Raw genomic sequence first — 57671 nt, forward strand, 5'->3', positions numbered from 1 at the left:
CGCGACAACCTACACACAGTTTGCCACCTGGGCGGCACATACCATTCGCTGCCACTAACACGTGTACGGGTGTGTGAAGTGGGTGAGGCGTTCATTCACAGCGTTGGCAACCAACATGAGTCACGTGATTGCCGTGTGAAGCGTAAGAACCTGTGGGGGCCCTCAGGCAAACACAAGAACTGGCGGTGTTAGCCGCTTTCTTTTGCCTACTTTTCTTTGCGGCGGCAAAGAAAAGTAGGTGCCGCCCCGCACAGGGGCGACGCGTGAAGCGCGCTAACAAATCGCGGATGCCAGCGCATAAGCAAATCGCGGATGCCAGCGAACGCAGTAGCAAACCACCTTGCCGCCGCAAAGGCAAAAACACGGCAATCACCTCCGCCCCCGCTGCAAAAACGCGACAACAATAATCACGATCCCCTGCACAGCAGCATTCAGATACACGCTAATGATGCTAGTCAGATTAAGAATATTGGCAATGACTGAAAGCAGAACCGCACCGATCACGGTACCCACAACCCGCCCTTCACCGCCCTTTAGCGCGGTCCCGCCAACCACAACAGCGGCAATCGCCTCCAACTCCCATAAAAGCCCAGTAGTCGGCGTAGCAGACCCGAGTCTAGGCACATACAAAACCGTGGCCACACCAACACAAACCCCAAGCAACACATAAGTAACAATCTTCACGGTATCAACGCGAATCGCGGCATACCGCGCAACCTGTTCATTCGAACCGATCGCCTGCACATGCCGCCCAAACGCCGTGCGATTAAGAATCAGCGCGCCGCCCGCCGCGACGACGAGAAACACCCAGATAGGCACAGGCACCCCAAACAGACTTGCGTAATAAACAGGCCCATAAAGATCAGAAAGATTGTTATCGAGCGTCAAGGCACCGCCGTCGGCAAGCCACGTCAACACCGCGCGAAAAATACCCAGCGACCCCAGCGTGACAATAAACGGCTCGATCCGCCCTTTCGTGATCAACAACCCATGCGCGCATCCAAACGCGCCCCCAAGCACAAACGCACTCCCAATCCCGATCAGAACAATAGTCAGCGGCGCAAACGCATGCCCGCCCGGCGCAGCGGCAAGCGCATTCATCAACCAGATCATGCTGCCCGCGATCAACGCCGCCATCGACCCAACCGAAAGATCAATCCCACCCGAAATAATCACAAACGTCATGCCGACAGCAATGATCCCGATGAACGACGTGCGCGTCAGCACATTCATCATGTTGTCGACAGTCGCGAAATCGCGATTGAGCAGCGTCCCCGCAATGCACAGCAAGATCAGACCCGCCAGCGGCCCAAGCCCATGCAATCGATGCGCAATCCGCATCGCGCGCCCTGCCGGCGCGGTGTCAGTGTGTGCCGGTCGCATGTGCGATCAACTCCTCTTCGGTCAGATGGTCGAGACCAAGCGTCGCCTGCAGCCGCCCCGCGCGCATCACGGCCACGCGATGGCACAGCCCGATCAGCTCGATCAGTTCGGATGAAATGACGACCACGGCGCGCCCTTCGGACGCAAGCCGGTGGATCAGAAAGTAGATGTCGCGCTTCGCGCCAATATCGACGCCACGCGTCGGCTCGTCGAGCACGATCACATCCGGATTCGGCTGCAGAAACTTGGCAAGCGCGAGCTTCTGCTGGTTGCCGCCCGACAGCATCCGCGCGCGGCTGCCCAGATCGCCCGTCCGGATGCCGAACTCGCGTACGGCTTTCGTCAGCGCATCGCGTCCCGCCTTCAGATCGAGCAGCGGCTTCGCATAGCGTTCGAGCGTCATCAGCGTCAGGTTGTCCTGCAGGCTCAGGTTCACGTGCAGCCCCTTGCCCTTGCGGTCTTCGCTCAGATACGTGAGACCGCGCCGCATCGCGTCGCGCGGGCTGTGCAGATCCGCCTTGCGTCCGGCGATTTCGATCGTGCCCGCGGTGCGCTCGCGCAATCCGATGATCGCCTCGAACGCTTCCGTGCGTCCCGCGCCGACGAGCCCCGCAAAGCCGAACACTTCGCCCGCGCGCACGTCGAAGCTCAAATCGTCAACCCACTCGTGTACGCTGAGATGCTGCACGTGTAGCGCGATCGGCGCGTTCTCCGCCGGCTGCGTCTTGTCGGGGAACATGTCGGACAGTTCGCGCCCGACCATCAGGTTCGCCATCTGCTGACGCGCGAGCAACGCCGTCTCGCTGCGCGCGACGAAGCGGCCGTCACGCATCACAATCACTTCGTCGGTGATGTGCTCGACTTCGTCGAGCTTGTGCGAGATGTAGACGATGGTCACGCCATCGGCCTTGAGCTTCGTCATCAGCGCGAACAGGCGCTCGGTCTCGGACGGCGTGAGCGTCGCCGTCGGTTCGTCCATGATGAGCAGCCGCGCGCGCCGCGACAGCGCCTTCGCAATCTCCACCATCTGCTTTTCCGCGACGATCAGCTCGCGCACCTTCGTGTCCGGATGCTTGTGCAGGCCGACCTGCTCCAGATAGCGCTTCGCTTCGCTACGCATCGCCGTGTCGTCGACGAACAGGCCTTTGCGCTTCTCGTGGCCGAGATACATGTTCTGCGCAATCGTCAGATGCTCGGCGAGATTGAACTCCTGGTGAATCAACACGATCCCCGCGGCTTCCGCGTCGCGCGAGCCGTCAAAGCGCTGCGCGTGGCCGTCGATCAGCACCGTGCCTTCCGTGGCCGTCTCGTAGCCCGCGAGGATTTTCATCAGCGTCGACTTGCCCGCGCCGTTTTCGCCGAGCAGTCCGTAGATGCGCCCCGGAGCCAGGTCGAAGCTCACGCCGTGCAGCACACGCACGGGACCGAAGTCTTTGCGGATATCGTCGAATCGGACGGCGAGGCTCATCGCGGCTTCCCTCTCAAGCGCTCTTTCTGACCACGAGCCGATGCGGCAGCAGCACGCCCGGCACGTTCTCTCGCGGATTCGCCAGCCGTTGCAGCAACAGGCGCGCAGCCGTCTCGCCGAGTTCGCGCATCGGCTGCGCGATCGTCGTCAAGGGCGGATCGATCTGCGCGGCAAGCGAAATGTCGTCGAAGCCCGCGACGGCGACGTCGTCGGGCACGCGCTTGCCGACGCTGCGCAAGCCCGCGATCACGCCAATCGCCAACGTGTCCGACACGGCAAAGATGGCCGTCGGCGCGTCGGCGTGCGTCATCAACAGCGCGGCCGCCGAGGCGCCCGCTTCGTAGTCGAGGCTGTTCACGTTCTGGCGCCAGCGTTCGTCGGGCGCGATGCCAGCGTCGCGCAATGCGTCCAGATAGCCTTGCTGGCGCTGTTGCGCGTACAGGTAGTGATCGTCGGAATTGATCAGCGCGATGCGCCGGTGGCCGCGCGCCAGCAGATGGCGCACGGCGTCGCCCGCCGCGCGGTAGTTGTCGATGCCGACGTACGGCACGCCCACAGACGAATCGAACTCGCAGCACGCCACCCACGGCAGTGCGTTCGATTCCTCGGCAAGCGCCTGTTGCACGGTGGCCGGATCGAGGCAGATCGCGCCGTCCGCGCGGCGGCGGCGCAGCAGGTCGAAATAGCTGCGCTCGCGGCCCGCATCGGCGCCCGTGTCGCACAACAGCATGAAATAGCCGTGCTGGCGCGCCACGGAATCGATGCCGCGAATGACTTCCGCGTAGAACGGGTTGCCGACGTCGGGGACCATCGTCAGCAGCAGGCGGCTTTCGGCCGTGCGCAGATTGCGCGCCAGTTCGTTCACGCGGTAGCCGCTCGTCGCGACGGCGGCGAGCACCTTGTCGCGCGTCGCGGGGCGCACGTTCGAATGCCCGTTCAGCACGCGCGACACCGTCGCCACGGACACACCCGCCTGCTCGGCGACGCCCGCAATCGACAGCCCTTCCGATGCGGCGCGTACCGAGCCACGCATATCGGGCTCGGCCGCGCCGGATGGCTGCGCTTGCGGGTCACGTTGCGACGGTTTGTCCACCGGTTCTCGCCCTCAGAATGTAATCGATTACATTTTTGGTCGAGACGGGCGCGAATCGCAAGTGTCATCTTGTAGGGACTTTCACCGAGGCGCGGCGCGCCCAGGAATCCGTCCGCCCGCGTTGGACCTGCCCGTGACAGGGTGGCATCGGCGCGTGGTTTGGTACAATTTCGCAGTTAACCGCTGACACCCGGCAGTAACAGCCCAGGCAACATCCAATGGAAGCAGTGGTCCCCCAATACACCCGCTGCCCGCGTCTCAACCACACCGCCGAATTGATCATGAACATCGAACAAGCGCGTTTCAACATGATTGAACAGCAAATCCGTCCGTGGGAAGTGCTCGACCAGGACGTGCTGAATCTGCTGTCGATCGTCAAGCGTGAGAACTTCGTGCCTGCCGCGTATCGCGTGCTGGCGTTCGTCGATTTCGAAATTCCGCTGCCTGCCGGCCAGCACATGCTCGCGCCGCGCATCGAGGCGCGCGTGCTGCAGGAACTGGCGGTGAAGAAGCATGAAACCGTGCTGGAGATCGGCGCAGGCTCGGGTTACATGGCCGCGTTGCTCGCGCATCGCGCGCAGCATGTGCTGACGGTCGACATCGAGGCGGAACTGGCCGAACTGGCCAAGGCGAACCTCGCGGCGAACGGCGTGCTGAACGCCGAAGTCGCGACGGGCGACGGCGCGCGCGGCTGGGGCGCAGCCGCCCCGTACGACGTGATCTGCGTGTCGGGCGGCCTGCCCGTGCTGCCGCAGGAAATTCTCGAGCATCTGAAGGTGGGCGGCCGTCTTGCCGCGTTCGTCGGCACCGCGCCCGTCATGAAGGCGCAGATCATCACGCGCGTCGACGAGAAGCAGTTCCGTATCGCCGACGTGTTCGAAACCTACGTCGAGCCGCTGCAGAACGCCATGCACGCGCCGCGCTTCAAGTTCTAAGTACCACGCGAGACAGACGATGCAAAACCTGACCGCTTCCGCCCTCGCCGAATGGCTTGCTGATCAATCCCGCCCGGCGCCCGTGCTGCTCGACGTGCGCGAGCCGTGGGAAATCGAAACGGCGAAGATCGCCGGCAGCGTGTCGATTCCGATGCGCGAGATTCCCGCGCGCAGCGAAGAACTCGACGATGACGTGCAGATCGTCTGCATCTGCCATCACGGCGCGCGTAGCGCGCAGGTCGCGATGTTCCTCGAATCGCGCGGCCACAAGGACGTGTTCAACCTGTACGGCGGCATCGACGCGTGGTCGCGTCAGGTCGATCCTTCCGTGCCGACTTATTGAGCGTCTTTCGCTTCACGTTGCTGTATCCGACGCGCCGGTGATTCACCGGCGCGTTTTTGTTTGTGCGCTCGGTTTTGCCCTGCGGGCGTACCGCGTCAGATGTTTCCTTCATAGATTCAGAAATCTCAGACGCGGATTAGGAGCATTACTACGCCATCCTGATTATCTATCGAACAGCATAGCGTGTTTCCTTTCAAGGGCATGACGCTATGAAATCAATCAGGATCGCGGCGGCGTTGGCATTGCTATCGCCCGTCGTCTGCCACGCAACACTGGGGGCAGCGCCGTCGGTGGATGCGCATACGCCGCAGCCCGCGCTGCGCGCCGCCGCTGCCGGCGCAACGTCTTCGCCGTCCTATACCGTTCACGAATCAAAAACCGCCGATGGTGTCACGGTCCGCGAATATGCTTCGCCTGCGAACGTCGTCTTCGCGGTCACGTGGCAAGGGCCCACGCGGCCTGACATGCGGGCGCTGCTCGGCAGCTACTTCCCCAACTTCGTCAATGCAGGACAAAGCCGCGCGCGTGGCACGGGTCCCCTGATCGCGCGCGACGGAGAACTGCAGATCGAATCGGTCGGACATCAAGGCGCCTTCGCGGGCCGCGCCTACGTGCCGCGGCTCGTGCCAGCCACGGTGAAGGTGGAGGATCTGCAATGAAGAAGCTCTTTTCGCATTGCGCTTCCAGTAGCCCGCTTCGCGTCGTGCTGCTCGCGGCCAGCGTCGCGCTGACCGCTTGCGGCGGCGGAGGCGGCGACGACAACGGCTCCGGCCAGCCCGTGACCAATATCGCACCTGTCAAGCCGGCAGGGACGCCCGCCAGCGCACCAGCGAATGCCAGCGCGCCTTCCGGCGCCAGCGCGGCGCAACCTGCGAGCGTGACTGAGCCAGCCAGTACGCCATCGGCGGCGAGCACGCCTGCCGCCGTCACGCCGGCCAGCGAGACGGGCACACCCGGCAACAACGACACGCCGCCGCCCACCCCCGTCGCGGACAACACGGTGCCGATCAGCGTCAACTTCGACGATACGGTCGGAAGAGTCGTGAACATGCCCTACGTCAGCGTGACGTTCTGCGTGCCGGGCAAGCAAGGCGCGTCGCAATGCGCGACCGTCGATCACATGCTGCTCGATACAGGTTCGGTCGGCGTGCGCGTCATCGCGTCCGCGCTGGGTCAGGCGTTCTCCAGCAAGCTGCCGTCACAGACGGGCGCCGGCAACGACACCACGAACAAGGCGGCAATCGCGCAGTGCGCGCTGTTCGCGTCGGGCTATACGTGGGGCTCTACGCGAAGCGCCGATGTCACGATCGGCAAAAAGACGGCGAGCGGTATTCCGATCCATTTGATCGGCGACGGCGCGTACGCGGCATGGGTACCTAACGACTGCGCGTCGCGTGGCCGAGGCATGAACACCGTCGCCGATCTGGGGGCGAACGGGATCGTCGGCATTGGGCACCTGGCGCACGACTACCCCGATGCCGCACAGGCTCCGCAGATCGCGAATTACTACTACTGCCCGACGCCCTGGTCCTGCACGGCTGCGAGCGTGCCGCTCGACAAGCAGACTGCCAACCCCGTCACCGCTTTCGCCACCGACAACAACGGCACGATAATCCGCCTGCCCGCGCTGCCGCCGATGGGCCAGGCAAGCGTCACGGGCGAACTGGTATTTGGCATCGGCACGCGTGACAACAACGCATTGCCGGCGAAGCCGGTTTTCCTGACGGTAAACGACCGCGGCATGTTCACGACGAGCTACAAGGCACGCGCGATAGAGAGTTACATCGATAGCGGCTCGAACGGCCTGTTCTTCCCGGATGCGTCGCTGCCCGTTGTGGACCAGTGGTTCGCCCCCACGACCGCACAGAGGCTGAGCGCGACGGCCTTCTCGGGTACGGGCGACGTGCAATCGACGATTCCGTTCTCGATCGCCAATGCGTCGACGCTGTTCAACCTGGGTTATGCTGCGCACGACAACCTTGGCGCTCCGATGAGCAGCATGTTCCTGTGGGGCCTGCCGTTCTTCTACGGCCGCGACGTCTACACGGCGTTGAGCGGCATGCAAGCCGGTCCGCAAAAGGGGCCTTACGTGGCTTTCTAAACGACCACTGGCTCTGCCAGAAGCAGCGCTAACAAAAACGGCGAACAGGTCACAAACCTGTCCGCCGTTTTCCATTACGCGGGCCACGCTCAATCAGCTTCCTGCGGCCGCCGAGCGGAACAGCGCATCGATCTGCGCCCCGCCGATGATGAGCGGCGGCGAGAACGCCAGCATATCGCCCGCATAGCGCGCCATCGCGCGGCTCCAACTTCACCCCGCCGACCAGCCCCACTCAACTGTCTTTTCAACATAGCCAGCCGCACGTCCGTGCACAACAGCGCAGCGGCGATGCACCGGCGTCGCGCCCACGACTCTGAGGAATTGCGGCCCACGCTCCGTTGCAGCGCGGCGCGCACCTGAACGAGGCGCACGCCCTTGTGGTGCACCGCTTTCGCGCCCAAAGCGCATAACGCCACACGATGCCGCACCGCCAGCGAGCCGCATTGCAGCAAGCGAAGCGTCTATTGACGCGGCTCCCGCGCAGTTGGCATATGCCTTGCAGTATCCGGTCGGCAAGAGCCTGCACACATAACGCAAACAAGGATTGGACGCACGCCGTTCGTCCGCCACTCACCACCCATCTATGGCAAGGGGAAGCACATGAAACGTCGCAGTCTGCTGAAGCTCGGCTCCATGTCGGGCGCGCTCGCGCTCGCGAGCAAGGTTCCTTTCGCGCATGCCCAGTCGGGCAGCGGCCCGATCAAGGTCGGCATCCTGCACTCCCTGTCGGGCACGATGGCGATCTCGGAGACGTCGCTCAAAGACACGGCGCTGATGACGATCGCCGAGATCAACGCAAGCGGCGGCGTGATGGGCCGCAAGCTCGAGCCCGTGGTCGTCGATCCCGCTTCGAACTGGCCGCTGTTCGCCGAGAAAGCCCGCCAGTTGCTGACGCAGGACAAGGTCGCCTGCGTGTTCGGGTGCTGGACGTCGGTGTCGCGCAAGTCGGTGCTGCCCGTGTTCGAGGAACTGAACGGCCTGCTCTTCTACCCGGTGCAGTACGAAGGCGAAGAGATGTCGCGCAACGTGTTCTACACGGGTGCCGCGCCCAACCAGCAGGCGATCCCCGCCACCGAATACCTGATGAGCGCGGAAGGCGGCGGTGCCAAGCGCTTCTTCCTGCTCGGAACCGACTATGTGTATCCGCGTACGACGAACAAGATCCTGCGGGCGTTCCTCAAATCCAAGGGCGTCCAGGAAACCGATATCCAGGAGGTCTACACGCCGTTCGGCCATAGCGACTATCAGACTATCGTCGCCAGCATCAAGACCTTCTCGCAGGGTGGCAAGACGTGTGTGATCTCCACCGTCAACGGCGACTCGAACGTGCCGTTCTACAAGGAACTCGGCAACCAGGGGCTGAAGGCCACCGACGTGCCCGTCGTCGCGTTCTCGGTCGGTGAAGAAGAACTGCGCGGCATCGACACGAAGCCGCTGGTCGGCAACCTCGCGGCATGGAACTACTTCATGTCGGTGAAGGGACCGGGCAACACGAAGTTCAAGGAGCAATGGGCCGAGTGGGTCAAGTCGCAGAACCTGCCGGGCGGCACGAAGCGCGTGACCAACGACCCGATGGAAGCGACCTATGTCGGCATTCACATGTGGAAGCAGGCTGTCGAAAAAGCGAAGAGCACGGACGTCGACAAGGTGCGCGTCGCGATGATCGGCCAGAAGTTCGCGGCGCCGTCGGGTTTCACGCTCGAAATGGACGGCAACCACCATCTGCACAAGCCGGTGATGATCGGCGAAGTGCGTGCGGACGGCCAGTTCAACGTCGTGTGGAAGACGAAGACGGCGATTCGCGCGCAGCCGTGGAGCCCGTATATCGCGGGCAACCAGGGCAAGCCGGATGTCGTCAGCTCGATTCCGGAGTTCCTGCGCCGCCGGTCGCGCGTCGCATAACGTGGCATGAGCAACGTGCCGGTGTGTCGCATCAGCTGGACGCACCGGCTTGCGCAGCGCGCCGATGTTTCGCTTCGCGCGACACATCCGGCGCGCCCACGCAAGCGCGCGATGCCCTTGCCGTTTCTTGTGCGAGGGCATCGCGCGCCTGCCTGCAGGCTTCTCACTCAAGACCACTATGGCGTACTCATTTTCCACGCTCGCTTCGCTCAAGGCCCGCTGCGCTGACACGCTGCGCGGGATGCGCGCACGCGTGCGTATTGCCGCTGCATCGTGCGCGCTGGGCGCGGCGCTCGCCGTGCTCGCGCCCGCGAGCGCCCACGCATTGACGGCCGAAGAAGTCGCGCCGCTCGCTGGCGACGACTTCGACGCGAAGTCGGCCGCCATCGACAAGCTGATCGCGAATCACGATGCGCCGTCGCTCGCGCTGCTGAAGGCGCTGTCCGAAGACAGCGCGCTCGCCACCGATAACGGCAACGTGCTGATCCAGGACAACGACACCGCGCGCGATGCCGTCACGGGCAAGACCGTCGCCGCCGGCGACGCGCAGCCGGTCACGCTGAACAACCTGCTGCGCTCGAAAGTCGCGGGCGCGCTGTCGGGCCTGCAACTCGATTCGACCGACCCGGCGAAGCGCGCCGCCGCGATCACCGCGCTGCTGCAAAGCCCCGATCCGTCGATGAAACCGCAGATCGACGCAGCCCGCGCAAAGGAAACCGACCCGACGCTGAAGAAGCGCCTCGACACGCTCTGGGCGATGACGGCGCTGCACGACACCGATGCCGCGAAGCGTCTCGAAGCGGTGAAGCTCGTCGCCGCGCGGCACGATCTCGACATGTACGAACTGCTGCGCCCGCTCGTCGCGAAGAAGCCCGACGGCACGTTCGCCGAAAGCAGCCCTCAGGTGCGCGAGGCGGCGCAGACGGGCATCGACGCGCTCGATTCGATCCAGCGCCGCAGCGAGATCGCGGGCACGCTGTTCGCGGGGCTGTCGCTCGGCAGCGTGCTGCTGCTCGCCGCGCTCGGCCTTGCAATCACGTACGGCCTGATCGGCGTGATCAACATGGCGCACGGCGAGTTTCTGATGATCGGCGCGTACGCAACGTATGTCGTACAGAACCTCGTGCAACGCTACATGCCGGGCGCGTTCGACTGGTATCCGCTGATCGCCGTGCCCGCTTCCTTCGCGGTGGCGGCGCTGGTCGGCATCGTGCTCGAACGGCTCGTGCTGAAGCATCTGTACGGACGTCCGCTCGAAACGCTGCTGACCACCTTCGGCGTGAGCCTGATCCTGATCCAGGCGACGCGCATGCTGTTCGGCGCGCAAAACGTGCAGGTGGTGAACCCTTCGTGGATGAGCGGCGGCGTCACGGTGCTGCCGAACCTGATCCTGCCGTACAACCGGCTCGCGATTCTTGCGTTCTCACTGATCGTCGTCGGGATTGCGTGGGCCGTGCTGACGAAGACACGGCTCGGCCTGTTCGTGCGCGCCGTCACGCAGAACCGCCGGATGGCCGCGTGCGTCGGCGTGAAGACCGCGTATGTCGATTCGTATGCGTTCGCGTTCGGCGCGGGCATTGCAGGCCTTGGCGGCTGCGCGCTGTCGCAGATCGGCAATGTCGGGCCGGACCTCGGGCAGAGCTACATCATCGATTCGTTCATGGCCGTCGTGCTGGGCGGCGTCGGCCAGCTGGCGGGCACGGTGATCGGCGGCTTCGGACTCGGGCTGGTCAGCAAGGCAGTCGAGCCTTTCTGGGGCGCCGTGCTGGCAAAGATTGCGGTGCTGGTGCTGATCGTTCTATTCATCCAGAAGCGGCCGCAGGGCATGTTCGCCCTGAAGGGCCGCAGCGCGGAGGCATGACATGACATCCGCGACTTCTTCCGCAACCACTTCCGTCGATGCACGCAGCGACGCGCAGGCGAGCGAACGCGAACGCCTCGAAGGCTTCGCGCTCGGCTTGCCGCCGCGCCCTGCCCTGCTGTCGCGGCGCGCGTGGCAATTTCTGATTGCGTTGATCATCGCGATCGGACTTGGTGTGCCATTCACGGCGCTGGTCCTGCCGGAAACGAGCGCATTCCATTTGTCCGCGTATGCGATGACGCTCACGGGCAAGCTGATGTGCTACGCGATCTCCGCGCTCGCACTCGATCTCGTCTGGGGTTACTGCGGCATCCTGAGCCTCGGGCACGGCTTGTTCTTCGCGCTCGGCGGCTACGCGATCGGCATGTACCTGATGCGCGCGATCGGCCATGACGGCAAGTACGGCAGCGACCTGCCCGACTTCATGGTGTTTCTCGACTGGCATCAGTTGCCGTGGTACTGGGAAGGCACGCAGCATCTCGCGTACGCGCTGTTGCTGGTCGTGCTGGTTCCTGCCGTGATCGCGTGGGTGTTCGGCTTCTTCACGTTCCGCTCGCGCGTCAAGGGCGTGTATCTGTCGATCATCACGCAGGCGATGACGTTTGCCGCGATGCTGCTGTTCTATCGCAACGAGACGGGCTTTGGCGGCAACAACGGCTTCACGGATTTCAAGCGGATCGCGGGCTATCCGATCACGCATGCCGGCACGCGGACCGCGCTCTTTCTACTGACGTTCGCGGTGCTCGTGCTCGCGTTCATCGGCGCGCGCGCGATCGTGACGTCGAAGCTCGGGCGCGTCGTGACGGCTGTGCGCGACGGCGAGACGCGGTTGATGTTCCTCGGTTATAGCCCGCTTGCGTACAAGCTATTCGTGTGGACGGTGTCGGCCGTGTTGTGCGGGATTGCGGGGGCGTTGTATGTGCCGCAGGTCGGCATCATCAATCCGGGCGAGATGTCGCCGGGCAACTCGATTGAAATGGCGATCTGGGTGGCGGTTGGCGGACGCGGCACGCTGATCGGGCCGATTATCGGCGCGTTCGCGGTGAATGGCGCCAAGAGCTTTTTCACGGCTTATTTTGCGGAGTATTGGCTGTTCTTTCTCGGGTTGATCTTCGTGCTGGTGCCGCTGCTATTGCCGAACGGGATCATGGGGCTATTCGAGCTCGTGACACGCAAGAGGAACCGCTGATGAACGAAAACCCGATGGTTCCTGATCTTTCTCTTCCCGAAGAACACGATGGTCGCGCGCTTTCTGGCGTGGCGTCGATGGGACGCGTGGTCACGCCTGGTGAGGTCGACGTATCACACGGTGCGATTCTTTATCTGGAAGACGTGACCGTTTCGTTCGATGGGTTTCGCGCGTTGAACGCGTTGTCGCTGTCGATCGATGTGGGTGAGTTGCGATGCATTATTGGGCCGAATGGCGCCGGCAAGACGACGATGATGGATGTCATTACCGGGAAGACTTCGCCCGATTCGGGCAAGGTGTTTCTCGGGCAGACGATCGATCTCACGCGGATGAATGAGCCTTCGATTGCGCGTGCCGGGATTGGGCGCAAGTTTCAGAAACCGACTGTGTTCGAGCAGCATCCTGTGTGGGAGAACCTCGAACTCGCCATGAAGACCGATAAGGGTTGGTTTGCGTCTTTACGCGCGAAGCTGGATCGCGCGGCTCAGGCTCGGATCGAGGAGACGTTGTCGTTGATTCGTCTCGAAGGCGAGGCGCTGCGGCCTGCGGGGGAGCTTTCTCATGGGCAGAAGCAGCGGCTCGAGATTGGAATGTTGTTGATGCAGCAGCCTGCACTGTTGTTGCTTGATGAGCCTGCGGCTGGCATGACTGATGATGAGACTATGGAGTTGGCTGCTCTTCTTAATCACTTGCGTGGGACTTGTTCCATGATGGTTGTTGAGCATGATATGGAATTTGTGGCTGCGCTGGCCGGTGAGACCGGTAAGGTTACTGTGATGGCCGAAGGCCGCGTGCTGGCGCAAGGGACGCTTGATGACGTTAAGCGTGATGCGGCTGTGGTTGAGAGTTATTTGGGACGTTAGTTTTTGTTTTGTCTGCGACGCTTTGGGTGGTTGACTGTGTGATTTCGCTGGCATCCGCGATTTGTTAGCCCGCTTCAGGCGTCGCCCCTGTGGGGGGGCACCTACTTTTCTTTGCCGCCGCAAAGAAAAGTAGGCAAAAGAAAGCGGCTAACACCGCCAGTTCTTGTGTTTGCCTGAGGGCCCCCAAAGGTTCTTACGCTTCACACGGCAATCACGTGACTCATGTTAGTTGCCAACGCTGTGAATGAACGCCTCACCCACTTCACACACCCGTACACGTGTTAGTGGCAGCGAATGGTATGTGCCGCCCAGGTGGCAAACTGTGTGTAGGTTGTCGCGGCGTATAGGGTAGCGCTCTTACGGCGTGGCATGTGTGCGCTATCGGTCTGGAGTGAGGTGCGTGCTGTACTACGGCCTACACACAGTTTGCCACCTGGGCGGCGGTGGACTATCTGGCACGGCATGCTGAAACGCGGGAGCGCGAAGCGGGTGAGGCGCAGCGCAAGAGCGTTGGCAACGAACGCGAACAGGAAGGTTGCCGTGTGAAGTGAGGGACCGGTTGGGGGCCCTCAGGCAGGGGTGAGGCGTTTATTCGAAGAGTTGGCAACACGCGCCAACAGAGACGTTGCCGTGTGAAGCGTAAGACCCTTTGGGGGCCCTCAGGCAATGCGTTGGCAACGAACATGGGTCACGTGATTGCCGTGTGAAGCGTAAGACCGGTTGGGGGCCCTCAGGCAAACAGAGCCTGGCGGTGTTAGCCGCTTTCTTTTGCCTACTTTTCTTTGCGGCGGCAAAGAAAAGTAGGTGCCGCCCCGCACAGGGGCGACGCTTGAAGCACGAAGGCAATGCGCGGATGCCAGCGCAAAGGCAAACGTACAGAGGCAACGCATGAAGCGCGAAGGCATAGCGCGAATGCCCGCGAAAAGGCCAGAGCAAAAGCCAAACCGCAAAAGCCAGCACACAGAACCTGCCGCTCGCCAAAGAGCAGAAAAGGAAACACAAAATGCTTGAAGTAGAAAACCTGAACCAGTACTACGGCGGCAGCCACATCCTGCGAAACGTGAAGCTGACGGTGCCGGACGGTAAACTGACGGTACTTTTAGGGCGAAACGGCGTAGGCAAGACCACGCTACTAAGAACGCTCATGGGCGTAGTCCCCATCAAGACCGGCGAAATCAAATGGCGCGAAACGCCAATAACAAAACTCGCCCCACACGCGCGCGTAGCGCAAGGATTGGCCTATGTGCCACAAGGCAGAGACATCTTCCCGAGACTAACGGTAGAAGAAAACTTGCTAGTCGGCGCAGCCAGCAAAAAAGCCCCCAAAAAAATCCCAGACCGGATCTACGAACTATTCCCTGTCCTGAAGGACATGAAAGCCCGCCGCGGCGGCGACCTCTCCGGCGGCCAGCAGCAACAACTCGCAATCGGCCGGGCACTCATGAGCGAACCGCAACTGCTAATCCTCGATGAACCCACAGAGGGCATCCAGCCATCCATCATCCAGGACATAGGAAGAACCCTCCGACAACTCGTCGAAGAAATGGGCCTGACCGTGCTGCTCGTCGAGCAATACTACGACTTCGCCAAAGCCATCGCCGACCGCTACTGGGTCATGAGCCGCGGCGAAATCGTCGCGGGCGGTGAAGGCGCCAACATGGACGACGACGGCGTGCGTACGCTCATCGCGGTATAACGGCGAGACCGGGTTAACTGCTATCCTCGCCGCATGTCGCTTCACGAACACCACGCCACGCTCGCCACCATCGACGATCCATCGCACGCCCTGTGGCGCGCGCGGCTCGAACTCGGCTTCGCCAGACACGGCGAGCGGACCACCCTCGCCCATCGTTTGCACGAAGGCCCGTTGCGCCTGCAACGCCCGCTGTACCCGGAAGGGCCCTCCATCTGCCACGCCGTCATCGTGCATCCGCCCGGAGGCGTCGCGGGCGGCGACCGGCTCGATATCGACATCCGCCTCGATGCGAATACCCACGCCGTGCTCACCACGCCCGGCGCGACCAAGTGGTACAAGTCGAATGGCCGCATCGCGCAACAGCGCATCGCGATTCGCGTCGGCGCGAACGCCAGGCTCGACTGGCTGCCGCAAAACAACATCGTCTTCGATCACGCCAACGCTTCGCTCGACTTCTCACTGACGCTCGACGAAGGCGCCACCGCGCTCGGCTGGGACGCGACGCAACTCGGCCGGCAAGCCGCGGGCGAAACCTGGTCGGCGGGGCATCTGCGAGCCGTTTCGCGCATCGTCGGCGCCAACGGTCAGCCGTTGTGGTTCGAACGCGCGAAGCTCGCCGCCAGCGACCCGCTGCGCGACGCGCCGCAAGGTCTTGCGGGCTTCCCCGCATTCGGCACGCTGTGGGCCGTCAGCCCGCAATGCGACGACGCGCTCGCCGAGGCGCTCACCGCCCAGTTGCCCTTCGACGATTCGATTCGCGCCGCCGCCTCGTGCGTGTGCGACGGCGTGCTGATCGTGCGGGCCGTCGCGCGATCGATGGAGACGCTTCAGCATGCGTTGACCCAGTGCTGGCTGCATCTGCGGCCCGTCGTACATCAGGTCGACGCGAAGCCGTTGCGCCTCTGGACAACCTGAGCGAATCGCTTCGTCGCACCATCTTCGGGCATCGCGGCGCGCCAGCGTGGTGCAACAGCGCATGCAAGCAACGGGAAAGCCTTGCCCGGTCTGCATGGCATAGCCCTTGCTGCTTATGGCGCCTCGCGAGCGCCGCATCGAAGGCGCGTTGCGAAGTCCGCTAAAAATCACACGCCGAAGCTGATCGCCAACATGACCCAAACGACCACCCATCGCCCGCGCCGCGCGTGGCTCGCCGCCCTGCTGCTCGCGCCGCTCCTGACGCTCGCCGCGCCCCTCGCCCACGCCGACACGCTCGACAACATCACGAAGGCAGGCGTCCTCAAGGTCGCCGTGCCCGAAGACTATCCGCCGTTCGGCTCGGTCGGTCCGGACCTGAAGCCGCAAGGCTACGACATCGACACGGCCGCGCTGCTCGCGAAGTCGATGAACGTGAAGCTCGAACTCGTGCCCGTCAACAGCGCGAACCGCATCCCGTATCTGCAAACCAACAAGGTCGATCTCGTGATCTCGTCGCTCGGCAAGACGCCGGAACGCGAGAAGGTCATCGATTTTTCGACGCCGTACGCACCGTACTATCAAGGCGTGTTCGGCCCCGCCGACATCAAGGTCATCAACCCCGCCGATCTCACCGGCAAGACGGTCGGCGCGACGCGCGGCGCGCTCGAAGAAATCGCGCTCACGCAGATGGCGCCGAACGCGACCATCAAGCGCTTCGAAGACAACAACGCGACGATCGCCGCGTTCCTGTCGGGCCAGGTGCAGTTGATCGCGGCAGGCAACATCGTCGCCGCCACGATCCTCGCGAAGAATCCGCCGCGCCGCCCGGAGCCGAAGTTCGTCATCAAGAACTCGCCGTGCTTCGTCGGCATGAACAAGAACGAGCCACGCCTGCAACAGAAGGTCGATGCCGCCATCGCGCAGGCGAAGCAGGACGGCACGCTCAACGCGATGTCGAAGAAGTGGTTCAGCGCGCCGTTGCCCGCCGATCTGTAAGCAGCGCGTCGGTTGAAGCTGGTATCGTGACGCGGCCGTGCGCCGCGCACGATACAGGCGGTGTCGACCGTGCAGCAACACCGCGCGCAACGCCGGAATGACCAACGCGGCCCTCGCTCACGCGGGCGCCATAGGATGAATGCGATAAGCGAATGCGATGAAGCTCACTCCACGCGAAAAAGACAAACTCCTGATCTTCACGGCCGCGCTGCTCGCGGAACGGCGCCGCGCACGCGGCCTCAAGCTCAACTATCCGGAAGCCGTCGCGTTCATCACGGCAGCGCTGATGGAAGCCGCGCGCGACGGCAAGACGGTTGCCGAAGTGATGCACTACGGCACCACGCTACTCACGCGCGACGACGTGATGGAAGGCGTGCCCGAGATGATTCCCGATATCCAGGTCGAAGCCACCTTCCCCGACGGCACGAAGCTCGTGACCGTCCATCACCCCATCCCGTGACGAGGCGCGCATGATCCCAGGTGAACTGATTACCGACGACGGCGAACTCGAACTCAACGCGGGCCGCGATACCGTCTCGGTCACGGTATCGAACACGGGCGACCGGCCCGTACAGGTCGGCTCGCATTACCACTTCTACGAAGTCAACACGGCGCTCGCGTTCGATCGCGAAGCTGCGCGCGGCTTCCGCCTGAACATCGCGGCGGGCACTGCCGTGCGCTTCGAGCCGGGCCAGGAACGCACGGTCGAGCTCGTCGCGCTGGCGGGCGACCGCGTCGTCTATGGCTTCAATGGCAAGGTAATGGGCAAGCTCTGATCGCTGTGCTTACGCGCGAACATTCGGGAACCTCTCAAACATGACATTACGCATTGGCCGCCGCGCATACGCGGAAATGTTCGGCCCGACGACGGGCGACCGCGTACGCCTCGCGGATACGGACCTGCTGATCGAAGTCGAACGCGACTACACGATCTACGGCGAAGAAGTGAAGTTCGGCGGCGGCAAGGTGATTCGCGACGGCATGGGCCAGTCGCAGCGCGTCGCCGCCGACGTGGTCGATACCGTCGTGACGAACGCGCTGATTCTCGATCACTGGGGTATCGTCAAGGCCGACATCGGCATCAAGAACGGCCGCATCGCGGGCATCGGCAAGGCGGGCAATCCCGACATCCAGCCAGGCGTGACGATCGCGATCGGCGCGGCGACGGAAGTGATCGCGGGCGAAGGCATGATCGTGACGGCGGGCGGCATCGATACGCACATTCACTTCATCAGCCCGCAGCAGATCGAAGAAGCGCTCGCGAGCGGCGTGACGACGATGCTTGGCGGCGGCACGGGCCCCGCGACGGGCACGAATGCCACGACCTGCACGCCCGGCCCGTGGCACATGGAGCGCATGCTGCAAGCCGCCGATGGCTATCCAATGAATCTCGGCTTTCTCGGCAAGGGCAACGTGAGCCAGCCGCAGCCCGCGCTCGAACAGATCGCAGCGGGCGCCATCGGCTTGAAGCTGCACGAGGATTGGGGGACGACGCCCGCCGCGATCGACAACTGTCTCTCCGTTGCGGACGACACCGATACGCAGGTCGCGATTCACACCGATACGCTGAACGAAGCGGGCTTCGTCGAAGCGACAGTGGCTGCGTTCAAGGGCCGCACGATCCACACGTATCACACGGAAGGCGCGGGCGGTGGCCACGCGCCCGACATCATCAAGGTGTGCGGCGAAGCGAACGTGCTGCCTTCGTCGACGAATCCGACGCGCCCCTACACCGTCAACACGCTCGACGAACATCTCGACATGCTGATGGTGTGTCATCACCTCGATCCGTCGATTGCGGAAGACATCGCGTTCGCCGAATCGCGCATCCGCCGCGAGACGATTGCAGCGGAAGACATCCTTCACGATCTCGGCGCGCTGTCGATGCTGTCGTCGGATTCGCAGGCGATGGGCCGCGTGGGCGAAGTGATCATCCGCACGTGGCAGACCGCGCACAAGATGAAGGCGCAGCGCGGCGCGCTGCCCGAAGACAACGCGCGCAACGACAACTTCCGCGCGAAGCGCTATGTCGCGAAGTACACGATCAACCCGGCGCTCACGCACGGCATCGCGCATGAAGTCGGTTCGATTGAGCCCGGCAAATGGGCCGATATCGTGTTCTGGGAACCGGCGTTTTTCGGCATCAAGCCCGCGTTGATCCTCAAGGGCGGCATGATCGCGATGGCGCAGATGGGCGACCCGAACGCGTCGATTCCGACGCCGCAGCCCGTCCACTATCGCGAGATGTTCGCCACACGCGGGGGCGCATTGGGCCGCACGTCGTTGACGTTTGTGTCGCAGATGGCGCTCGATGCGGGCGTCGCCGAGCGTTATGGCTTGAGCAAGCGTATCGTTGCAGTGAAGAACTGCCGCAGCGTCACGAAGGCGCACATGATCCACAACGCGTGGCAGCCGTCGATCAGCGTCGATCCCGAGACATATCAGGTGATCGCCGATGGGCAGTTGCTGACCTGCGAGCCGGCAAAAGTCCTGCCGATGGCGCAACGCTATTTCCTGTTCTGACATGCGAACGATCGACAAACTGCTGGGCGCTCATATCAAGCTCGCGCCCGTTCTCATCAAACGCGCGCCGACGCTGACGCTCGCGTTCGACGCGCGCTGCAAGAGCCGTCTTGCCGCCACGCTCGATAGCGGCGAAGAGGTCGCGCTGCTGCTGCCGCGCGGCACCGTGCTGCGCGACGGCGATGTGCTCGTCGCCGACGACGGCGGCCTCGTGCGCGTTGTCGCGGCGCCTGAGTCGGTGCTCTACGTGCGCGCGAAAGATGTGCTGACGTTGACGCGCGCCGCGTATCACCTCGGCAACCGGCATACGCCCGTCGAAGTCGGCTCGGACTATCTGAAGCTCGAATACGACCCGGTGCTCGCCGATATGCTCAAGCGCCTGGGCGCACTCGTCGATCAGGTCGAGATGCCGTTCCAGCCGGAGACGGGTGCATATGGCGGCGGGCATCGGCATGGGCATGACGAGACCTTCGCCGAGGACTATGCACTAGCGCAGCAGGTCTATGGTGAGCATCATGGGCATGCACATTCGCACGATCATGGGCATGAGCATCACGACCATGCACACGGTCATGCGCATTCGCATGACCATGCTCACGATCACGATCATGACCACAGCGAGTGCGGTCACGATCATGGCCACGGTCATCACCATGCGCATCGCTGAACTGACCGCACTGTTGCATCTCGCGTCGCCGGCTTTGCCGATCGGCGCGTTCAGCTATTCGCAGGGACTCGAAGCCGCGATCGAAGCGAAGCTCGTCACCGATGCCGATACGGCGTGTGCGTGGATCAAAAGCGGCCTCTCGAACGTGCTGGCGCACGGCGAGTTGCCGTTTCTCGCGCATCAGATCGAGCGCTGGCGCGCGCATGATGCCGCTGCGTTGATGCAGGGTAATCGCGAATTTCTCGCGAGCCGCGAATCGATGGAATTGCGGCGCGAAACGGAGCAGATGGGCTGGTCGCTGCGGCAGTTGTGTGCGTCGCTCGAATGGGGCGACGCCGACCGACGCGCGACGCTCGCATCGATGACGCCGATTGCACAGCCGACGGCCTTCGCGTTCGCCGCTTTCGCGCACGACGCCGCCACGGATGCCGCCCTCGCCGCGTATGCGTTCGGCTGGGCCGAGAACCAGGCCGCCGCCGCGTTGAAAGCCGTGCCGCTAGGTCAGCTTGCGGGGCAGCGGATCATCGTTGCGCTGCGCGAGCCGATCGACGCCGCTGTCCGGCAGGCACTCGCCACTTCACCGGATGACATCAACACCTTCGCGCCGCAACTTGGCATTTTGTCGGCGCGTCACGAGTCGCAGTATTCGCGGCTTTTCCGCTCATAGCCTTTTGCTTTTTGACGATCAGAACATGAACGCTCCTCATCCGATGCAACGCACGAAGAAACTGCCGCCGCTGCGCGTGGGCGTTGGCGGGCCTGTCGGCTCTGGCAAGACGACGCTGCTCGAAATGCTGTGCAAGGCGATGCGGGACAAGTACGACCTCGTCGCGATCACCAACGATATCTATACGAAAGAGGATCAGCGCCTGCTGACGGTGGCGGGCGCGCTGCCGGCCGAGCGCATCATGGGGGTCGAGACGGGCGGCTGCCCGCATACGGCGATACGCGAGGATGCGTCTATTAATCTCGAAGCTGTTGACCGGATGCTGACGCGCTTTCCTGATGCCGATATCGTTTTTATCGAGTCGGGTGGCGATAATCTCGCGGCTACTTTTAGTCCGGAGTTGTCGGACTTGACCATCTATGTGATTGATGTCGCAGGCGGTGAGAAGATTCCTCGCAAGGGCGGGCCTGGGATTACGAAGTCGGATTTGCTTGTTATCAATAAGACCGATCTTGCGCCGATGGTCGGGGCGAATCTTGAGGTGATGGCTTCGGATGCCGCTAGGATGCGCGGCGCGCGGCCTTTTGTGATGTGTAATTTGAAGGCGCTTGACGGGCTGGATCGGGTGGTTTCGTTTATTGAGGAGAAGGGGTTGTTGAGGGTGTGAGGGGTTTTTGTCTGCGACGCTGAGTGGTTTGTTTTGCCTCTGCGTTGGCAGCTGTGTTTTGGCTTCGCGCTTCATGCGTTGCCGTTCCGTGTTTTGGCCTTTGCGCTGGCATCCGCGCTTTGCCTTCGTGCTTCAAGCGTCGCCCCTGTGCGGGGCGGCACCTACTTTTCTTTGCCGCCGCAAAGAAAAGTAGGCAAAAGAAAGCGGCTCACACCGCTAATTCTTGTGTTTGCCTGAGGGCCCTCAAAGGGTCTTACGCTTCGCACGGCAGCCTTTCTGTTTGCGTGCGTTGCCAACGCTTCGAATGAACGCCTCACCCACTTCGAATACCCGTACTCGGGCCAGCAGCAGCGAATGGTATGTGCCGCCCAGGTGGCAAACTGTGTGTAGGTTGTCGCTTCGTACAGGGTAGCGCTCTTACAGGGTGGAACGCATGCGCTATCGGTCCGAAGTGTGGCGTGCGAGGCACTACGGCCGACACACAGTTTGCCACCTGGGCGGCCGTGGACTATCTGGCACGGCATGATGTAGCGTGGGTGCGTGAAGCGGGTGAGGCGCACCGCAAGAGCGCTGGCAACGAACATGGGTCACGTGATTGCCGTGTGAAGCGTAAGAACCTTTGGGGGCCCTCAGGCAATGAGAGATGTTGGCGGTGTTAGCCGCTTTCTTTTGCCTACTTTTCTTTGCGGCGGCAAAGAAAAGTAGGTGCCGCCCCGCACAGGGGCGACGCGTGAAGCACGAAGGCATAACGCGGATGCCAGCGCAAAGGCAAAAAAAACCAAACCCAACGTCGGGACGACAAAAACGAAGATGCCAGCGCAGAGGCAACAAAACCCAAAAGCGGCCAGCCGCTTCAGGCTGACAACAACGTCGTCAGCACACTGACCGTCCGCGCAGTGGCCCCCCGATGCCTCGCGGCAAACGCAGAAGCCGCCCCACTCATGGCCACCCGCCGCGCCTTATCCTCAAAAAGCTCGCGCAGCACGCGCCCCAAGTCCGCAGGGTCTTTCACCTGCACACACGCACCAGCAGCCACAGCATCCGCCGTCGCCTGCGTGAAATTGAACACATGCGGCCCGATCAACACAGGGACACCCACACCACATGCCTCGATCAGATTCTGCCCGCCCAACGGCAGCAGACTGCCGCCAATGAACGCCACATCCGACGCCGCATAGTAAGCACCCAACTCGCCCATCGAATCGCCGAGCAACACCTTCACGTCACGCGGCAAATCAGGCACAACAATTTCACCAGCAGCAGCCGCGCCCGCAGGCGCCCATGCCGAACGGCGCACACACCGCAAACCCTTCTTCTCGACCAATGCCGCAACCTCATTGAAACGCTGCGGATGACGCGGCACGAGAATGAGCAACGCATCGTCAACGCCAAGCGCGGCGAACGCCTGCAACACCAGTTCCTCTTCGCCCTCGCGCGTGCTCGCCGCAACCCACACCGGACGCGTACCGATAGCCGCGCGCCACGCTTGCCCGCGCGCCGCGAGTTCCGGAGGCGTGCTCATGTCGAACTTCAGATTACCGAGCACGGCAACATTGCGCGCGCCCAGCGCGGAGAGCCGCGTCGCATCCGAAGGACTCTGCGCCAGCACCCGCGCAAACCCGCCAAACACGCCACGCGTCGCACTGCCAAACTTCGCCGCGCGACGGTACGAACGCTCCGACATCCGCGCATTCGTCAGCACCAGCGGCACGTCGGCGCGGCGGCATTCGTCGATCAGCGTCGGCCACACTTCCGTTTCCATCACGAGACCGACGGACGGTCGCCACGCCTTCAGAAAACGCCGCACCGCGCGCGGCATGTCGTACGGAAGATAGCAGCGCAGCACGCGATCGGCGAAGATCTGCTCGCCCGTCGCGCGGCCGCTCGGCGTCATGTGCGTGAGCAAAATGCGCGCGTCGGGTCGCGCCTTGAGCAGCGCCTCGATGAGCGGCTGCGCGGCGCGCGTCTCACCGACCGACACGGCATGGACCCAGATTAGCGGCGTATCGTCCTCCGGCACGCGGCCGCGCACGAAACCGAAACGCTCGCCGATATGCTCGCGATAGCCGCGCTCCTTGCGCGAACGGATCAGAAGACGCAGCACCGCAAGCGGCGCGATCAACCACCACAGCGTGTTATAGATGGCCCTCAGCATCGGGCCTCCATGCGCGGCATCAGGAACGGCATGGAGACAGCCGCGCCTGCGGCGCCTCGCACTACATTCGCGGGAAACAGCAGGACGCCGCTCAAACCAGCGCCCTGCCCTTCAGGCGTTCGAGAATGCCAAGCGGCGCACACTCCGGCTGCGCCATCGACTTGACGGGCAGGAAGAACGTCTGCTCCATCATGAACTGGCCGGACATCACCGCATGCGACGTCTGATCCGAGAAGCACACCCACACACATCCCGGCGGGAACGGCATCGTCACTTGCGGCGACGCCTTCTGATAGTCGAGATCGGCCTTCATGCCGTCGTGCAGGTTCAGCATCAGATGGTCGTACTCGCTGCGCGGCGACTTGGTCACATGCAGCAGATTCAGCAGCCATGCCGAGCCGGGCATCTGCGGTTTGATACGCGGCAGGAAGCGCTTCGCCATATCCTCGAATGGCTCGCCGACGCGCCACACGCGCGGCGCGCCGTTCGGATTGATGTTCGTGAACACGCGCAGGATGCGCTCGCCATAGTTGGGACGCGACGGGAATGCGTCGACGTGCAGGCGGCTATCGTCCTTGCGCCACGACGTCTCGCGCGTCTCCACCTGATGCAGCCGCAAGCTGGTCGGCGCGACGCGCAGCTTGCCCTTGTACTCGGGAAACAGCCCGTCGACGAGCGATCGCGCATTCGATTGATAGCGCGCAATCAGCGCGCGCACAGCCGATTGCGTCACGGCATCGCCCAGCACGCCATGCAGCGCGCCGCCGTTCGGCTCGAGACTGATGTTCTTGCGGTTCGGATCGGCCAGCGCGGGATCGAGTAGCGCGCGTTCGCCGCCCTCGATCGCAAAAGCGAGATTCGGGAAATACAGCACCTTGCCGCGCTCGACGCCCGCGAGCAGCATCTCGCGCGGCATCGACAAACCCTGGCCGTGCCAGTCGGCGCTCGGTACTTCGATGATCTGGGATTCGTTCATGATCGCCTTTCAAAAGCGGATAAAGCTGGGCGCACTTTGCGGCCGACGGCGGCTGACGTTCCCTGAAGGTGGCCGCCGCGCATCCGGCATAGACCTGATTATGGGCCTCGGAATGTGTCGAGCGGCTGCTGGCGTCGCTCGCGCGGCGCTGGCAATCGGCATCCCAGGATGCCCGTGCCGCCATTGCCACACCGCGTCACAGCAGGCCGAATTCCGCCAGCGCGGACTTTACCTGCTGCAGCGTCGGCGGCTGGCCAGCCGTGCCGAGATTCACGACGTTCGGCGACCAGTAGCCGCCCGTGCGCCATGAAGTGGCGAAATTGTACAACTCGACCGTCGGGCGTTTCAGCGCGGCGGCGATATGAACCAGACCTGTATCAACTCCGACCGTCGCCGCCGCACCCTCGATCAGGCCGACGACGGCGGGCAGCGACAGCTTCGGCGGCACGATTGCGGCTGCGCCGAACTCTTTGGCGAGACGCTCGCTCGTCGCGCGCTCTTCGTCGCTGCCCCACGGCAGCACGATCGACGCGCCGCGCCGCACGAGCGACTGCCCCAGCTCGATCCACGCGGCATCGGGCCATTGCTTGTCCGCGCGAGACGTGGCGTGAACGAAAACCACGTAAGGCACGGGAAGATTCAGTTGCGCTTCGGACAACGCGAGCGCCGCGCGCTGCGTGTCGAGGCCGAAGTCGATCTCGTCGGTGGGCTGCGGCGTTGGGTCGCCGAGCGCTGCCGCGACCAGCTGCCGCGTGCGCTCGACCACGTGCGTGCGCGGCGGGATGGGCACCGACCGGTCATAGAAGAAGCGCACAGGCCATTCGTAGCCTGCACCGTCCGTGCGATTGCCGAGACCGACGAGCGGCCCGCGCGCCATCTTCGCGACCCACGCGGTTTTGATGAGCCCCTGGCAGTCGATCACGAGATCGTAGTTTTCGGCGGCTAGCGCGCGGCGGAATGCGCTGATTTCGCGCCAGTTATCGACGGAGAGGATGCGCTTGCGCCAGCGCCGCAGCGACACGGGAATCGCGCGCCGGACGCCTTCGACCAGTTCGACCAGTTTGACGAAGCTCTCCTCGACGAGCCAGTCGATCTGCGCATCGGGATGGCGGCGGCGGATGTCGGCGATGGCCGGCATGTTGTGGACGACGTCGCCTAGCGACGACACTCTCACGATTAGTATCTTTTGCGCGCTCAAGAAAGGGAGAATGCCAGCTGAACTGGCGTCAGGATGCATGGAAAGGACGCAATTTTAGCGCGCCCGACGCAAATAACATGAAAAAACGCGGCGCGGTAAGCATACCTTGCGCCGCGTCGGGTTCTGCACCGCAGGCCGGCTGTGTGCAGACTATAGACGACCAAGGACGGCTATGGCACATAACCGTCCCGGTATCGGGAGAGGATCAGAACGGCAGTTTCGCGTCCGCTTTCTCCGCGAGGATCACGCGGCGGAAATCTTCCTGGATACGCTTGAGCGCCGCGTCGTTGTCGGCCTCGAATCGCATCACGACGACGGGCGTCGTGTTCGACGAACGCGCAAGGCCGAAGCCATCCGGATACTCGACGCGCAGACCATCAATAGTCACAACCTGGTCGGCATCAGGAAACGTCGCACTCTTCTGCAAACGCGCGATCAGCTCAAAATTCTCGCCTTCCTGAAGCTTCAACTGCAGTTCCGGCGTGGAGTGCGAATTCGGCAGGTCATTGAGCAGCTTGCTCGGATCCACCACACGGGCAAGAATTTCCAGCAACCGCGCACCGGTATAAAGCCCGTCATCAAACCCATACCAGCGGTCCTTAAAGAACACGTGACCGCTCATCTCACCCGCCAGCGGGGCGCCCGTCTCCCGCAATTTCGCCTTCACGAGCGAATGCCCCGTCTTCCACATCAGCGGCTCGCCGCCCTTCTCCTTCACCCACGTCGCCAGATTGCGCGTGCATTTCACGTCATAGATGATCTGCGCGCCCTTGTTGCGCGACAACACCTCTTCGGCAAACAGCATCAACTGGCGATCCGGATAAATGATCTGGCCATCTTTCGTGACCACGCCCAGGCGGTCGCCGTCACCATCGAACGCAAACCCGATCTCAGCATCCGTTTCCTTCAGCGCGCGGATCACGTCCTGCAGGTTTTCCGGGTGTGCCGGGTCCGGGTGGTGATTCGGGAAGTTGCCGTCGATCTCCGTGAACAACTCGACCAGCTCGCAGCCCAGCGCCTTGAACAGACGCGGCGCGAGGCCGCCCGCAACGCCGTTGCCCGTATCGACGACCAGCTTCAGCGGCCGCGCGAGCTTGATGTCGCTCGTGATGCGCTCGAGATACGCATCGGCGATGTCGTAGTCCTGATAAGTGCCGCTGCCGCTTTCAAAGCGGTTTTCGGTGATGCGCTTGTACAGGCCCTGAATCTGCTCGCCGTAGATGGCCGCGCCGCGCAGCACCATCTTGAAGCCGTTGTAGTCGGGCGGATTGTGGCTGCCCGTGACGACGATGCACGAATCGACGCGGCGCTCGCCGCTGTCGAGCTTGAGCGGCACGCTGGCCGCAAAATAACCGACGGGCGTCGGCACCATGCCGACGTTGACCACGTCGACACCCGCCGCGCGCAGCCCGTCCGACAGCGCCTGGATCAGTTCGGGACCGGATAGCCGGCCGTCGCGCGCGACGACGACGGCATCGCCGCCCTGTGCGCGCACTTCGCTGCCGAATGCGCGACCGATGGAACGCGCGGTTTCGGCGTCGAGCGTCTTGCCGATCACTCCGCGGATGTCATATGCCTTGAATATGGATTGCGAGATCATGGATTGGCTCACTTACGTGCAATGGAAAATTTGGATGACACAGCGTGGTCATGGCACTGTGCCTTGCCGGAAGCGGTCCGGATACAACTTATAATTGCGCTTTTCAGCGTCGCCTTACTGGCACCATTCTAATGCTTAGATGCCCCGGGCTCACAAAGTTGCCGCATCGTTCGTTCGGTTGGGCACGCCAAGTTACAGACTACACGCACCTCCCGTGCCCGCAGACAGCAAACGGTCACCATACGGAGGCCCGCGCTTAAGCGTTTTACGAATCCCGACGGCACGCGCACTGCCGCAAACCTTGTCTGGCCTGGTCTCGAGCGTCTCAGGCAGATCGGCGTGGCGATCACGGACAGCAGCTTGCCGGCGCGCTACTTCGGTCGCGATCTGTTTGGCAAATGGCAATACGCCAATACGCTTTTGCTCCTCCTGTCGCCGATTACATGGGTCTGTGGCGCGGAAATCCTTGTGCCGACCATCGTCCATCGGCAGAAGAACCGCTCGGCAGCGCCTTCGCGTTGCGGCTCTCTGTGTGGGCGGCGCTGCTGCTGCCGTGGGCGGGCATTCTGCGGGCACAGCGGCGGGCTTCATCGATCCGCTCGTCGGCGCGAGCCTGGCCGGGCTCGCCGTCACAGGGGCGGCTGAACAACGGATGCGAAATCGCCCTAGGCGGCCTTAACACCGCGCGTGAAGAAACTGCTTGACGTGTCCCATGCGATTGACATTTAATCAGCGCACCGTTCGCTCACGTCACGAGCATCGACCTATCCAGCCCCTTCTTGGGGTTAGGGGGCGTTTCCGCCCAAAATTGTGTGAGATGCTGATCTGGCCGTCCAAGGTTAGACCAAAGAATGTAATGCTCCCTCGGGGAGTCCGCCCGGTAAGCAGCTTTTTTTCGCCGACCGGACGGGACATCGCGTGCCTGTGACCGCACGCGTTTCCAGCTCGCTTCGTATTGTTCACGCCTCCTGGTTCGACAAACCTGGGGCCGAGCGTGCGTGCCATTACCTACTCTTCTTAAGTCCTTACGCCGGTACTGACTGGCTACACCCCGAGGGCGCTGAAAATCCATTGAAAATCTCGTGTCGCAAGACGCGGGCAACGGATATGGATTACTTAAAAGAAGGCTTTCCCTGCTTCGGGCCGGACTATTGGCCAGCGGACTGCTGTTTATAGGCGATTAGCCATTTGCCCATCGTTTTTTACCCTTGCGGGAGTCAAGCTCTCCCCGAAGGGTCGTGCTGCTTTTCGCGCGGAATGCACTTTTTCGCACGCGAGAGCAACACACGTTACTTCTCCCAGTGAGAAGGGGGCCTATCCGAAGGCATGAGTTGCTTCCCGGTGCGACCGGGATCACTCGCATGCCTCAATTGTCCGCTTGCGGACGGTAGCAGCCTTCCTTTGCGTCTTGAAACGGTCGACCTCACCGATCGTTTCGGTCTGCGACGCGCCGCTCTGGCGCACATCAATCCTTTCACACACCATCAAACGCGATCTCGGCGTGACGTGCTCACCCGAGAATCCGCCCACCTCGCGCTCGCCCTCAAGCGAGCCGTCATTGCCCACGTGCTGCATGCACGCGAATACGGTTGAACATCGAATGCACCGCCATGCGATGCGCGGTGTTCAACCCACCCCGGGCTCTCTCTTCCAGCGCAGACCTTTCCACCGGTGCCATCCGGGGACCATCAGCTAAACCGCCTCTGCCCGTCTCTTTGCACTCCCGCATGCCAGCAGATCAACGTCGCGCCCTCGTTGAACCTGCCCGTTTCACTCACGTGTCTCTTTAGACACGTCGCCATCGCAACCGATGGCAACAGGGCGCCCTCATTCGCGTCCCCGCGCGCGCGTGAGGTCAGGTACAGGCGGAACAACCAGCCACAGGAAAGGAGTGCTATGGGTCGAAGATCAACAGGCGTAAACCATGCCGCACAGATGAGCCGCGAAGCCGGCGGAAGCAAAGACTCGCAGAAGCACCGTCGCTTGCACTGGAGCGAGTTTTCGCGTTTCGCGGCCCGGATTGGTCACACGCTGGAAGCCGTCAACGAAGCGGAAGACTGGATGCTCGAGTTTTTTGTCTGGTTTCTGGTTGCAGGGGCGATGAAGCCTGGCACGCTCGCAAACTATCGAGCGTCGCTCTCAGTGATACAGGATACGGCCGGACAGGATATATCCCGCTCAACCCGCAGCCGGGCCCTCCAACTTGAGCGACGGGATCGGCATGGCAAGCACCGTGCTCGCACGCCGCAGGAGTTCAGCGAACTGCTCGCCGCGGCACAGAAGCTCGATGACGGTGTCGTGCACGTGATTCGCCTGATGCGTTGGCTGGGACTTCGCATGCGCGAAGCACTCATGTGCGGCAAGTCGCTGGAAACCTGGCGAGATCTGATCCTGCAGGGTAATCGACGTCTGCCCATCGAGCGCGGCGCCAAGAACGGGCGTCCGCGTCGTACCGAGGTGCTCATCGATCACGTCGAGGAAACGCTCGACGCGATCAACGCAGCGCTGGCGTTCTGCCGCAGTCGCGACTTTGAACTGATCACCGGCTGCAACGATGACCTCAAAAGCGCAAAGGCCCGCCTGAAGTCTCGCTTTGACCAATTACCGATGCGTAAGGAGCTCGGAAGTCACAGCCTGAGATTTACCTATGCAGTCGATTTTGGCAATGCCGCACTCGATCGCGGGATGCCGCCCGTCGAGGTACTGGCCCAACTATCGGACCGCCTTGGGCACGGTCCGTCACGCGTGAAGATGATCCTCGAAGTTTACTGTTGGCAGATCAGGCACCGGTTTCCCGAAAAGATGCAGTTACCCAACGACTTCGTACCTTTGGAGAAAACACACAAAAGAAACCGCTTAATGCCTGCAATGGCCGGCACGGCCGACCAGGCGCAGCTTGGCAATGGTGCCGAACATAGGCGTCGATGGCCGGCGCGCGGACGCCGCGCCCGGACGAACCACTCAACCTTTCAACCGTGAGTGCAATTTTTAATAATTAGCATGACGAATCGACCAACCACCAACCACGATCCATCTGTCTAAGGAGGTAAACAAGAAGTGTCGGAATCCAGACTCTCAGAGGAAGCTCGCATTGCACTATCCCGGTACAGCAGCGACAAAGCAGCCCAGACACTGCTGCCGTTATGGCTCCAGTTCGAAGCTTTTTTGCAATCGCGCGGCACGTTGCCATCTTCCATCCCTGACATTCCGGAGGAATCGCTTCGCGCGTACGCGACGTCTCTCGACTACCGGGATTGGCACGTCGATGACGCCCTTGTCGCCCTGAGCGCCGTGCTTCTCGTGTGCCTGCACGCGAGCTACAACGCCAAGATCTTGCGCTCCATTGTGATCCCGCGCATTCGTCGCCCCGTCCAGAATCGCCAATGGGATGCATTCCGCGTTCGAACGTACCAACCGCTCGAGTACTCGCAACTCGCCCGAAGTCGCAGACGCCGGACCAAGCACGAAGTGTGCGCCAGCGATCCAGCTCGCATCGAAGACTCCGTCACCTAAGCACCAACGCATTAACGCATTCGGTACATCCACCAACAAACCTTGCAGGAACGAGAATGACTCATCTGATTGTGGCTCACTTTCAAAGCTCGAACAGCGCAGCGCAAGCATCGGCGGCGCAAATCCTTCACGCACAGACGGGGGGTTTGCTCCTGAAACCGGGCCCGCTCGATGGACACGGTGAGCACGTGAACAACAACGCACGTCTGACAGAAAGCGAAAATGCGCTTCAGGATCATTACTGCACCATGATGACTTCCCCGCGCGGAGGCATCATCGATGTCCCGACTGAGCATCGGAACGCCATGATCGCGTTTATCCAGTTGAGGCGTCACGTTCTTACCGAACTGAAAACGATCATTGTCTCGGTGTCCCCGGATACTGCGTCACAGCAGGCTGCCGTAGAAACGCTCACCGAGATTTGCGCGGCGGGCGTGGTTCCGGCCTGCATCCGGATTCTCGCTACCGACGTTCCGGCAAACGCCCGGTTCGACGACGTCTATCCGCCAGTCGTTGAATACGCCCGTGAAGCCCAAATCACGGTAATGCCCGAGGCTGTGCTCCCGGTGTCAACATCTTTCTCGAAGGCGCAACAATTCAAGATGCCGATCGCCGCTGTCTTGAACCGCGCGGTCGATTTCGAGACGGAATTGACCTCTGCGAGGGTCAATGGTGCGCCTGAAAAGATCATGCATGCGCTCGCTCATAAGGTAATCGCCCAGCGCGATCTGCTGGGCACTGCTGATGCGTTCAAACGCGTCGCCGGCACACTCGGACTACCGTGCATTTCGCAGGACGAATGGCGTGCCGAATGCGTGCCAACTGCGAACCGCAAACGCGCGAGGACAGAGCCGCTCGATTAAGGGCGTTTACTACGCCTCCGAGTAACGAAGCTGCAAGGCGGATCAACGGCCCACTTCCACTCAAGGACCGTTGATCCGCGCGACTACTCGGCCGCCGGTCGCCGATGGCGCGACTTCAGGAACACACTAACCGGCATTTTGCCAGCATCGGCCGAGGCAAAACAGCTTTGTCATCGGTGCGGGGACGCGAGAGAGCGCAAGGCAACCCCAACGTCCTCCAGCGTAACGGTACTTGAGCCGTCACGCAGATACCGAAGAGCAGCAAGATCAAGGATTCGTTTCAATACGGCATCCGTATCCGAGAGAAATCGATCCTGCAATGCGTTGGCTACACAGTCAGCGGTGTGGCGGGAGATTGGGAAGGCCTCGCCCGACATCGTTCTGAGTTTCGTACGGACATAGGAGGCGATCCACGTGTCCCGTCCGTCGGCGAGTCCCACCACGCAGGTGCGGCAATTGGAGCAACGCGCCGCTCGCAAGAGCCCTTTCTCTTGTATGGATGCGGCAATCATGTGTTTCCGGCCACAGTGCTGTCCGCGCGCTCCGTGCGCAAGCGTCTCCACACTGCATTGGCATACGGCACACATGGGACTCTGGTCACGCTGGCACGAGGGTGCTTCATCACTCGTCATCTCAACTCTCCTGGTTAATGAGTTCAGCGATCGGCTCTTTCCGGAGGACGTTCGCCAAACCAGTCTCCACTCGAAATCGCAAAGTCAAGTCACGCCGGTGGAGATCGGCAGGACGCCCATGGAGGTTCAACTCAGAAGACTGCGACGTGACGCCCAGACAAGACGGGCTACGCATGGACGATTGCCAGTGGCCCACCGTCGGCGAATCGAATGACAAAGTGCGCGTCGGGATCCGGCATCGCATTGAAGCGCGACGCTTCGCCTCCTCTTATCCCCAATCACAGTGGCGGCGCAGCAACCGTCCCGTTCGCGAATGACGGGCTGCCGCTCACCGGGTCCTTTCGTGCGCCATGGACTCACCACCGCCCGCGTGCCCGGCAACCTCGTCAAGCGCACGATGTTCAAGACCCAGCGCGCTGTCGCGGCGCCAAACACTCCCGTTGAAATCACGAGCACGGCAGTGAGCGAGGGAATGCCGCCCATCTTCTCGGCGACGACCATGGCGATGAGCGTCGTGACCGACCTCGGTGCAAGCGACGCAATCATTTGATGCGAGGCGCCGAAAAGCTTGGCAGTACCCACCGCCGAGACGATCGCCGTGAGCGAGCCGGCCGCTAGACCGCAGAGGGGCGATAGCGTCCCGCCCTTGAACTTGTCCCACGACCGCCACAGCCGCAACGGAAGTGCAACCGTCGCGGGCCCGAGCAGGAAGTGGACGAACTGCGCGCCATCAGAATAGGTGCGATATGGCGTACGGGTGATCTTCAGCGCGGCAACGACGATCGTCACCGCGATCAGCACCAGGTTGGCAATCGGATTGTGCTTCGCGCGCGCATAAATGCTCAGCGCGATCAGACAGGCGATGACCGTGACAGTGAGGCCGAGCAGCGTCGAGGAGGGAAGGCAGTCCCAAAATTTGATCGACACGGTACCGTCAACGCGCCGTGCCCTGCCGGAAGCGGTCCGGATTCAACTTATAATTGCGCTTTTCAGCGACGCTTTACTGGCGCCATTCTAATGTTTCGACGCCCCGCGCTCACAAAGTTGCCGCATCAAACCCTCGGCCGGGCACGCCAGCTTACCGACGATATGCGCCCTTCGTGCCCGCAAACTGCAAACGGACACCATGCGGATGCCGGCGCTTAAGCGTTTTACGAATCCCGACGTCACGCGCGCTGTCGCAAACCTTGTCTGGCTTGGCCTCGAGCGCCTCACGCAGATCGGCGTGGCGATCGCAATCAGCGGCGTGCTGGCGCGCTACTTCGGTCCCGACGTGTTCGGCAAATGGCAATACGCCAATACGCTTTTGCTCGTCCTGTCGCCGATTACATGGGTGTGCGGCGCGGAGATTCTCGTGCCGACCATCGTACATCGTCCGCCTGAACAACTCGGCACCGTGCTCGGCAGCGCGTTCGCGTTGCGGCTCTCGGTGTCGGCCGTCGCGCTTTTGCTGACCTGGGCGGGGATCGCGGCGGGCGTCACCGATCCCCTCGTCGGCGCGATGCTCGCCGGGCTGGCCGTCACGATGCTGTTTCGCGAGCCGTTCGTCGGCGTGATCAACGCGTGGCTGCAAAGCATGACCTACAGCAAGCCGCAGTTGCTCACCAGCATGACGACGGCCATCGCGAAGGCCGTGCTCGTCTGGCTGCTGGTGCGCGCAGCCACTGCGCCGTCGCGCTTCGGCTGGCTGTGGGCGCTCGAATCGGCCGTGATCGGCGCGGTGCTGGTCGTCTATTTCATGCAAAGGCACGGCGGCAAGCTGGGCTGGCGCGTGGACCGCGCGCTGTTTCGCCATTTCGCGACGGCGGGCACCGTGTTCTGGCTCGGGCTGATCTGCATGTACCTGTTCCTGAAGCTCGACCGCCTGATGCTGGAACGCGCAATCTCGTTCGCCGACCTCGGCCGCTACTCGGCCGCGCAACAGCTCAACGAAAACTGGATCACGCTCGCGCTGATGCTGGCGCAAACGCTTGCGCCCGCCTTCGTTTACCGCGTCCAGGACGCCGCGCAACTGCGCCGCAACATGTTGCGGCTCACGGCGATGACAGCGGTCCTGATGATCGCCGGCGCGTTCGTGCTGGATCTGCTCGCGGGCTTCATCATCCGCCGCGTGTTCGGGCCGGATTTCGAAGAAGCCGTCGATATCTTCCGCTGGGCCGTGTGGCTGTCCGTTCCCGCCGGCATCGAGGCAATCGGCAACCTGGTGGTCCTGAAGTATCAGGCGAAGTTCGTCTTGCTGTCGAAGTGGCTGCTGGCGCTCGCCGTCGCATGCATCGTCAATCTGCTGGCGATTCCGCGTTTCGGCGCGTATGGCGCGTTGATCGGCCTTGCCGTCGGCTATCTGGCCGCGGCGTCCGTCAATTTTTATTACATCCGTTACAAGCTGCGTCCATGACGTCTTCTTCATTCACGCCGCCAGTGGGCACTGCGCCGCTCGACGACGTCGCCGTGCTGATACCCGCCTACAACGGCCAAGCGGACGTCGAGCGCACGCTGGCCTCGTTCAGCGAAGACGCGCGCATCCACGTGCTGATCGTCGATGACGGCAGCACGCCGCCCATCGTCGCGCCCGCGCTGCCGAACCTGTCGATAGAAGTGCTGCGCATGCCGAAGAACGGCGGCATCGAACGCGCGTTGCAGGCGGGGATCGAAGCGCTCGATGCACGCGGCTTTCGCTACGCCGCGCGCATCGACGCCGGCGACCTGACCGTGCCGCAGCGGCTCGCGCGACAGCGCGCGTATCTCGAAGCACATCCGCAGGTCGCGGGGCTCGGCATGCGGACACAGGTGGTCTCGCGCGACGGCCAGCCGCTCTTCATGCTGACGCCGCCCATCGAGCCGCGCACGATCCGCCGCGTGCGCTTCATGCGCGCGTGTTTCGTGCATCCGTCGATGATGCTGCGTATCGACGCCGTGCTCGCCGTGGGTAACTATCGCGAAGCTTACAAGGCGGCTGAAGATCTCGATCTGTTCCTGCGCCTGATGGAACGTTACGACTGCGCGAACCTGCCCGAACTCGGCCTGTATTACGAGTTGAACGAAGGCGGCATCAGCGCGACGAAGCGGCGGCGCCAGATCTCCTCGACGCTGCGTTTGCAGATGCGCTACTTCAACGTACTGAATCCATACGACTGGCTAGGTCTCGCGAAGAATCTGCTGCACTTCGTCACGCCTTACCAGACGCTTCAACGCGTGAAGAAACGGCTCTACGCGCCGCGCGCGAGCCTCTAAAAACCGCCCGATCCAACACGCAACGCAAGCATGAAGCAACCCATCCAATCCGCCGGCGCGCTGCGCATCACGCTCGTCTGCAACACCGCGTTCGCGATTTACACCTACCGGCAAGGGCTGATACGCACGCTCGTCGCGCGGGGTGTCGACGTGACGGTGATCGCGCCGCGCGACCGCACCTTCGATCTGCTCCAGCAGATGGGCTGCCGCTGCATCGAGTTGCATGTCGCATCGAAAGGCACGAATCCACGCGACGATCTGCGCACGCTGTGGGCGCTGTACCGGCTGTATCGCGAGATCCGTCCGCATGTCGTGTTTCACTACACGATCAAGCCGAACATCTACGGCACGATCGCGGCAAAACTGGCGGGCGTCGATTCGGTTGCCGTGACGACGGGCCTCGGCTATGTTTTCATTCAGAAGAGCCGTGCGGCGCAAATCGCCAAGCTGATGTACCGTTTTGCATTCCGTTTTCCGCGCGAAATATGGTTTCTGAATAAGGACGATGAAGCTGCGTTTCGCGACCAGCAATTGCTCGCGCATCCAGAGCGCGCGCGCCTGCTGCATGGCGAAGGCGTGGATCTCGACCAGTTTTCTTTCACGCCACTGCATACGCGTGAAAATAGGCAGGATGCATTTTCTTTTGTATTAATCGGCCGCCTGTTGTGGGATAAAGGCGTGGGCGAATATGTCGAAGCAGCACGGCAATTGCGCGCGAAATATCCACATGCGCGCTTCCAGTTGCTCGGGCCCGTTGGCGTCGACAATCCGAGTGCCATCTCGCAGGCCGAAGTCGACGCATGGGTGCGCGAAGGCGTGATCGACTATCTGGGCGAGGCGCATGACGTGCGCCCGCTGATCGCCGCCGCCGATTGCGTCGTGCTGCCTTCGTATCGCGAAGGCGTGCCGCGCACGCTGATGGAAGCGTCGGCGATGGGGCGGCCCATCGTCGCCACCGACGTGCCCGGCTGCCGCGAAGTCGTCGCGGACGGTGTCAACGGCTTGTTATGCGAGGCGCGTAATGTGGACAGCCTTGCGGCGAAGCTCGCGCAGATGCTCGACATGAGCGACGACGAACGTCGCGCGATGGGCGTGCGCGGCCGCGAGAAAGTCGCGCGGGAATTTGACGAACGGGTTGTCGTCGAACGGTATAAAGGCCTGATCCAGCAGTTGACGGGCACAACACTCTAAAGGGAGCTCAGCATGACCACGAAGGGCACGATTCTGGTAACGGGCGGTGCAGGCTTTATCGGTTCGCACACGTGCGTGGAACTGCTCAACAGCGACTACGACGTGGTCGTGATCGACAATCTCGTGAACAGCAAGCGCGAATCGATTGCGCGCGTCGAGAAGATCACGGGCAAGAAGGTCGCGTTCTACGAAGCGGATGTGCGCGACGAGGCCGTCGTCAACACGATCTTCGACAAGCATCCCATCACGGGCGCGATTCACTTCGCGGCCTTGAAGGCGGTCGGCGAATCGGTGGCGAAGCCGCTCGAGTACTACCGCAACAACATGGACGGCCTGCTCGTGCTGCTCGACGTGATGCGCGCGCGCAACGTGAAGCAGTTCGTGTTCAGCTCGTCGGCGACCGTGTACGGCGTGCCGAAAAGCTCGCCCATCGACGAATCGTTCCCGCTCTCGGCGACCAACCCGTACGGCCAGAGCAAGCTGATCGCCGAACAGATCCTGCGCGACCTCGAAGTCTCCGACGCGTCGTGGCGCATCGCTACGCTGCGCTACTTCAACCCGGTCGGCGCGCATGAAAGCGGTTTGATCGGCGAGGACCCGGGCGGCGTGCCGAACAACCTGATGCCGTACGTCGCGCAGGTCGCCGTCGGCAAGCTGGAAAAGCTGCGCGTGTTCGGCGGCGACTACGACACGCCGGATGGCACGGGCGTGCGCGATTACATCCACGTCGTCGATCTGGCGCGCGGGCATATCGCGGCGCTCGACGCGCTCGTCAAGCACGATGCGAGCTTCGTCGTGAATCTCGGCACAGGTCAGGGCTATAGCGTGATCGACGTCGTGAAGGCCTTCGAGAAGGCATCGGGCAAGCCGGTGCCGTATGAAATCGTCGCGCGCCGCCCCGGCGATGTCGCGCAGTGCTTCGCGAATCCGGCGAAGGCGTTGGAGGTGATCGGCTGGGAGGCGCAATACGGCATCGAGCGCATGTGCGCCGACCATTGGCGCTGGCAGGCGCAGAATCCGCGCGGATTCGAATAAGTCCGCCGCACGAAACAGGCGGGATGCGCATGCGACGCATGCGCGACCCGCCTGTCGATCGGGCCGCCCAGGCGGCCCACCAGCCGCACGGCCCACGCGGGCCAATCCCCCTTCCCCCTCTCCTTTCTGTGCTCCGACGCACAGAAACGTCTCCCATACGCTGCTTCAATGGGCGCTCATACACTGGCGCTGCGTCGTTCACACCGACCCGGCGTCACCGGAGGCACAATGAACGTCATTGCAGAAGCGGCCGCGCAGGATATCCTCGATCACGAGACGCACCTTGCCTGCATCATCCAGCCCGTCGTGCTGGCGGGCGGCTCCGGGACGCGCCTGTGGCCGCTGTCGCGCGAGCAATGCCCGAAACAGCTGATCGGCCTGACGAGCGAGGAATCGCTGCTCGAAGCGACGCTGCGCAGAACCCAGGGTTTGCGCGCGCCGACTCACGAGCATCCCGCGCCGCATATCGTCAGGACACAGCCGACGCTCGTCGTCTGCAGCGAAGAACTGAAGCTGCCGACCAAGGAGCGGCTCGAACGCTGCGCGTGTGAATCGCGCGTCGTGCTGGAGCCGGCGCCGCGCAACACCGCGCCTGCGCTGACGATCGCCGCGCTGGCGGCGCTCGCGGATACCCCGCACGGCGAAGACCCGGTTCTCGTCGTGATGCCCGCCGATCATCTGATCACCGATGACGCCGCCTTCGTCGACACGCTGCAACAGGCCATCCAGCACGCGCTGCGCGATGCGATCGTCACGCTCGGCGTGCCGCCCGAGCGCGCGGAAACGGGCTACGGCTACATCAAGACCGGCCTGCCCGCCGATGGACGCGGCGCGCGCAGCATCGAACGCTTTGTCGAAAAGCCCGCGCAGGAAACGGCGGAACAATACGTCGCCTCGGGCGAATACTGGTGGAACAGCGGCGTGTTCGTGATGCGCGCATCGGTGTGGCTCGCGGCGATCACGGCGTGCCGGCCGGAAATCGCTGCGGCGTGCCGCGCGTCGTACGAACGTGCGAGCATCGCGAGCGACGGCTCGCTGCAGCTCGATCGCGCCGCCTTCGCCGCCTGTCCGAGCGATTCGATCGACTATGCGGTGATGGAACACATCGGCGACGATCCGAAGCTGATGGGCATCATCGTGCCGCTGAGAGCCGGCTGGTCCGACGTTGGCGCGTGGGATGCCGTCTGGAACGTCAGCGCGAAGGACGCCGCTGGCAACGTCGCGCGGGGCCGCGTGCTGCTCGAAGGCACGACCGACACGTACGCGCATTCGGAAGGACGGCTGGTCGCGTGCGTCGGCGTGACGGGCGTCGTGGTGGTCGAGACGGCCGACGCCGTGCTCGTCGCCGCGAAAGACCGCGTGCAGGACGTCAAGGCGATCGTGAACCGCCTGAACGCGGCGAAGAATACCGAAGCAAAGGTGCATCGAAAGGTGGAGCGGCCGTGGGGCTGCTACGACTCGATCGATCACGGCGAGCGCTTCCAGGTCAAGCGGATCGTCGTGAAGCCGGGCGGGCGGCTGTCGCTGCAGATGCATCATCATCGCGCGGAGCACTGGATCGTCGTGCGCGGCACCGCGCGCGTCACACGCGGCGACGAATCGTTCCTGCTGACCGAGAACCAGTCGACGTATATCCCGCTCGGTACGCTGCACCGGCTGGAGAATCCGGGCAAGACGCCGCTCGAACTCATCGAGGTGCAATCGGGCAGCTATCTCGGCGAGGACGATATCGTGCGCTTCGACGATCAGTACGGGCGCACGGGCACCTGAGTTCTAGGCGACGCTCGCACCGGCTTCGAGGCGGAACACCGCGACCGCCTCGCGCAGCACGACGGCCTGCGCTTCGAGCGTCTTCGCGGCCGCCGCGGCCTGCTCGACGAGCGCCGCGTTCTGCTGCGTGACTTCGTCGATCTGGCCGATCGCCTTGTTGATCTGCTCGATGCCGTCGCTCTGCTCGTGCGCGGCGCCTTCGATCTCCGTCATGATGCCCGTCACGCGCTGCACGGAGTTCATCGCTTCCTCCATCGTCTTGCGCGCGTCGGCGACGAGCGTCGCGCCCTGCGCGACCTGCGCCGTCGAGTCGCCGATCAGTTCGCGGATTTCCTTCGCCGCCGAGCCCGAGCGCTGCGCGAGAGCGCGCACTTCGGAAGCGACGACGGCAAAGCCGCGCCCCTGCTCGCCCGCACGCGCCGCCTCGACGGCTGCGTTGAGCGCGAGGATATTGGTCTGAAACGCGATGCCTTCGATGATGCCGATGATCTCCCCAACCTTGCGTGACGACGCGGTGATGCCATCCATCGTCTGCGTCACGCGGGCGACCACGTCGCTGCCGCGCACGACCGTGTCGAGCGCGCCCTGCGCGAGACGGCTCGCGAGCTTCGCGTTGTCGGTGTTCTGCTTGACGGTCGCCGACAGCTCTTCCATGCTCGCCGCCGTCTCCTGAAGCGCGGCTGCCTGCTGTTCGGTACGGCTCGACAGATCCGCGTTGCCGGCGGCGATTTCGTTCGCGCCGAGCGTGATCGAATGGGTGCTGCCGCGCACTTTCGACACCGTGTCGACAAGGCCGTCGCGCATCTGCGAAAGCGCCTGCAGCAACTGGCCCATCTCGTTGCGCGAGCGCACCTTGACGGAGGTCGTCAGGTCGCCTTCCGCCATGCTGCGAAAGTGGCGAATCGTCTGGTTCACCGGCTTCACGACGGCAGACGACAGGCCCGCGCGCGCCAGCGCGCCGACCACGACGGCGGCCACGCCGATCGCGATGAACAGACCCGTCGAGAGTTTGAAACGCTGGCTCAGCTGGCTGGCCTCGCGCTGCCGGTTGTCGGCCTGCGCACGCTTGAGCGCGTCGATCGCCTTTGCGTAGACGCCGTAAAAGCGGTCCGCCGTTTCGCCCTGGATCGTGCGGAACGTGTTGAAGTCGTTGTCGACGAGCGCCTTGTGCTCCGGCTCGATCGCCTGGTTGACGAGTGCGGCGCGCGCCTGCGCAACGGTTTGCGCGAGCTTGCCCTCTTCATCGCTGCCGAACGGCCCCGCCATGTAGACGCGGAAATCCTCGTTCGACGACTCCAGCAGCTTGTGCGCGGCGGCGAGCAGTCCGTCCGTGTCCTTGCCGACGCTAAAAAGCGTCTCGTAGCTGCCGAGCGACAGACGCACCTGCAGGAGTTTTTCCGAGCTCGACGTCAGCGCGTTCATCGCCGCCGATGACTGCTGCACGTTCTGCAGGCCATCGTTGGTGAATTTCAGCGCGCCCCAACCGACGCCGATCACGATCAGGAGAAAGGCCGCGAAAATGCCGATGACGAGCGTCAGTCCTTGCCGGATGGTGATGTTCTTGAGCATGAGTGTCCGTGACGTGCTGTCGGCCAGCCGGGATGGCAGCCCCATCGATGGCTATCGGCAACTCGGGACGGACTCCGAATAGGGGGAATCCATGACGTAGTATGTGAGATGGCGCACTCTGCGCCCACCCCCGGCGGACGGTCTGCTCGCTTTACTACCGTGGAAGCCGGGCTTTTGTATTGGCGGCCTGCATGTCAGCACGCGTGATGTGCCAGAGGACGGAGAAGCTGGTGCCGCCGACTGTCGGGTAGCTGTCAGCGTGACAGTTGTCCGACAGTGGATCGCAAGCGATCGTCATCGTCTGCCTGTCGCTGAACGTGATCTTCACGATCGGGCTCTCGAGCGCGCCCTTCTGGATAGGTTCGAGTTCGTATGTACAGGGAACGGTTTTTGGAGCAGATCCTGTCCTGTCGCCCTTTATCAGAAGCGTTGCCGTGCTCGAGGGAGGACTGTCGAAGTGCAGTTCGACCGTGTCGCTGCTGTCGGCACTACCCGTCATCAATAAGGGAACCGATGACGGGACTGCGTTGGATGCCAGCGGCAGCGCGAATAGCGCCGCGCTCAGGCATGCAAGAAGGGGGCTACGCATCTTCGAACATATGGCTTGAATATGCAACGCATTATGGCCGAAAACTGCGCCGCCTGCCGCCGTGCAGTCAACCCGTCCGGTCCCGCTGCGTTTCATTTGTATAATCCACGGTTTGCTTTTCCGGCCTCCACTTCATGCTCAGTTTCGCGCTCGGCTTCATCGTTTCATTACTGATCACGCTCGTGATCGTGCGGTATGCGCATCTGCATGAAACGTTTGCGGACAACGATCTTGCTGGCGTGCAGAAATTCCACGCGCGGCCCGTGCCGCGGATCGGCGGAACGGGGATTCTGGTCGGCCTGGTCGCTTCGGCAATCCAGCTGTATGGCGCGTATCCGGCCGTTTCGGCGGGCATTCTCGGCATTGTCGCGTGTGGTTTGCCCGCGTTTGCTTCCGGACTGATCGAAGACCTGACAAAGAAGGTATCGCCGCTGGCCCGGCTGATCTGCACGATGATCGCGGCGGCGCTCGCTTATTTCGTATTGGGAATCGCCGTCACGCGCATCAGCGTGCCGCCGCTCGACTTCCTGCTTTCTTATGCGGCCATTTCCTGCGCAGTGACGGTGCTGGCCGTCGCGGCGCTCGCCAATGCCGTCAATATCATCGACGGCTTCAACGGGCTCGCGTCGATGGTCGCCTTCATGATGTTCGCATCGCTCGCGTACGTCGCGTTTCAGGTGCACGACCCGATCGTGCTGTCGGCGTCGCTCATCATGATGGGCGCGGTGATGGGCTTCTTCATCTGGAACTTCCCGGCCGGGCTGATTTTTCTCGGCGACGGTGGCGCGTACTTTATCGGTTTCATGCTCGGCGAACTGTCGATCATGCTCGTGATGCGCAATCGCGACGTGTCGGCGTGGTACCCCGTACTGCTGTTCATGTACCCAATCTTCGAGACCTGCTTCTCGATCTACCGGAAGAAATTCATCCGCGGCATCTCGCCCGGGATTCCCGACGGCGTGCATCTGCACATGCTAGTCTACAAGCGGCTGATGCGCTGGGCGGTCGGTGCACGCACGGCGCGAGAGCTGACGCGACGCAATTCGCTGACCTCGCCGTATCTGTGGCTGCTCTGCCTGATCGCAGTGGTTCCCGCGACGCTGTTCTGGCGGCATACGCTGCATCTGTTCTGCTTCGTGATTGTGTTTGCAGCGACGTATGTTTGGCTCTACGTGAGCATCGTGCGATTCAAGGTGCCGCGCTGGCTGGTGGTCCGAAGGCACCGGTGAAGCGCCCGCAGCAGGGAGACTGGCGTGGCGTTTTCTGTGAAGCGACCAGCCCGCACGGTCATGCGACGCGACAGACATCGGGCAATGTCAATCAACGTTGCCGTCAAGTGACGCTTCAGACCAAAAGGTGCGACACGGGATCTCAAAAAATGAAAAAGGCCGCGCCCGAAAGACGCAGCCTTGCTTCGATTGTTGTCCGTCCTTAACCCTACGCCGGCGCTATGACATGCGCCGACGAGCGCGGTCAACCTTTCGGCCGTTTCGGTCCATGACCAGACCGAGTACAGACAAAGCGACAGCCACGCCAAGCGCAAAGAAACTGAAGCCCATACGGTTCTCCCTTTCGTGGAAGCTTAACGTGAACTGCGCGGAAGACGTCGCTGAAGCTTGACCTTGTTTGCATTGTGCTCCATCAGCGCGCCAAGTCCACACATGACGACTGCGGCGCCGAACACCAGAATGCTGATATCCATTGCTCGTTCTCCTCGCTCGGAGTTGCTCCTTGCATACACGTTAGCACGAAACTCCCGATCGAACCTCGTCTTGAAGTCAGGCCTGGCATAGGCCTGCTGGCAACCCATTACCGCCTCTTCGTGCATGGCTCGCAAAAGGAAGCATGTCGACGATGTTGCCCTCTACAAAAACGGAAAACAGGCTATGCAACTGAATTGGACAATCAGCGCAAGATACGCCGCCGTCGCTGTCGTTCACGCTTGCGACCGCGACTGCTCATGTAAGCACCGTAACCCAGAATCGGCGCCAGGAGAGATAGGACGAACAAACCGAGATTCATGATTGATCTCCGCTCATCGGATGCCCAGATTGCGGGAAGCGTACCACACCGATGAAAGCTCGGGGTCTTGTCAGAAGGCGATGCGGTGTCGTGTTGAGCCACGCACGCCGCCGCGCCACAACTAGCCGACGGCATAGACTCCCACCTTTCTCAATTCCCTTACGCACGTTATTCATCATCGTCGCAGTCGACAGTTCCGGCTTTTCGGGGCTCTTGCATTGCTCCCAAGTGCAGTGACGCTTTAGCAACCGGGCCTGGCTCCATTTCAACGTCAGTCGATTCGTGATGGAACCTCCGATGAGCACCACCCAGAGGTTCGTTATCCTGATTCGCGTGGACGCACTGAGCGCCGGCCCGGCTCCAACGTCCCATTCATCCAAGATCCGTGAGTATCTTCCGCAGCAGCGCGAGCCTTCGGATCTGCAGCGGAACCAAATAGAATCTTTGTTCGATCTCGGCAATCCTGGTGAGCCAGTAGGACACGCCGAGACTAAAGGCGGTATCAAGGATATCCGTGTTGCTGAGATGGCGTATTACCGCTTCAAGATGCGCCAGTTCGGGGTCGGCTAATGCCGCCGGTGATTTTGGCGTGTGGCTTACCGGAATCACTGATGACCTGGGCTTCATTGCGCGCCCCCGGACGGGGCAGCGACGTCCAGCACTGGGTTGCAAAAAACCGTTCGTTGCGAGGTGCGCGAGAGGAACCGGGCCGGCGCGATGAATGCGATAGCTGGTTTTCTTTTGACCACATGGCACTGAAGCCGTGTCTTACATTGCATGGCACTCTGAATTAGTTTTCGTTAATTCAGAGTGCCCATGCCAAACGAAAGTCAAGGCGCGCCGGCGCAGCGGCGCATGGCAAGACGTTCGTCGCCGTTGTCCTAACAGTGCAAACGCGGAATGCCGCGTCGATTATTGCCAACGCGGGGCGAGTGCTGATAGATGGGCGCCGCTCATACGACCCACGGTGCTCTTTGGGAAAAGACGCCTCGGCACAAGAGACGCAAGCAGCCGCGGCTCAAGCGGAGTCGAGCGTTACAAGAACGTGCGGTACAGGGCGAATTCCTTCCGCCTGCCCTCAGCCTCTGCGATGCGCTTGACTACCTGATTAAGCGCGGTTTCCATATCGCGACGGTAACGGAGCAAGAAGTCTGGGTGATTGCACTCAATGATGAGTTGCCCTGCCCCTCTACCCTTCCTGATGCGTAGACGGGTAATGTGCGCCCCTGGCGGGAGGCTCTCGCCGTTGAGCTCACGCAGCAGTTGCCCGGACGTGTAGCTTTCCGCAAGATAGCTGATATCGTTTGATCGCTTGATCAGAGTCGAGTTGGTCACCACCCTTGCGATCGCAAGGAGTTTCCGTCCTACCGCGAACGTCAGTTTGCTTCCGCTAAACAGAGATCTGACGGCGAGAGGTAGTTGGCCAATAGAAACGGCATCGCTTATGTTCCTGCGGGGAATACGCAGCGCGCGTGAGCAGGCGCTGTAGCTCGTCCATTCACCGTTCACTATTCCTTGATGGTAGCGGTTGGATATGGACATCGGCAGGTCCGGTGACCGGTGTATGAACCTGTCTCTGCGGGCAGCTGATACTGCTTTCGCCGAGTTCGACATACGGCCTTTTACCAGCGCAAGGACCGCCTTTGCTGGCAGTTTGCCGCCAGCAGTAATATGCGGCCTGATTCGCTTAAGTACCGCCTCTTGACCTTCCTGCGCTATGACTCCACGAATGACGCGTACCGTGTGAGCGGTGACCTGGGAAATGTCCGCGAACATTCCCATTAGTTCGGCTGGCAGCGAGCCCATTCGCAGGGCAACCGACAGATTTGTCTGGCTCACCTTTAGCGCGCGCGACGCATCCGCCTGGGTGGTCCATTTGCCGCTCTCGAGTCCTCGTTGATACAGATACGCCACCAGAAAGCACGGATGCAGCACTATTCGTTGACGAGATCCATTGCGGCTTTTGTCTTTGCTCACTGCCCCCCTCGGCGGTCGACCGTTCAATTAGCGAAATCACAAAATACACGAATGTGCTGTCCGATGGCGGCGCTATGAAGCCCAAGAAATAGCGTCTTTTCGGCGACACGCTGCTCTACTATCAGAGCGAGCTGATCGCAAAATGGCAGCATTGGATAGTGGAACTACGGTAACAACAAAGGTCAGGGCGGCGTCCATCCTCGGAAATATTGATCTGATGCTTGCTGCGACGATGGCGGTCCGGTTCTGGGGAAATGCATCGGCGACAATCGCCCCAGTCAACCAAGACTGCTTCAGTAGTTCCCAAGGACGATGAGGCGCCGGTAGCCGATCCGGATAAGGTGTCCGCTCTTCTGGGCACACGGCGCCAAGTCATTGATATCGAGGCATAAATAGCTCGATTTGCGAAAACTCCACAGTCGCACAGGTATCCTGTTTTCGCAAAACTTGCCCGTATATCCGTAAAAGTCATCGAGGCGTCAGAGTGCGATCTGGCTAACGGTCCAGATTTCCTGAAAGAAAACCCGCAAGTGCCTGATTTCGCATAGTAAACGACTCAGTTTGCGAAAAGTCATCGTCCGCACAGACGCTCCGTTTTCGCAAAAATTTGGGGCGAGTCGCCTGCTGTGACATGACGCCCGGACGAGCCGGCTCACGGTCTTAACCCGGAATGGTCCGTCAAATCGTATAGCTTTGGTTCGAGCACAGCGCTATTTGAAGCAGGCTTCGAATTCCCGACTGTACAGCTTTCGACCAATAGCTCGATGCGTTCCGCTTGCCCGCATTTCCACGGCTAGGTGCACCTGCGTGACCATTGACCTTTCACTTTGCCGCGTACGCTAACAAAAACTCTCTCGTATCCGATTGGCATTGCGTGGGCGACGCAGCCGCGTCAATCAGGGTGTCTGCTTTCGCACGAGCTGGTGCTGCAGGTAAAAACTCTCTCGATACGCTCGTTACACCGACGCAGGCTTCCAACAGCGCGGTAGAAATTCGTCGAGTGATCGGCTGCTCGCCCGGCCGGAACGCGCTTCATTTCCGCAACAGCGCGGCGTCTTGAGCGCAACGATTGAACAACCAGCCAGAAGGCAAGAGGGATTTTCAGAACGCGTAAGTGACGCGTCCGGTTCGCCGGCTTCATTACAGCCGACAACGGACCGGCGGCGCGCCGGCGCAGTATGCGTGTCTGCATGAAAGTTTTGCTGACGTAGATCCTGCTGGCACAGGATTTCGCGCGTGGCCAGTGCCCTGTGTGACACTCCGCGTCGACAGACGCCGATTCCCGCGTTCGCCTCAGCTCTAAGCGACAACCCGGCAGAAACGCTATCGCCTCTGGCGCGCCCGTGCATAACCGGCGCCGAAAGCGCTCGCGCACTTCTTGCCCCGCATCGCCGGCGTGCCAGGTGCAGCCATTGATGAACCGCGCATCCGGCGTTGCGCGCGAGAAGTACGGTCAGCGGTAATCGCGGGCGTGCCGACGTTCGCGATCCGCCTTGCGGCCGAGGCTGCACATGTGTTCACCATATGCACAAATCGCAACAGTGAGGACCAGCGCAACAACACCGAAGCCCATAGTCAGTCTCCGTTCATAATCGATTACTAGCGACGACCCTTTCTCGCTCTTGGCAATCGAACGGTTAAGGCGAGCGCAAGTACGCGTTGCCGGGGATACTGCCCCGTCCCATCGACCTTGACACAAGAGCCGCACCCCACGACGCACAATAGCACGTTGAGTGCGGCCCCAGAACGGCATGACACGAGAAACTCCCACTATCGCGAAATCCGTCGACGGCACAGGCGGCCTAGCTAAGCCACGGCGTAATGAAGCACCAACGGACGAGCCGGATAACAGTCCGTAGCTCGCAGCCAATCAACTCCAAGTTCCGGACTCCCGCGAACGAAACGAGATTCGGCACCGTCGGCCTCGCTGGTCGCACGGGCACACAGATCCCTCAAGGCGACGTTCGACGCGTGATAGCGCATTTGAACCAAGCCGACGGCTCGGCCTATCCCCTACGTCGCGTGCGTCTCGCGCACCAAAGCGTGCATAGCGAATTCCATTTCCCGCTAGTTCCGGTCTGCCGTTGCAACGTATTGCGCGCCCGTTCTTGAACACACTGGCGACAACCATTCTCTTCGCCGTCTATTGCCGTTGACACGGTATGACCAGGTTCGTTCGTAAGACGGCGAAGGCGCGATCCTGCGCCGTCATGCTGGGCCGGAAGACTTCGCGGCAGTGGCCGACATAACGACATGTAGAAGATGGGCCGAGCTGCCCATTCGCGAGGGATTATCCCGCGCAGCCTTTACTCGGATTCGGTTGGCCGATCGTTGCCCTTTGCCAGTAACCGGTAAAGAGCCTGCCGGGAGATCTCGAGGCTTTTGGCTGCCTCTGACTTGTTCCCCCTTGCCGCGGCGATAGCTGCTATGGCTTCCTCCGCCGAGAGAGGCCGCGATCGCTCGCCCAAGGAAGCGAATGTCGACATGGAGGCCCTTGCTTTCGTCCCAACGCCTTCTCGCGCCACCTCGACCAGCCGTTCTATCGCAGCGTGGAGCAGTTGCGGGTCCGGTTGGTAATCTTGCCGCATCATAGGTGCAGGAAGACCGGTCACCTGCTCAGACATCATCCGCAGGTATGCAAGACGCAGACCTTGAACCGTGGCGACCGTGGCGCCGGGCCCTATGCCCTCCGTCTTGAGGATGTGGTAGAAGTGGTGGTACCACTCCTTCAGCGACCACGGGTCCGGAATCATGAACCCCGTGCGGGGGTTGGCGAGCCGCGCAGCACGAATCAGAACGTCGTATTGCCATTCGGCATCGATCGGAACGACTCGCGGCTGTCTGTCTTTGGTGCCGTCGATCACATGGAGGTGCCCTCTAGCGCGCAGGCACCGCAACGGACGCAACAGCATGCTCTCCTTGGCGCACAGTCCAAAGGTCGCCTGAAGTTCGATTTGCATGGCGACCCATCGGTCCCGCTGGCAAAGTCGCCGGAAAACTGCATCAACGTCAACGTCGGCCGGCACAATGGTCTTGTGCTCCGCCGCGCGGTCCGGCCGGTGGCGTTCGCTGGAAAGACCCATGTAACCGTTCATCATCTGCACAAGTTGAGGCTTCTTCATCCACGCTGCGAGCGCGCGCCAACACGTCAGCCTGTTCTTGACCGCGTCCTGAGAGTGCTTCTTCTCGTTGACCCAGAAGTTGATGAGATAACGGATATGTTTTTCTCCAAGATTCCATGGCGACATGATCGCGAATCCGCCTTTGCGAAGATCGCGGAATCCGGCTACCAGAACCTGAACTCGATATTGTTGCGTCGCGATTGATATCTCGTCCGATTTGCCGCTGGTCTTGTCATGCGCGTTCGACAGGGCGCGCGCGAAGAGTTCGCCAAGTTCGTCCGCGAGCCGCTGGGGCAGCCTAGCGTTTTTGATGAACAGCCGATAGTCCAGTTGAAATTTCACGATTGGATCAATGAATACGGCGCCTCACCTATCAAGGGGCGTCGTGTTGTGGAGATTGACTGCACGCTTTGCTTTCCGGGATCTTGAAGATCAGAGAATTCACCCGGCCAGGGAAGCACTGTCGCCCGGTGATCCTTGAACCGACGATAGCCGGCTAAGGCCCCTGTCGCGCATTTGCTTTCCGGCTGCGCGTACCGGCAAAAATTGAATAAAGGAATCCGCACATCGGGTGTGCAAGTGATTTCCCGTCTTTGAAGGCGCGTTCATCACAATCGCGTTGAGATCGGATTGCGTGCGACGTGCCTGACTTATTCGCCTTGGACGAAAGAGAGAATGCTGCCGCGCTGTTCGCGCATCGTTGCATCTATTCGCGACCGGACTGCAGCACATCGAGAAAATCCAGGTCGCGGCGTGTCCAGCGAAGCTGATTTTCGAGCAGGACACATGCGAGCACGTTTAGCGGTTTGCCGCCGGAAAAAACTGTGCTGATCGAGCGATCGTATAAGAAATGAAGTCCACTGCACTTGAAGTCGATGCGTCATTGACGCCGATAGGTAGAGAGAATATTAGTACTGTGTGCCCGCAAGCAAAGACGAAAAGCTCGCGAGTTTGCCCCAGCTTTCAACGGGACGCAGTATCGCTGGCCACGGGAGAAGCTCGATCGATTCGGCGCGTTGTCAATGCTTGGTGCGCGCGCTGGCATGGCGCCTGATACTTGTTGTAACAACCAGGCACTTCGCTGTTGTCAGATCGTTGAACTTTTACCGGTTCGTCGCTCAATTGCGCTTGAGATGTAAGGGAGAGGGGGACCGGGTTGGAACCGGTCGCGTGAGCCGGCTCAGGTCACAAACCTGAAAAGCTCCGGTAAAGCACCCAGCTTTTCGGTGAACGTTCTGTCAGGACTCGCTACAGAATTTCATCCGCATATCTTAAAATCCGCGACGCCCAGTCGGCTGGAGCCCGAGGAAGGACTGCATTCAGACTCGGCATGGTGCGCAACATAGCACCGCTACATTTGGAAAGATCTGACTGCTACCATGTTGGCGCAGAAAGTTTCAGGCAGAGAAAACGCAGCATAAACGCCAACCGCGCTGACACTCGCGGAGCGCTCCCAAATTTTGAAGCCCGTCGCCGGATCTGAAGTCGTTGCGCCGCGCTATCGACTTATCGTGGCGTTCGGAGCGACGCCAGCAATAACAAACAAGAAAAAAGGCGCCTCGGCGCCTTTTTCGTTACATCGAAGCCCGCTTGCCCGGAGGCGGCGGCACACTGCGCAGCGGCGGCGCGCTGAGCGTCGGCTGATATTCGGCAACCCAGCGACGCAGATCGCGCCGCACTTCGTCGTCCGTCAGCACGCGATGCTGCATCAGCCACGGCAGCAACTCGTCGAGCAGATTGTCGGGTACGCCGCGCGCCAACGCGATACGCAGCTTCGCATGCGGCGTGCGCGTGGTCGTTTCCTCGTCGGCGAGCAGTTCCTCGTACAGCTTCTCGCCGGGACGCAGGCCCGTGAACTCGATGCGGATCTGGTCTTCGGTGAAACCATAGAGCCGGATCAGGTCGCGCGCGAGGTCGACGATCTTCATCGGCTCGCCCATGTCGAGAATGAAAATCTCGCCGCCATGGCCCATGCTCGACGCCTGCAGCACCAGTTGCGACGCCTCGGGAATCGTCATGAAGAAGCGCGTGATTTCCGGGTGCGTGACGGTAACGGGACCGCCCTTCGCGATCTGCTGCTGGAACTTCGGAATTACGCTGCCCGCGCTGCCGAGCACGTTGCCGAAGCGTACGGTTTCGAACTGCGTGCGCTCGCTCGTCTGTTGCAGCGCCTGGCAGGCCATCTCGGCGAGCCGCTTGCTTGCGCCCATCACGTTGGTCGGATTGACGGCCTTGTCGGTCGAGATCAGCACGAAGCGCTTCACGTCGTGGCGAATCGCTGCGCGCGCGACGCGATACGTGCCGAGCACGTTGTTGCGCACTGCTTGCCACGCGTTCTGCTCTTCCATCAACGGCACATGCTTGTAGGCCGCTGCGTGGTAGACGATGTGCGGCGTATAGCGCGCCATCACGTGATCGAGAAGCAGCGAGTCTTTCGCGTCGCCGATCACGGGCACGATCGATAGCCCCGGGAAGCGTTCGTGCAACTCCTCTACGAGCCGGTACATCGCGTACTCGGAGATATCGAAGGCAATCAGCTGCGCCGGCTTGAATCGAAGGATCTGGCGGCACAACTCCGAGCCGATCGAGCCGCCCGCCCCCGTCACCATCACAACGCGGGCATGCAGCAGCGCCTCGACGTGCGGCGTGTCGATGTGTACCGGCTCGCGGCCGAGCAGGTCTTCGAGGTCGATGTGGCGCACGCGGGACAGTGACGCCTGGCCCTCCCCGACATCTGTCAGCGCCGGCAGCACCATTGCGCGCACGCCGGCGCGCACGCAAAGCGTGGCCGCACGGCGCTGCTGCTCGACGGGCGCCGACGGAATCGCGATGATCGCGTATTCGGTCTTCGTCGCCTCGGCGATTTCGGGCAGCTTGTTGATCGAGCCGAGTACCTTGTAGCCGTAAATCTCTCGGCCCTGCTTCGAGACGTCGTCGTCGAGCAGGCCGATCAGCCGCCATTCGCTGGAACGCGACAGCTCGCGCGCGAGCATCGCGCCTGCCGTGCCCGCGCCGATAACAATGACCGGCTTGCCCTGCGCGACGAGGCCACCGTACAGGTAGAACTCCTTCGCCGCGCGATACAGCGCGCGCGAACCGCCCATCGCGAGGAACAGGAACAGAGGCGACACGAGCAGCACGGAGCGCGGAACGATCGGCACGGGCTGGATCATCACCGCGAGAATCATCGACAGCAAGGCGCCCGTTGCGACCGCCTTCGAAATGCGCATCAGATCGGGCAGACTCGCGAAAACCCACATGCCCCGGTACAGGCCGAAGATGCGGAACATCACGCCGTAGACGGGCAGCACCCAGATGAGCGCGTGCAGCGCGCCGTCACGGAACTCGACGGGCACGACGCCGTTGAAGCGGATCACGTAGGCGATCAGCCACGCGCCTGCGACGGCAGCAAGATCGAAAAGGAAAGCGCTGAAAGATAGCCAGCTAGCTTTAGATCTGAGCATCAGCGTCATACCTCGGATTGTTGGGACGGTGTTGACTGGAACCGGCGCCAGCGCAGGTCGATCACGACTCCGATGACGACCAGCACGGCGACCCACCCTGCGACGGTGCCCCACTGAACGGCCGGAGGCCGGCCGAGTACCACTAATGCAAGCGCTATGCCGACACTCATGACCGCGTACCACGCCCACGCGGTACCCGCATGGCCGACGCCCGAACGCACCATCCGCTGATAGTAATGCTCACGGTGCGCTTGCCAGAACTTTTCGCCACGCATCAGACGCCGCGCGAGGGTAACCGACGCATCGCCGATGAACGGCGCGAACACCAGCGCCGGAAACCACACGGGCCACGCGCCGCCGCGCCAGCCCCAGTAACCGAGTGCGCCCGCCAAGTAGCCTAGCGAAATCGAGCCAGCATCACCGAGAAAAATACGGGCCGGATGGAAATTGAAGAACAGAAAGCCGAGCGCCGCGCCCGCTACCGCCAGCGACGCCAGGGCCAGTTCCGGCATCGGATGGTCGGAAAGCAGCGCCGCGGCCGCGTAGCCCGCGAAGCCGAACAGCGCCATGCCGCCCGCGAGGCCATCCGCGCCATCCATAAAATTGTAGAGGTTGACCAGCCAGATCATCAAAAATGCCAGCGCGCACAGCGCCCACCAAGGCGCGGCGGCCGGAAACAGCGCGACCAGTGCCACCACGGCGATCAGATGCGCAGCAAAGCGCACGCGCGCGGGCAATCCGCGGCGGTCGTCCACCTGCGAAACGGCGGCAAGGAACGCCGTTGCCAGCGCGGCGAACCACAGCGACGGCGCGGCCAGCAGCATCGCCACGACGGCGACGGGCACGATACCCCAGCCGCCGACGCGCGGCGTCGGTCGCACGTGGAGCGAGCGGTCATTCGGAATATCGGTCGCGAGACGCCAGGCGAGGCCTGTCTTCAGCAAGACAAACAGGATCGCCGCGCATACGCAGACTGCCGCGCCCGCGACGAGCGCAAGTGTCCATGGAGCCATCAGTGAATCTTGCATCTGCATGAGTGGGCTCAATGAGTCGAACGATACCAGTCGGCGGTTGCCGCCAGACCTTCGTCGGTTGAGAACGGGGGTTGCCAGCCGAGCACGTCGCGAATGTGAGACGTATCGACCTGCAAACTGCCGATCAGACGGTCGACCTGCGCCGAGCGTCCCGTCAGCCGCCCCGCCATGCGCAGCCACGCGGGGGGCACGGAGAGCAGCCGCGCAGGCTTGCCGAGATGGCGGCCGAGTGAGCGCACCAGTTCCGCGACGGTCGGCACGTCGCTGTCCGCGACGTGGAAGCACTGGCCGGCTGCGCGCGGGTCGGTCGCGCAATGGGCGAGCGCATCGGCCAGATTGCCGACGTATACCATGCTGCGCCGCGCGTCGGCAGCGCCGAGCGGCAGCGGGACACCGCGCCATATTGCATCCATCAGACGCAGGAAGTTAGCGCGCACTTGCGGTCCATACACGAGCGGAGGCCGCACAATCACAATTTCCAAGCCGGTATCGTTGCCGAGACGAGTCAGCGCGTCTTCTGCCGCGCGCTTCGAGCGTCCGTAGGCGTCTTCGGGACGCGGGGGGGCGTTCTCGCGCAGCGGAATGCCGCCGTCGCCCTCCGCAACGGCTTTGACACTGCTGACGAAAACGAAACGCCGCACGCCTCTTTGCCTCGCCGCGGCCGCAAGACGCAGCGTCGCATCCACGTTGGTGGTGCGAAAGGCCGCCTCCGGGTCGGCTGCGTCTTCGTTCATGATATGCACGCGCGCGGCGAGATGCACCACGCAATCGGGCACGAGCGCATCGGGCCAAGCGTCGTCGGTGCCAGAGAAATCGCCGGAAGCGTCGACCCACTCTTCGACGCCCGACGCACGCGAGCCAGCGCGCCGAACCAACCCGATGACCCGATGCCCCTGCGCGAGAAGAAGATCACACGTTGCGCGACCGACGAAGCCGTTCGCACCCGTCACCAGAATACGGCTCATAGCCACTTCCAGCCGAAGCGATTAAAAAACTTGAACGCCGACGACACGAACATGCGGATGTGCGCGCCGCCCTTGCGCGCCGCCCCGCCACCGTGATGCAGCACACGCACGACAGGCGCGTAGACGACACGCGTTACTTCGTGTGCGCGCAAGCTCAAGTCATAGTCCTCGAAATAAAGGAAATAACGGGAGTCAAAACCCGCCAAAGTCTTCAGCACGGTCGTGCGAAACACCATGAAACACCCGCTGACGATGAGTGGATCCCAGACCGTGTCGCGCTCGTTGATCAGGTCGCGCATCTCGTAGCGTGCGAGACGTCTGTCGAACAGCCGCCGCGCGCGGGCAGGAAGAAACCCGCGAACGAACAGATCGACGAGAGTGGGATACCGGCGGCACAGGTACTGGAGCCGGCCTGCGTCATCGCCGATTCGCGGCGTCAGCAATCCCGCTTCGGGATGCGCGTCGAGGAAATCGACAGCGTTCGCCAACGCCTGTGCGTCCAGTTCGATATCGGGGTTGAGAACCAGATGAAACGAATACGGCGCGTTTTCAATCGCAAGATTGTGGCCGCATCCATATCCGATATTGCCGTGACCGCTGAGAATTTCGCAGTTAATACTGTTCCCGCGCAACGTATCGAGCGACGTTTCGATATCAGGCAAACCGCCGTTGTCGATGATCGTCAGCCGCAGCGCGAAGGACGGACGTGCGACACGCAGCGTCCGGCATGCCATAGCGACGCTCTCGAGCGTACTGAGCAGGAGCGCGAGGTCCGGACGATATACGACGATGGATATCGAGAGGCCCTCGGTTTCGGAACGCGGCTCGCGTGTGAGAGTCATTTAATGGGAACACTGTGTCTTGTCGACGACACTTGCTTGTTTCTGGGCCGCAATAATCGCGGAGTTTGCTGAAATTTACGCCAATCCGCAAGTCAGTTTGCCTTTTGTTACCGCTCATATAACACATCTGACCCGCAATAAGATTAACGCGGCAGGAAAAAAGTGCAGAAAATCAAACACTTTGATGTCGACGGGTTGTGTCGGGGTAGGGGTGATAGTAAAGTAGCGCCGCCACGCCGGCCATCTGTAACCGGCCATCTGTAATATTCGCTCGCAGCCTCGCCAGGATGCGCCTCGGCCACGCGCGAAATACTTCAATTCCGCTTCGCTTTCATCCTGCTATGCGCCTCCAAGGCATGACTGATGCGCAGTAAACCTCTTGTTGTCGACCTCGATGGCACACTCATTCGGTCCGACGTTCTGATCGAATCGGGATTTGCCTTTCTCAAAGCCGCACCGCACCGGTTCTACGAACCGCTGATCTGGCTCGCCCAAAAAGGTAAGGCGGGACTCAAGGCCCACCTCGCTGACCGGACCAATGTGGACGTGAGCGTCCTCCCGTATGACGAGAAAGTGCTCGAGTGGCTCAAGAGCGAGCGGGAAAGCGGACGTTCGCTCGTGCTCGCCACCGCGACCCACGAACGCTATGCGCAGGCCATCTCGGATCACCTCGGTCTGTTCGACCGCACCTTCGCCACCGACGGCGAAATCAACCTGTCGTCTCATCGCAAGCGTGATCGGCTCGTTGCCGAGTACGGCGAGAAAGGCTTCGACTATGCGGGCAATTCGCGCGACGACATCGCTGTGTGGAAATCGGCAGAGCACGCGTATATCGTGAACCCGTCGCCCGGCGTGGAGCGGGTCGCGCGCCGTCATGCCAACGTCGAGCGCGTTATCGAATCGCGTCCGCCAACCATGAAGACGTGGGCGCGTTCGCTGCGCCTGCATCAATGGCTCAAGAATCTGCTGATTTTCGTGCCTCTGCTGGCGAGTCACGGGATCTCGCACTTACCGCAGCTGCTCGCTGCGGTCTTTGCATTCCTCGCGTTTGGCTTGTGCGCATCGAGCGTCTACGTGCTGAACGATCTGCTCGACCTCGAAGACGACCGGCATCACCCCGTGAAGCGCAATCGTCCGCTCGCCTCGGGCGCGCTTCCGATCACCTGGGGGCTCGCGCTCTTTCCTGCCCTCCTCGCCGCGGCCGTTACGATCTCCTGGACATTGCTGCCCCTGCGGTTCGGTGCCGTCCTTGGCAGCTACTACCTGCTGACGCTTGCGTATTCGGTGTACCTGAAGAAGCAGGTCATGGTCGATGTCGTCGTGCTGGCAATGTTATACACGACGCGCATCGTGGCGGGCACCGCGGCCATCCACGGGCACCTGACGTTCTGGCTGCTCGGGTTTTCGATGTTCATCTTCCTGAGCCTCGCGCTCGTGAAGCGCTACGCGGAGCTTTATTCGCTGAAGTCGCGCGGTCTCGTGAAAACGCGCGGCCGCGGCTACATGGCGAGCGACCTGTCGCTGATCTCGTCGCTCGGCACGTCGTCGGGCTATCTCGCGGTGCTGGTGCTCGCGCTGTACATCCAGGATGCGCGCACTGCGCAGCTCTATCGCTATCCGCAGATCATCTGGCTGGCATGTCCGCTTCTGCTGTACTGGGTCAGCCGGACGTGGATCATCGCGCATCGCGGGCTAATGCACGACGATCCAATCGTGTTCGCCGCGCGTGACCGCGTGAGCCTCGCGGTGGTCGTGCTGTGCGGCCTGGTTTTCTGGGCGGCCATCTAGGCGATGACGACGGTGCTCTCATGGGGACGATATCCCCGCTTCCCTCAATCCGCTCACGCAGTGGCGTGGCGCGATACCGCACGGTCCGTGTGGTCGGAAACGGTGGGCGAGCACCACACGATGCTGCCGTTCGGCAACGGCCGCAGCTACGGCGACAGTTGCCTCGCAGCGTCCGGTCACGTCGTGCAGACGCTGCCGCTCGACCGCCTGCTCTGCGCCGACTGGAACACCGGCGTATTGCGCGCGGAGCCGGGCATCACGCTCGAACAGATTCTCGAAGTGGCGATTCCACGCGGCTGGATGTTGCCCGTCACCCCCGGCACCAAGTACGCAACCCTGGGCGGCGCCATCGCGAATGACGTGCACGGCAAGAACCACCATGTGCGCGGTACGTTCGGGCGCTATGTGCGCCGCTTCGCGCTGGCGCGCAGTGATGGCAGCCTGATCGAATGCGCGCTGGACGAGAATACGCAGCTGTACGCCGCCACCATCGGCGGATTGGGTCTGACCGGGCTGATCCTCTGGGCCGAGATACAGCTGATGCCGATCCGTTCGAGCATGATCGACGTCACTAGCATTCGCTTTGCCAATCTCGACGAATTCTTCACACTGTCGGAGCGGCTCGATCCTCTGCACGAATACGGCGTAGCCTGGGTTGACTGCCAGGCGCGTGGTTCGGCTATCGGCCGTGGCATCTACATGGTCGGCGAACATGCGGCCACGGGGCCGCTGGAGGCCGATCAACGGAAAAAGCGCACGGTGCCGTTCACACTACCCGTGCCGATATTCAACCGCCTGACGCTGCGGGGTTTCAACGAACTCTATTACCGCCGGCAGATGCACGATGAAGTGAAGTCGACGGTCGG

The 57671-nt window shown here is 62.1% G+C and carries 46 protein-coding genes and 1 pseudogene (1 of these 47 running past the window's edge); 30 read left to right on the forward strand and 17 right to left on the reverse strand.

Translation table 11 applies throughout. The annotated features are described in order from the left end of the window. Window positions 1-369: 369 nt before the first annotated feature. From BLT65_RS21165 to BLT65_RS21175, 3 genes are read right to left on the reverse strand one after another with little or no spacing between them, the layout of a single operon-like run. Window positions 370-1383, reverse strand: a complete 1014-nt coding sequence (locus BLT65_RS21165) for an ABC transporter permease (RefSeq protein ID WP_091780533.1) — start codon at window positions 1381-1383, stop codon at window positions 370-372. Further along, on the reverse strand, window positions 1364-2851 hold the full coding sequence (locus tag BLT65_RS21170; protein WP_042316223.1) for a sugar ABC transporter ATP-binding protein: 1488 nt from the start codon (window positions 2849-2851) through the stop codon (window positions 1364-1366). Before BLT65_RS21170 ends, BLT65_RS21165 begins: the two co-directional genes overlap by 20 nt. 13 nt (window positions 2852-2864) lie before the next feature. Continuing rightward, window positions 2865-3884 (reverse strand): LacI family DNA-binding transcriptional regulator, encoded by a 1020-nt coding sequence (locus BLT65_RS21175; protein ID WP_233446509.1) that lies wholly within the window; start codon window positions 3882-3884, stop codon window positions 2865-2867. Between the two features lie 341 nt (window positions 3885-4225). On the opposite strand from BLT65_RS21175, the gene BLT65_RS21180 reads away from it, so the two are divergent. From BLT65_RS21180 to ureG, 17 genes are all read left to right on the forward strand, one after another. Further along, a complete protein-coding gene (locus BLT65_RS21180) occupies window positions 4226-4879 on the forward strand; it encodes a protein-L-isoaspartate O-methyltransferase family protein (protein ID WP_091780689.1) in 654 nt (217 codons plus the stop codon). 19 nt (window positions 4880-4898) lie between these two features. After that, window positions 4899-5222, forward strand: coding sequence for a rhodanese-like domain-containing protein (locus BLT65_RS21185; protein ID WP_036003302.1), 324 nt, complete (start codon window positions 4899-4901; stop codon window positions 5220-5222). A 209-nt stretch (window positions 5223-5431) separates the two neighbouring features. Further along, a complete protein-coding gene (locus BLT65_RS21190) occupies window positions 5432-5881 on the forward strand; it encodes a DUF2844 domain-containing protein (RefSeq protein WP_091780540.1) in 450 nt (149 codons plus the stop codon). Next, window positions 5878-7323 (forward strand): DUF3443 family protein, encoded by a 1446-nt coding sequence (locus tag BLT65_RS21195; protein WP_091780543.1) that lies wholly within the window; start codon window positions 5878-5880, stop codon window positions 7321-7323. The genes BLT65_RS21190 and BLT65_RS21195 overlap by 4 nt, the downstream gene beginning before the upstream one ends. Window positions 7324-7923: 600 nt before the next feature. Continuing rightward, the gene (gene urtA, locus BLT65_RS21200; RefSeq protein ID WP_042316231.1) at window positions 7924-9225 is read left to right on the forward strand and encodes an urea ABC transporter substrate-binding protein; all 1302 of its coding nucleotides are present in this window, start codon (window positions 7924-7926) and stop codon (window positions 9223-9225) included. Between the two features lie 178 nt (window positions 9226-9403). After that, on the forward strand, window positions 9404-11086 hold the full coding sequence (gene urtB / locus BLT65_RS21205) for an urea ABC transporter permease subunit UrtB (protein ID WP_091780547.1): 1683 nt from the start codon (window positions 9404-9406) through the stop codon (window positions 11084-11086). A gap of 1 nt (window position 11087) precedes the next feature. Then, the gene (urtC, locus tag BLT65_RS21210) at window positions 11088-12275 is read left to right on the forward strand and encodes an urea ABC transporter permease subunit UrtC (RefSeq protein ID WP_091780549.1); all 1188 of its coding nucleotides are present in this window, start codon (window positions 11088-11090) and stop codon (window positions 12273-12275) included. Beyond that, window positions 12275-13138, forward strand: coding sequence for an urea ABC transporter ATP-binding protein UrtD (urtD, locus tag BLT65_RS21215; protein ID WP_091780551.1), 864 nt, complete (start codon window positions 12275-12277; stop codon window positions 13136-13138). Before urtC ends, urtD begins: the two co-directional genes overlap by 1 nt. Before the next feature lie 1003 nt (window positions 13139-14141). Beyond that, entirely contained in the window at window positions 14142-14834 is a 693-nt protein-coding gene (gene urtE / locus BLT65_RS21220) for an urea ABC transporter ATP-binding subunit UrtE (RefSeq protein WP_042316243.1), read from the forward strand. A 33-nt stretch (window positions 14835-14867) separates the two neighbouring features. Then, the gene (locus BLT65_RS21225) at window positions 14868-15749 is read left to right on the forward strand and encodes an urease accessory protein UreD (protein ID WP_091780553.1); all 882 of its coding nucleotides are present in this window, start codon (window positions 14868-14870) and stop codon (window positions 15747-15749) included. 192 nt (window positions 15750-15941) lie between these two features. Continuing rightward, window positions 15942-16745: a transporter substrate-binding domain-containing protein gene (locus BLT65_RS21230; protein ID WP_091780556.1), complete on the forward strand. Its 804-nt coding sequence runs from the start codon at window positions 15942-15944 to the stop codon at window positions 16743-16745. A 157-nt stretch (window positions 16746-16902) separates the two neighbouring features. Beyond that, the gene (gene ureA, locus BLT65_RS21235; RefSeq protein ID WP_006048588.1) at window positions 16903-17205 is read left to right on the forward strand and encodes an urease subunit gamma; all 303 of its coding nucleotides are present in this window, start codon (window positions 16903-16905) and stop codon (window positions 17203-17205) included. Window positions 17206-17215: 10 nt separating this feature from the next. Beyond that, window positions 17216-17521, forward strand: a complete 306-nt coding sequence (locus BLT65_RS21240) for an urease subunit beta (protein WP_091780558.1) — start codon at window positions 17216-17218, stop codon at window positions 17519-17521. Between the two features lie 40 nt (window positions 17522-17561). Continuing rightward, on the forward strand, window positions 17562-19268 hold the full coding sequence (gene ureC, locus BLT65_RS21245; RefSeq protein ID WP_079499054.1) for an urease subunit alpha: 1707 nt from the start codon (window positions 17562-17564) through the stop codon (window positions 19266-19268). Window position 19269: 1 nt separating this feature from the next. Further along, window positions 19270-19935, forward strand: coding sequence for an urease accessory protein UreE (gene ureE, locus BLT65_RS21250; RefSeq protein WP_091780560.1), 666 nt, complete (start codon window positions 19270-19272; stop codon window positions 19933-19935). Next, the gene (locus BLT65_RS21255) at window positions 19922-20602 is read left to right on the forward strand and encodes an urease accessory protein UreF (RefSeq protein ID WP_091780691.1); all 681 of its coding nucleotides are present in this window, start codon (window positions 19922-19924) and stop codon (window positions 20600-20602) included. Before ureE ends, BLT65_RS21255 begins: the two co-directional genes overlap by 14 nt. A 25-nt stretch (window positions 20603-20627) precedes the next feature. Then, on the forward strand, window positions 20628-21269 hold the full coding sequence (ureG, locus tag BLT65_RS21260) for an urease accessory protein UreG (protein ID WP_091780693.1): 642 nt from the start codon (window positions 20628-20630) through the stop codon (window positions 21267-21269). Between the two features lie 853 nt (window positions 21270-22122). Here the strand turns inward: ureG and waaA are convergent. The 4 genes from waaA to BLT65_RS21280 all read right to left on the reverse strand — a co-directional run bounded on the left by waaA (window position 22123) and on the right by BLT65_RS21280 (window position 27198). Continuing rightward, complete coding sequence (gene waaA / locus BLT65_RS21265) at window positions 22123-23424, reverse strand: lipid IV(A) 3-deoxy-D-manno-octulosonic acid transferase (protein ID WP_091780562.1); 1302 nt, start codon at window positions 23422-23424, stop codon at window positions 22123-22125. A gap of 91 nt (window positions 23425-23515) precedes the next feature. After that, entirely contained in the window at window positions 23516-24400 is an 885-nt protein-coding gene (gene kdoO / locus BLT65_RS21270; RefSeq protein ID WP_091780565.1) for a Kdo hydroxylase KdoO, read from the reverse strand. Window positions 24401-24596: 196 nt separating this feature from the next. Next, window positions 24597-25637, reverse strand: coding sequence for a lipopolysaccharide heptosyltransferase I (gene waaC, locus BLT65_RS21275; protein ID WP_208545784.1), 1041 nt, complete (start codon window positions 25635-25637; stop codon window positions 24597-24599). 166 nt (window positions 25638-25803) lie between these two features. Further along, entirely contained in the window at window positions 25804-27198 is a 1395-nt protein-coding gene (locus BLT65_RS21280; protein WP_091780567.1) for a phosphomannomutase/phosphoglucomutase, read from the reverse strand. A 240-nt stretch (window positions 27199-27438) separates the two neighbouring features. On the opposite strand from BLT65_RS21280, the pseudogene BLT65_RS47940 reads away from it, so the two are divergent. Continuing rightward, a pseudogene (locus BLT65_RS47940) lies at window positions 27439-27832 on the forward strand (hypothetical protein); the annotation flags it as partial. Window positions 27833-28551: 719 nt separating this feature from the next. Here BLT65_RS47940 and BLT65_RS21290 read toward each other — a convergent pair. Beyond that, a complete protein-coding gene (locus BLT65_RS21290; protein WP_091780569.1) occupies window positions 28552-28773 on the reverse strand; it encodes a hypothetical protein in 222 nt (73 codons plus the stop codon). A 360-nt stretch (window positions 28774-29133) separates the two neighbouring features. Between BLT65_RS21290 and BLT65_RS21295 the strand changes: the two genes are divergently transcribed. The 3 genes from BLT65_RS21295 to BLT65_RS21305 all read left to right on the forward strand — a co-directional run bounded on the left by BLT65_RS21295 (window position 29134) and on the right by BLT65_RS21305 (window position 31574). Continuing rightward, on the forward strand, window positions 29134-30177 hold the full coding sequence (locus tag BLT65_RS21295; RefSeq protein WP_244186536.1) for an integrase domain-containing protein: 1044 nt from the start codon (window positions 29134-29136) through the stop codon (window positions 30175-30177). Between the two features lie 78 nt (window positions 30178-30255). Further along, entirely contained in the window at window positions 30256-30711 is a 456-nt protein-coding gene (locus BLT65_RS21300; protein WP_091780574.1) for a hypothetical protein, read from the forward strand. Between the two features lie 56 nt (window positions 30712-30767). Next, on the forward strand, window positions 30768-31574 hold the full coding sequence (locus BLT65_RS21305) for a hypothetical protein (RefSeq protein WP_091780576.1): 807 nt from the start codon (window positions 30768-30770) through the stop codon (window positions 31572-31574). 758 nt (window positions 31575-32332) lie between these two features. Here the strand turns inward: BLT65_RS21305 and BLT65_RS21315 are convergent. Continuing rightward, entirely contained in the window at window positions 32333-33133 is an 801-nt protein-coding gene (locus tag BLT65_RS21315; protein ID WP_143036533.1) for an LrgB family protein, read from the reverse strand. Window positions 33134-33338: 205 nt separating this feature from the next. On the opposite strand from BLT65_RS21315, the gene BLT65_RS21320 reads away from it, so the two are divergent. From BLT65_RS21320 to BLT65_RS21340, 5 genes are all read left to right on the forward strand, one after another. Beyond that, window positions 33339-34601 (forward strand): oligosaccharide flippase family protein, encoded by a 1263-nt coding sequence (locus BLT65_RS21320; protein WP_091780579.1) that lies wholly within the window; start codon window positions 33339-33341, stop codon window positions 34599-34601. Further along, on the forward strand, window positions 34598-35437 hold the full coding sequence (locus BLT65_RS21325) for a glycosyltransferase (protein ID WP_091780581.1): 840 nt from the start codon (window positions 34598-34600) through the stop codon (window positions 35435-35437). The genes BLT65_RS21320 and BLT65_RS21325 overlap by 4 nt, the downstream gene beginning before the upstream one ends. Before the next feature lie 30 nt (window positions 35438-35467). After that, the gene (locus tag BLT65_RS21330; RefSeq protein WP_091780584.1) at window positions 35468-36628 is read left to right on the forward strand and encodes a glycosyltransferase family 4 protein; all 1161 of its coding nucleotides are present in this window, start codon (window positions 35468-35470) and stop codon (window positions 36626-36628) included. A gap of 12 nt (window positions 36629-36640) precedes the next feature. Next, entirely contained in the window at window positions 36641-37663 is a 1023-nt protein-coding gene (gene galE, locus BLT65_RS21335; RefSeq protein ID WP_091780586.1) for a UDP-glucose 4-epimerase GalE, read from the forward strand. A 228-nt stretch (window positions 37664-37891) separates the two neighbouring features. Beyond that, on the forward strand, window positions 37892-39433 hold the full coding sequence (locus tag BLT65_RS21340; RefSeq protein WP_091780589.1) for a mannose-1-phosphate guanylyltransferase/mannose-6-phosphate isomerase: 1542 nt from the start codon (window positions 37892-37894) through the stop codon (window positions 39431-39433). Between the two features lie 3 nt (window positions 39434-39436). Here BLT65_RS21340 and BLT65_RS21345 read toward each other — a convergent pair whose 3' ends face one another. After that, the gene (locus BLT65_RS21345; protein ID WP_091780593.1) at window positions 39437-41002 is read right to left on the reverse strand and encodes a methyl-accepting chemotaxis protein; all 1566 of its coding nucleotides are present in this window, start codon (window positions 41000-41002) and stop codon (window positions 39437-39439) included. 154 nt (window positions 41003-41156) lie between these two features. After that, the gene (locus BLT65_RS21350; protein WP_091780595.1) at window positions 41157-41687 is read right to left on the reverse strand and encodes a hypothetical protein; all 531 of its coding nucleotides are present in this window, start codon (window positions 41685-41687) and stop codon (window positions 41157-41159) included. A 38-nt stretch (window positions 41688-41725) separates the two neighbouring features. On the opposite strand from BLT65_RS21350, the gene BLT65_RS21355 reads away from it, so the two are divergent. Further along, complete coding sequence (locus BLT65_RS21355; RefSeq protein ID WP_091780598.1) at window positions 41726-42820, forward strand: MraY family glycosyltransferase; 1095 nt, start codon at window positions 41726-41728, stop codon at window positions 42818-42820. A gap of 1090 nt (window positions 42821-43910) precedes the next feature. Then, window positions 43911-44183: a hypothetical protein gene (locus BLT65_RS21360; protein ID WP_091780600.1), complete on the forward strand. Its 273-nt coding sequence runs from the start codon at window positions 43911-43913 to the stop codon at window positions 44181-44183. A 465-nt stretch (window positions 44184-44648) separates the two neighbouring features. Here the strand turns inward: BLT65_RS21360 and BLT65_RS21365 are convergent, their stop codons facing one another. From BLT65_RS21365 to BLT65_RS21390, 6 genes are all read right to left on the reverse strand, one after another. Next, window positions 44649-45590: a hypothetical protein gene (locus tag BLT65_RS21365; RefSeq protein ID WP_143036534.1), complete on the reverse strand. Its 942-nt coding sequence runs from the start codon at window positions 45588-45590 to the stop codon at window positions 44649-44651. A 2306-nt stretch (window positions 45591-47896) separates the two neighbouring features. Next, on the reverse strand, window positions 47897-49054 hold the full coding sequence (locus BLT65_RS21370) for an integrase domain-containing protein (RefSeq protein ID WP_091780606.1): 1158 nt from the start codon (window positions 49052-49054) through the stop codon (window positions 47897-47899). 1232 nt (window positions 49055-50286) lie between these two features. Beyond that, on the reverse strand, window positions 50287-52176 hold the full coding sequence (locus tag BLT65_RS21375) for a polysaccharide biosynthesis protein (protein WP_091780695.1): 1890 nt from the start codon (window positions 52174-52176) through the stop codon (window positions 50287-50289). Between the two features lie 5 nt (window positions 52177-52181). Then, window positions 52182-53210 (reverse strand): MraY family glycosyltransferase, encoded by a 1029-nt coding sequence (locus BLT65_RS21380; RefSeq protein WP_091780610.1) that lies wholly within the window; start codon window positions 53208-53210, stop codon window positions 52182-52184. 8 nt (window positions 53211-53218) lie between these two features. Further along, on the reverse strand, window positions 53219-54175 hold the full coding sequence (locus BLT65_RS21385; protein WP_091780613.1) for a UDP-glucose 4-epimerase family protein: 957 nt from the start codon (window positions 54173-54175) through the stop codon (window positions 53219-53221). Further along, window positions 54172-55017, reverse strand: coding sequence for a glycosyltransferase family protein (locus tag BLT65_RS21390; protein WP_091780616.1), 846 nt, complete (start codon window positions 55015-55017; stop codon window positions 54172-54174). The genes BLT65_RS21385 and BLT65_RS21390 overlap by 4 nt, the downstream gene beginning before the upstream one ends. 363 nt (window positions 55018-55380) lie before the next feature. Here BLT65_RS21390 and BLT65_RS21395 point away from each other — a divergent pair, with 363 nt between their 5' ends. Together BLT65_RS21395 and BLT65_RS21400 are read left to right on the forward strand one after the other, a co-directional pair. Continuing rightward, complete coding sequence (locus BLT65_RS21395; RefSeq protein WP_091780619.1) at window positions 55381-56805, forward strand: UbiA family prenyltransferase; 1425 nt, start codon at window positions 55381-55383, stop codon at window positions 56803-56805. A 3-nt stretch (window positions 56806-56808) separates the two neighbouring features. Then, a protein-coding gene (locus BLT65_RS21400; RefSeq protein ID WP_091780622.1) for an FAD-binding oxidoreductase crosses the window boundary here: on the forward strand, window positions 56809-57671 show its 5' portion. Its footprint extends 454 nt past the window's final position; 863 of the gene's 1317 nt are visible here — the first part of the coding sequence; its start codon is at window positions 56809-56811; the stop codon falls past the right edge of the window.

The sequence above is a fragment of the Paraburkholderia steynii genome (genome assembly GCF_900100565.1).
GTDB lineage: Bacteria > Pseudomonadota > Gammaproteobacteria > Burkholderiales > Burkholderiaceae > Paraburkholderia > Paraburkholderia terrae.

Bases quoted from the DNA above. Each gene is read 5' to 3' on its own strand.
- BLT65_RS21165 (WP_091780533.1), bottom strand. From the start codon at position 1,383: ATGCGACCGGCACACACTGACACCGCGCCGGCAGGGCGCGCGATGCGG.
- BLT65_RS21170 (WP_042316223.1), bottom strand. From the start codon at position 2,851: ATGAGCCTCGCCGTCCGATTCGACGATATCCGCAAAGACTTCGGTCCC.
- BLT65_RS21175 (WP_233446509.1), bottom strand. From the start codon at position 3,884: ATGCGTGGCTCGGTACGCGCCGCATCGGAAGGGCTGTCGATTGCGGGC.
- BLT65_RS21180 (WP_091780689.1), top strand. From the start codon at position 4,226: ATGAACATCGAACAAGCGCGTTTCAACATGATTGAACAGCAAATCCGT.
- BLT65_RS21185 (WP_036003302.1), top strand. From the start codon at position 4,899: ATGCAAAACCTGACCGCTTCCGCCCTCGCCGAATGGCTTGCTGATCAA.
- BLT65_RS21190 (WP_091780540.1), top strand. From the start codon at position 5,432: ATGAAATCAATCAGGATCGCGGCGGCGTTGGCATTGCTATCGCCCGTC.
- BLT65_RS21195 (WP_091780543.1), top strand. From the start codon at position 5,878: ATGAAGAAGCTCTTTTCGCATTGCGCTTCCAGTAGCCCGCTTCGCGTC.
- urtA (WP_042316231.1), top strand. From the start codon at position 7,924: ATGAAACGTCGCAGTCTGCTGAAGCTCGGCTCCATGTCGGGCGCGCTC.
- urtB (WP_091780547.1), top strand. From the start codon at position 9,404: ATGGCGTACTCATTTTCCACGCTCGCTTCGCTCAAGGCCCGCTGCGCT.
- urtC (WP_091780549.1), top strand. From the start codon at position 11,088: ATGACATCCGCGACTTCTTCCGCAACCACTTCCGTCGATGCACGCAGC.
- urtD (WP_091780551.1), top strand. From the start codon at position 12,275: ATGAACGAAAACCCGATGGTTCCTGATCTTTCTCTTCCCGAAGAACAC.
- urtE (WP_042316243.1), top strand. From the start codon at position 14,142: ATGCTTGAAGTAGAAAACCTGAACCAGTACTACGGCGGCAGCCACATC.
- BLT65_RS21225 (WP_091780553.1), top strand. From the start codon at position 14,868: ATGTCGCTTCACGAACACCACGCCACGCTCGCCACCATCGACGATCCA.
- BLT65_RS21230 (WP_091780556.1), top strand. From the start codon at position 15,942: ATGACCCAAACGACCACCCATCGCCCGCGCCGCGCGTGGCTCGCCGCC.
- ureA (WP_006048588.1), top strand. From the start codon at position 16,903: ATGAAGCTCACTCCACGCGAAAAAGACAAACTCCTGATCTTCACGGCC.
- BLT65_RS21240 (WP_091780558.1), top strand. From the start codon at position 17,216: ATGATCCCAGGTGAACTGATTACCGACGACGGCGAACTCGAACTCAAC.
- ureC (WP_079499054.1), top strand. From the start codon at position 17,562: ATGACATTACGCATTGGCCGCCGCGCATACGCGGAAATGTTCGGCCCG.
- ureE (WP_091780560.1), top strand. From the start codon at position 19,270: ATGCGAACGATCGACAAACTGCTGGGCGCTCATATCAAGCTCGCGCCC.
- BLT65_RS21255 (WP_091780691.1), top strand. From the start codon at position 19,922: ATGCGCATCGCTGAACTGACCGCACTGTTGCATCTCGCGTCGCCGGCT.
- ureG (WP_091780693.1), top strand. From the start codon at position 20,628: ATGAACGCTCCTCATCCGATGCAACGCACGAAGAAACTGCCGCCGCTG.
- waaA (WP_091780562.1), bottom strand. From the start codon at position 23,424: ATGCTGAGGGCCATCTATAACACGCTGTGGTGGTTGATCGCGCCGCTT.
- kdoO (WP_091780565.1), bottom strand. From the start codon at position 24,400: ATGAACGAATCCCAGATCATCGAAGTACCGAGCGCCGACTGGCACGGC.
- waaC (WP_208545784.1), bottom strand. From the start codon at position 25,637: ATGCATCCTGACGCCAGTTCAGCTGGCATTCTCCCTTTCTTGAGCGCG.
- BLT65_RS21280 (WP_091780567.1), bottom strand. From the start codon at position 27,198: ATGATCTCGCAATCCATATTCAAGGCATATGACATCCGCGGAGTGATC.
- BLT65_RS21290 (WP_091780569.1), bottom strand. From the start codon at position 28,773: ATGCAGCACGTGGGCAATGACGGCTCGCTTGAGGGCGAGCGCGAGGTG.
- BLT65_RS21295 (WP_244186536.1), top strand. From the start codon at position 29,134: ATGAGCCGCGAAGCCGGCGGAAGCAAAGACTCGCAGAAGCACCGTCGC.
- BLT65_RS21305 (WP_091780576.1), top strand. From the start codon at position 30,768: ATGACTCATCTGATTGTGGCTCACTTTCAAAGCTCGAACAGCGCAGCG.
- BLT65_RS21320 (WP_091780579.1), top strand. From the start codon at position 33,339: ATGCCGGCGCTTAAGCGTTTTACGAATCCCGACGTCACGCGCGCTGTC.
- BLT65_RS21325 (WP_091780581.1), top strand. From the start codon at position 34,598: ATGACGTCTTCTTCATTCACGCCGCCAGTGGGCACTGCGCCGCTCGAC.
- BLT65_RS21330 (WP_091780584.1), top strand. From the start codon at position 35,468: ATGAAGCAACCCATCCAATCCGCCGGCGCGCTGCGCATCACGCTCGTC.
- galE (WP_091780586.1), top strand. From the start codon at position 36,641: ATGACCACGAAGGGCACGATTCTGGTAACGGGCGGTGCAGGCTTTATC.
- BLT65_RS21340 (WP_091780589.1), top strand. From the start codon at position 37,892: ATGAACGTCATTGCAGAAGCGGCCGCGCAGGATATCCTCGATCACGAG.
- BLT65_RS21345 (WP_091780593.1), bottom strand. From the start codon at position 41,002: ATGCTCAAGAACATCACCATCCGGCAAGGACTGACGCTCGTCATCGGC.
- BLT65_RS21350 (WP_091780595.1), bottom strand. From the start codon at position 41,687: ATGAAACGCAGCGGGACCGGACGGGTTGACTGCACGGCGGCAGGCGGC.
- BLT65_RS21355 (WP_091780598.1), top strand. From the start codon at position 41,726: ATGCTCAGTTTCGCGCTCGGCTTCATCGTTTCATTACTGATCACGCTC.
- BLT65_RS21360 (WP_091780600.1), top strand. From the start codon at position 43,911: ATGAGCACCACCCAGAGGTTCGTTATCCTGATTCGCGTGGACGCACTG.
- BLT65_RS21375 (WP_091780695.1), bottom strand. From the start codon at position 52,176: ATGCTCAGATCTAAAGCTAGCTGGCTATCTTTCAGCGCTTTCCTTTTC.
- BLT65_RS21380 (WP_091780610.1), bottom strand. From the start codon at position 53,210: ATGCAGATGCAAGATTCACTGATGGCTCCATGGACACTTGCGCTCGTC.
- BLT65_RS21385 (WP_091780613.1), bottom strand. From the start codon at position 54,175: ATGAGCCGTATTCTGGTGACGGGTGCGAACGGCTTCGTCGGTCGCGCA.
- BLT65_RS21390 (WP_091780616.1), bottom strand. From the start codon at position 55,017: ATGACTCTCACACGCGAGCCGCGTTCCGAAACCGAGGGCCTCTCGATA.
- BLT65_RS21395 (WP_091780619.1), top strand. From the start codon at position 55,381: ATGCGCAGTAAACCTCTTGTTGTCGACCTCGATGGCACACTCATTCGG.